This is a genomic window from Streptosporangium sp. NPDC002721 (genome assembly GCF_042888905.1).
GTDB lineage: Bacteria > Actinomycetota > Actinomycetes > Streptosporangiales > Streptosporangiaceae > Streptosporangium.
In genome coordinates this window covers 57,672-113,175 of record NZ_JBIAQI010000028.1, presented here as the reverse complement: position 1 = coordinate 113,175, position 55,504 = coordinate 57,672, and the positions used below count along the sequence as shown (strand labels likewise).

The window sequence follows — 55,504 nt, the reverse complement described above, 5'->3', positions numbered from 1 at the left end:
TGGGCGAGGGCCTCCATCAGCTGCGACAGCCAGTCGCGCAGTTGCGGCTCGGTGGCGATGCCCGGGACGACGGCCACCGGCTGCCCCTGGAAGATCGCGTACAGGGCGGGCACGTTCTGCACCCGGAGCGCCTGGGCGATCTGCGGGCTGAGCTCGACGTCGACCCTGGCCAGGGCCCACCGGCCGGCGTTCTCCGCGGCCAGTTTCTCCAGCAGCAGGCTGTACTGCTTGGCCTGCTCGGCACGGGTGACGGTGAGCTCCAGCAGCACGAGGCCGTTCATGGAGCGTTCGACGACCTCGGTCGCGAAGTTGGCGTCGTCGACGTCGATGACCGGCGCCGGAACGCCGCCGGTTTCCTGCGCGGTGGTCTCCCGCCGCGCCTGTGCCTCGAGTGCCTGCTTGCGGGCGCCGAGGTCGACGGCGCCGTAGAGCGATCCGGGTCGAGTGAAGTCCGCTGGGCTCATGACTCCAATCCTGCCGTATCCCGGCCGATGCCCCGACGCGTCATCGCTAGAAGCGTGCGGGTTCGGTGTAGACGCCCCATTCGTCGCGCAGCGCGTCGCAGATCTCACCCAGCGTGGCCTCGGCCCTGGCCGCGTCGAGCATGGCGGGGATCATGTTGCCCTCGCCCCTGGCGACCCGCACCATCTCGGCCAGGGCTGCGTCCACGGCCGCCTGGTCGCGGGCCGCGCGGCGCCCGGCCAGGACGCGGTTCTGCTCGCGCTCGACCTCGTGGCTGACCCGCAGGATCTCCAGCGGCTCGTCGATGGAGGCGGTGTGGCAGTTCACCCCCACGATCCGCTTCTCGCCCTTCTCCAGCTTGCGCTGGTAGTCGAAGGCCGCCTCGGCGATCTCGGACATGAACCAGCCGTCCTCGATGCCGCGCAGGATGCCCGAGGTCATCGTGCCGTCGGAGCCCATGTCCCTGATCCTCGTGAAGATCGCCTCGGCCTCGGCCTCCAGCCGGTCGGTCAGCGCCTCGACGTACCAGGAGCCGCCGAGCGGGTCGGCGACGTTGACGATCTCGGTCTCCTCCATGAGCACCTGCTGGGTGCGCAGCGCGATCTCCGCGGCCTTCTCGGAGGGCAGCGCGAGGACCTCGTCGAGCGCGTTGGTGTGCAGTGAGTTGGTGCCGCCGAGCACCGCCGCGAGCGCCTCGACCGCGGTGCGCACCACGTTGTTGTACGGCTGCTGCGCGGTCAGCGACACCCCGGCCGTCTGGGTGTGGAAGCGCAGCCACTGGGCCTTGTCGGTCTTGGCGCCGTAGACGTCGCGCAGCCAGCGCGCCCAGATCCGCCGGGCGGCCCTGAACTTGGCGATCTCCTCGAAGAAGTCGATGTGCGCGTCGAAGAAGAAGGACAGGCCCGGGGCGAAGACGTCGACGTCCAGGCCGCGCGACAGGCCCAGCTCCACGTAGCCGAACCCGTCGGCCAGGGTGAAGGCGAGCTCCTGGGCGGCCGTGGAACCGGCCTCGCGGATGTGGTAGCCGGACACGCTGAGCGGCTTGTACGCGGGGATCTCGGCGGCGCAGAACTCCATCAGGTCGCCGATCAGCCGCAGGTGCGGCTCGGGGGCGAACAGCCACTCCTTCTGCGCGATGTACTCCTTGAAGATGTCGGTCTGCAGGGTCCCGTTGAGCTTGCCGACGGGCACCCCCTGCCGCTCGGCGGCGACGACGTACATGCAGAAGATCGGCACGGCCGGGCCGCTGATCGTCATCGAGGTGGTGGTGTCGCCGAGCGGGATGCCGTCGAAGAGCAGGTCCATGTCCAGCGCGGAGTCGATCGCCACGCCGCAGTGGCCGACCTCGCCGAGCGAGCGCGGGTCGTCGGAGTCGCGGCCCATCAGCGTCGGCATGTCGAAGGCCACGCTCAGCCCGCCGCCGCCCGCGCCGAGGATCATCTTGTAGCGCTCGTTGGTCTGTTCGGCGTTGCCGAACCCGGCGAACTGCCGGATGGTCCACGCCTTGCCCCGGTAGCCGGTGGGGTGCAGGCCGCGCGTGAAGGGGTACTCACCCGGCCAGCCGACGCGCTCCATGCGCGGGTCGGCGCCCTCGGGCCCGTAGACCGGCTCCACGTCGAGCCCGGAGAGGGTGCGGAACTCCGCCTCGCGCTTGCGCGCCCCGTCGAACCGCGCCTGCCAGCGTGCCCGTCCCGCCTCGACCCGCTCAGCGTCCATGGCCAACCCCCTTGTACGGCATGTGGCTTCTTATCCGGCTTGTGGCCTCACGCAGATACTAGGACGTCCTAGTAATTGTTGGCCAGACGTGAGGCGCGCGGGAGGGCCGGACCAGGAGAGGGCGCCGTCAGCCCGTGAGGCCGCGCCGGGGACTGGACTGAGGAGAGCGGGGTCGCGAGGAACGAGCGGCCTCGTTCGACGAGGGAAGGAGCCGGGTAAGAGCGGCCTCACCGCGACGCGCAGCGTCGCCTTCAGTACCGGAAGTCGCCGGCGGCCACGCGAAGGGTCCTGAACAGGTCGAACATCTGCTCCAGCTTCGCCTCGTCGTACATGGGCATGGCGAAGTCGGCCTCCATCAGGTCCTCGGTCGCCAGGCGGACGGTCTCGCGGCCCCGGTCGGTGATCTCGGCGAGCACGCCCCGGCCGTCGCGGGGGTTGGGCAGGCGCCGCACCAGACCGGCACGTTCCAGGCGGCTCACGGTGTTGGTCACGCTCGTGGGGTGCACCATCAGGCGCTCGCCGATCTTGGAGAGCGGCAGCGCCCCCGCCTTGCTGAAGGTCAGCAGCACCAGCGCCTCGTACCTGGCGAAGGTCAAGTCATGCGGTTTGAGCAGCGTGTCCAGTTGCGAGAGCAGGATCTGGTGCGCTCTCATGATCGATGTGACGGCGGCCATGGCCGAGGAGGGCCCGAAGTGAACGCGCCACGTCTCCGCGGCACGCTCGATGGGGTCAAACGGGAGATTCAGCTGACCTGTAGCCACAGGGCTACGGTAGCGCGGCCTCATCCCGATTCGCCCATATACGTAGAGTCACCGGACTGACGGCTTCACCAAGAACCCGGACGCCAAACGTCACGCTCCGTTATGGTTCCCACATCGAATGGTGAGGCCGTGGCCAAGTGGCCGCGATGACTCAGTCCGGCCTGCGGGGGACGCGAGCCGGACCGGTGCCGAGGGGACCGGCATCCGCACATTCACGGCACGGGGGGTGCTTGATGAACGACAACTTGACGGCGTTCGGACGCCATGAGGACTCCGGCTCCACCGACGCGGCGTGGGTTCCCACCACGCCGGCCGGTGCGTGAGCACAGGGGCGTTTCACGCGAGGAACTCCAGCAGAGCGGGTTGATGGCCGTCGCCATCCTGCTCGTGCTCGGGGTGGTCGCGGCGTGGAGCGTCCTGGTTCCCGGTGTCAGCGCGTGGGAGAACATCGTCGTCGCGGTGATCGGCTCGCTCCGGCTGACCGGCCCGGTGGCGGCCGCGTTCGCCGCCTGGGTGGCGGTGCGCAGGCGGCGCGGGACGCGCGGGCGGTCGATGACCCCCTGGCAGGCGGTACGGGCACCACTGGCGATCCTGGTGGTGACGGGGGGCGCGTTCATCGCCACCGTCGTGGTCCTGGCGGTCAGGACCGTGATCACCGAGCAGGCCGGGCGGCTGCTGCCCAGCGGCCTGGTGATGGGCGCGGCCGGGCTGGCGCTGTACGTCGTCATCGGCTGGGTGATCGGCTGGCTGCTGCCCTGGACGATCACCCCGGTCCTGGCCGGGCTCGGCTGCTACAGCCTGTTCACCTGGCTGTGCCAGGGGCCCGCCTGGGGCGACCGGCTCGCCCCCGCGACGCGGGAGCCCTACGACCCGTTCCGGGGGTTGAACGCGGCGGCGTTCACCGACCAGACGCTCTGGCTGGTGGGGATCAGCGCGGCGCTGCTGCTCGGCTGGGCGGCGGTCGTGACGCGCCAGGCCCTGGTGCTGGCCGCCGCGCTGATCGCGGTGCTGGCCGCGGGGACCGGCATGGCCCGGCTGTTCACCGAGCAGCAGCCGGTCTCGGCGCGGCAGGTCGTCTACAGCTGCCAGGAATGGCCGATCATGGTCTGCGTGCACCCGGGGATGCGCGCCGGGCTGCCCGAGCTGAGCGCGGAGTTCGTCAAGATCGCGTCCAGGCTGGCGGGCACGCCCGGGGAGTTCTCCCGGGTGGAGCAGCACCCCCGGGGCGACACCACCCCGGTCGCGGCCGGTGTGATCGCGATCCACGTCGACGACCTGGCGGCCGGGTTCGCCGAGAAGGCGGCCGACGAGTTCGTCGACGGCCTGGCCGTCCGGTGCGACGCCACCCCCGCGGAGGGCTACCGCGACATCGTGGCCGCGTGGCTGCGCGGCGAGCCGCTGCCCGGCGGGCCGCTGCCCGAGCACCGCTACGCCGCGGCGTGGTTCTCCGGCCTCACCGACGTCCAGCGGCGCGACTGGCTCCGGCTCTACTACGCCGACTTCACCGGCTGCAGGCTACAAAGCACTCACTTCGGGGGTCAGTCCGGGCAGACCTCTCAGACAGGGCAGACCGGACAGGGTGCGGGGGGCGCCTCGACCGGCCCCGAACCCCGGCCCGGCGGCGTCCACCAGGCACCCGGCCGGTCCCCCTCCCCCGGGGCGGGCGTCCCGGACGGCCCCTGGCGCGCTCCCTTCGCCGAGGGCGGTGCGCTTCCTTCGCCGCGCGGGTAGGAAGATCGGCATAGGCTCCGCGTGAGAAGGTCACCCTCCGGGGAAGGAGAGCGCTGTGAAAGCCTCCCAAGAAGCTCCGCCCGCGGCTCCCCCGGCGGCACGCCGCGGACGCGGCTGGCGTTTCCTCGCCGGGCTGCTCGTCGTCGTGATCCTCCTCGTCGTGGGCGCCCGCCTCACCTGGTCGTGGCTGAACCCGTTCGGCGAGGAGACGGTCGACCGCAGCCAGCCCGTGCTGCTGGAGTCCATCCACAACCTCAGCCGCTTCGAGGCCGCCACCGGCAACTTCCAGGTCGTGGTGGACCTGGAGAAGGACGCGGCCTTCCTGCCCGACGCGGTCAAGGGCAGCCGGACGCTCTTCGTCGGGGCCGGCGGCGTCGACGCCTACGTCGACTTCGGCGGCATCGCCGGCGACGCCCTGACGGTCTCCCCCGACCGCACCGAGGTCACGGTGAGGCTGCCCCGCGCCCAGTTGGAGAAGCCGAACCTCGACAACAAGCGCTCCTACGTCTACGCCCAGCAGCGCGGCCTCTTCGACCGGGTCGAGGACCTGCTGTCCTCCTCCCCCGGCGACCAGCGGGAGCTCTACATGCTGGCCGAGAAGAAGATCGCCGAGGCCGCCCAGGCCAGCGACCTGCGCAACCGGGCCGACCAGAACACCAAGATCATGCTTGAGGGCCTGCTGAAGGGCCTCGGCTTCGAGAAGGTCACCGTCAAGTTCGCCGACGAGACCTGAGCCTCGGCGCCGGGGGCTCGGCGCCGAGGTTTCGGTGTTCGAGCCCGGACACCGGGACCCCGGCGCCACGGGAGCATCCGGTCCGGACGTGAGGGACCCCGGCACACGGACGCGGTGACCGCGTCCGTGTGCCGGGGGTTCGTGAGTCCCGTTCAGCCCGCGGCGGCCAGGAGTTCGTCCGCCGCGGTGTAGGGGTCGAGTCCCGCGTCCAGGACGCGGGTGGCGAGGGCGTCCAGGCGCCGGTCGCCGTGCAGGTGGGCGAAGCGGGAACGCAGGGTCGTGAGGGCGATCGCCTCGATCTCGTCCCTCGCCCTGGCGTGGCGGCGCCGGACGAGCTCGCCCGACGCCTCCAGGTGGGCCAGGTGGTCGCCGAGGGCGTCGACCACCTCCTCGCCCCCCTCGCCCCGGTAGGCCACGGTCTGCACGATCGGCGGCTTCCAGGGCCGCTCGACCAGGGCGATCATGTTGCGGAGCTCGCGGACGGTGGCCTGGGCGCCCTCGCGGTCGGCCTTGTTCACCACGAACACGTCGGCGATCTCCAGGATGCCCGCCTTCGCCGCCTGGATGCCGTCGCCCATCCCGGGCGCGAGCAGCACGACGGTGGTGTCGGCCATCGAGGCGATGTCCACCTCCGCCTGGCCGACCCCGACGGTCTCGACGAGGATGACCTCGCAGCCCGCGGCCTCCAGGACGCGCAGCGCCTGGGGCGTGGCCCACGACAGCCCGCCCAGGTGCCCCCGGCTCGCCATCGACCTGATGAACACGTCCGGGTCGGTGGCGTGGTCCTGCATCCGTACCCGGTCGCCCAGCAGCGCCCCGCCGGTGAACGGCGAGGACGGGTCGACGGCGAGCACGCCGACCCGCATGTCCCGCTTGCGGAACGCGTGGACCAGCATCCCGGTCGAGGTGGACTTGCCGACGCCGGGAGAGCCGGTGAGCCCGATGATCCGGGCCCGGTGCGGCCGGTCGGCGCAGAGCAGCCCGGTGATCTCCCGTAGCCGGGGGGAGCCGTTCTCGACCATGGAGATCAGCCGGGCCACGGCCCGTGGCCTGCCCTCCCTGGCCATCGCGACCAGGTCGGAGACCTCCGCGGTCATGCCGAGGGGACGCGGATGATCAGAGCGTCGCCCTGCCCGCCGCCGCCGCACAGACCGGCCGCGCCGAGGCCGCCGCCCCTGCGCCTGAGCTCGTGGGCGAGGGTGAGCACGATGCGGGCGCCGGAGGCGCCGATCGGGTGGCCGACGGCGATGCCGCCGCCGTTGACGTTGATCTTTTCGAGGGGGACGCCGAGCTCCTTGGCCGACTGCAGGACCACCTGGGCGAAGGCCTCGTTGATCTCCAGCAGGTCGAGGTCGCCGGCCGAGAGGCCCTGCTTGCCGAGGGCGTGCTTGATCGCGTTGGCGGGCTGGGACTGGAGCGAGTTGTCGGGGCCCGCGACGTTGCCGTGGGCCCCGATCTCGGCCAGCCAGTCGAGGCCGAGCTCCTCGGCCTTCGCCTTCGACATCACGACCACCGCGCAGGCGCCGTCGGAGATCTGCGAGGCCGACCCGGCGGTGATCGTGCCGTCCTCGGTGAACGCGGGCCGCAGCCGCGACAGGACCTCGGCGGTGGTGTCGCCGCGCACGCCCTCGTCGGCGGAGAAGACCACCGGCTCGCCCCTGCGCTGCGGGATCGCCACCGGCACGATCTCGTCGTCGAGCGCCCCGTTCTTGATCGCGGCGGCGGCGAGCGCGTGGGAGCGGGCGGAGTACTCGTCCTGCTCCTCGCGGGTGAGGCCGAGGCGCGCGTTGTGCCGCTCGGTGGACTCGCCCATGGCCACCTGGTCGTAGGCGTCGGTGAGGCCGTCGAAGGCCATCGAGTCGAGGATGCCGGCGGAGCCGTACTTCACACCCTTGCGCAGGCCGGGCAGCAGGTGGGGGGCGTTCGACATCGATTCCATGCCGCCCGCGACCACGATGTCGAACTCGCCGGCGCGGATGAGCTGGTCGGCCAGGGCGATGGCGTCCAGGCCCGAGAGGCAGACCTTGTTGATCGTCAGGGACGGCACGGTCATCGGGACACCCGCCTTGACGGCGGCCTGGCGGGAGGGGATCTGGCCGGCGCCCGCCTGGAGCACCTGCCCCATGATCACGTACTGCACGGCCTCGGGGGCGACGCCGGAACGCTCCAGCGCCGCCTTGATGGCGATGCCGCCGAGGTCGGCGGCCGACAGGCCGGACAGCGAGCCGAGCAGTCTTCCGATGGGCGTACGAGCTCCGGCGACGATGACGGAACCAGACATAAGTGGAGCCTCCCTGGCGGGCTTGGGGCGACTTTGCCACCATACCCATGAGTACATCAGCGATCGCCATGGAGGATGTCCCTATGTTCATGCGCATCGATCATGTGGGAATCGCCTGCCACGACCTTGAGGAGAAGATCGCTTTGTTCGAGCGGATCTTCGAGCTCACGGTGGTGGCCCGCGAGGTGAACGCCGAGCAGGGAGTGAAGGAGGCCATGCTGCACATCGCCGACGGCGAAGGCGGTGGATCTTATATCCAGCTCCTCGAACCGCTCGGCCCCGACACGCCGGTGGGTAAATTCCTCGCGAAGCGCGGGGAAGGTGTCCACCATGTCGCCTTCGGCGTCCCGGATGTCGTGCAGGCCCTGGACAAGATCGGCGACAGGGGTGTACGCCTCCTCGACAAGCAGCCGCGCCACGGTTCCCTGGGCTCCTCGATCGCTTTTCTTCATCCCAAGGACGTCGGGGGAATGCTCACGGAACTCGTACAGGCAGCGGAAAGGCAAGGCGGGACCACGCCGAATGCAAGAAACGCTGATACGTAACAAGTCACGCATAAAGCCGGACGAGACCGCCAACTCCGCACCGGCGGAGTACGCTGGCGTACCACCGGACGTGGATCCCGCCCCGGCTCCCGCTTCGGATGCCTGAAACCCCCGTCCGGCCCGTGTAGCCGTCTCGACAACCCAGGATCGAGCCTCCATGCAGTCCGACATCGACGCCCAGCTCAACAACTTCTTTGAAGACGCCCCCGCTCGGGAATTCGACGTGGTGCTCCGTGGCTATGACCGGCACCAGGTCCACGACCACCTGAAGCAGCTCGACGGCGAGCTACGGCAGTCCCGGGAGCAGGTCCAGGGCCTGCAGCGGGATCTGTCCGACTCCCAGCGCCAGCTTCAGGAGCAGGAGCGCCCGACCTACTCCGGGCTCGGCGCCCGCATCGAGCAACTGCTCCGTCTGGCGGAGGAGCAGGCGACCGAGCTGGTCCAGGCCGCCCGGTCCGAGGCGAACGAGATCAAGGCGGCGTCCAAGGTCGAGGCCGCCGACCTGCGCGCCGCCGCGGAGAACGAGGCGGCCGAGAAGCGCGCCCTCGCCACCCGCGAGGTCGACGAGATGCGCACCAGCGCCGAGCGCGAGGCCGAGGAGATCCGCTCGACCGCCCGCCGCGAGGCCGACGAGCTGACCGCCACCACCGAGCGCGAGGTCTCCAAGCTGCGCGCCACCGCCGACCACGAGGTCGCCGAGAAGCGCGCCGACTCCGAGCGCGAGATCGCCAAGCTGCGCACCACCACCGAGCGCGAGGTGGCCCAGCTGCGCGCCTCGACCAAGCGCGAGCGCGACGAGGTCCTCACCACCGCCAAGCGCCAGGCCGACGAGATGCGCGCCCAGGCCCAGCGGGTGCTGGAGGAGTCCGAGGCCAAGCGGGCCCAGGACGAGGCGGAGTTCGAGATCCAGCTCGCCGCCAGGCGCGAGGAGGCCGAGCGCCAGGAGGCCGAGCGCCACGCCAACGCGCAGGCCGCGGCCCAGCAGCTGACGGCCACCGCCGAGCAACGGGCGGCCACCGCCGAGCAGCGGGCCACCAAGGCCACGCAGCAGGCCGAGCAGACCCGCCGCGAGGCCGACACGCACGCCAAGCAGCTGCTGGCCAACGCGCGCAAGAACGCCGACCAGGTCGTGTCCGAGGCCAAGGCGAGCGCCGAGTCCATCGTCTCCGAGGCCAAGGCCGAGTCCGAGCGCAGCCGCTCGGTCGCCCAGCGCCAGGTCGACGAGCTGACCCGCCAGCGCGACAGCATCACCAGCCACCTCGCGCAGCTGCGGCAGCTCCTCGGTGGCGCGCCGCTCCCGGCCGCCGAGCCGGAGCCCGCGATCGCCGCGGCACCGCCGAAGCCGGCCATCCCCGCCGCCGCCAACGGCGCCGAGAAGCCGGTTCCCGCGCCCGCCAGGGCCGAGACGAAGGACGACGACGCGGAGTGGTGGCAGGAGTAGGCGGCCGCTGACTCGGGGCGTTGACGACGGCTACGGGAGAGCCTGGCGACCTTCACGGTCGCCAGGCTCTCTTCCTGTTCCGTTCCCGTTCCGTCTTCCCGTTCCGTCTTCCCGTTCCGTCACCGCGTCGTCACCCGCGAGGCGACGGTCCCCCGGTGAGCTCTGCGACGAAGCCGGACACCGCCCGGTTGAACGCCTCGGGCTGCTCGATCGCGCTGAGGTGGCCGGCCTTCTCGATCACGGCGAGCCGCCCGTCGGGCACGGCCTCGACCATCGCGCCCGCCTCGGCCGGCGAGGCGATCTCGTCCTCCGCGCCCACGATCACCAGGACGGGCGTCTTGAGCGCCCGCAGCGTGTCGAAGGAGTCGGGACGGCCCGCCATGGCCCGCTGCGCCCACGCGACGGCCGCCGGCGGGGCCGACTGGACCAGCCCGCGCACCCGGCCGTACACCATCGCCCTGCGCCGCACGGTGGTCTCACCGACCAGCCCGGGGAGCACCTCCCGCAGCAGGACGGACGTGCCCTCCTCCAGCACCGCGGCGGCGATCCGCTCGCGGTTGGACCTGGCCGCCTCCGGGTCGGCCCCCGCCCTGGTGTCGGCGAGGATCACCCCCAGCAGCCGGTCGGGGTGGCGGCGGCACAGGGCCATCGTCACGTAGCCGCCCATGGACAGCCCGCCGACGACCGCGCGGTCCACACCCTCGCGGTCCAGCAGGCGTACGACGTCGTCGGCCATCACGTCGAGGGAGGGCTCGTCCTCGCCCAGCACCGAGCCGCCGAAGCCGCGCAGGTCGGGGGTGATGACCTTGCAGACCGCGGACAGGCCCTCCCGCTGGGCCAGCCACATGGCCGACGAGAGGGGGAACGCGTGAAGGAGGACGACCGGAAGCCCCTCTCCCGCCGACCGTGTGTACAGCTGCACGCAGTCCACCGTATTCCCGGGGTCCCCTCCTGGCACCCCCGGTTCCACAACCGTTGATGACGTTGTGGTAACTGCGCCGTCAGCGAACGGGACCCGCAAGGCCATACGGCGGTGAGGGGTCAGAACCGGACAGCCTCCTAGGCGTCGGGAACCTCGGTGGGCAGGGGGTGGGCGGCCGGGTTCACCCGCAGGACGATCCGGTCGAGGACGACGCGCACGTACGGCTCGCCGACCCACAGGTGCTTGGCGTCGTCCACCCCGACGACCTCGGCCTGGGGCACCCTGGCGAAGCGCTCGCGGGCCTGCTCCGGACGCAGGTAGTCGTCGAACTCCGGGACCATCGCGGTCAGCGGCCGCCCGAACTCCGCCCACGCGTCGAGGTCGGCGTCGGTGGCCCGGTGCAGCGGCGGGGAGAGCAGGATCGCGCCCTCCACCAGCGGGTCGCGGCCCCACTTGAGCGCCAGCTCGGTGCCGAAGGACCAGCCGAGCAGCCAGACCCGGGGCAGGTCGTGGAAGTCGGCGTACTCCAGGGCGGCGGCGACGTCCAGGCGCTCGTCCTCGCCCCCGCCGAAGGCGCCCTGGGAGGTGCCCCGCTCCGAGGTGGTGCCGCGCGTGTTGAAGCGCAGCACGGCCAGGTCGGCGAGGGCGGGCAGCCGGTTGGACGCCTTCTTGTAGACGTGGCTGTCCATCATCCCGCCGTGGGTGGGCAGCGGGTGCAGGCAGACCAGCGTGGCCACCGGGGGCCGGTCGGCGGGAAGGGCCAGCTCGCCGACGAGCGTCAGACCGTCACCGGTGTGCAGCTCGATCGGCTCCCTGCGCGCGGGCAGCACCGTAGAGGCCCGAATCTCCATGTCTCTCCTCGAATCCGCTTCTTCCGGTCGGCGCCGGCGCCGTTCGTGCCGGTGGTGGCCTGTCGTGCCGGTGGTAGCCGGTTGTTCTGTCGTGCCGGTGGTGGCCGGTCGTACCGGTGGTGGCCGGCCGGTCAGTATCTGCTCCGGCCGGGGCCGCGCCTGACCCGGTTGCGCCAGCACGCGGTGTGCCAGTGCCTGCGCTCGTCCTCCCCGCCCTGCCAGGCGGGCCAGCTGACCAGGTGCGGCAGGCCGGGCCTGATCTCCTGGTCGCAGCCGGGACAGCGGTAGACCTTGTCCGCCGCGCCGCCGGTGACCCGGCGCACCTGCCAGTCGCCGTCGGGCCACTCCTCGGTACGGTCGACGCCGGGCACCGAGCCGCCGACGGGACGGGCGTGACCCCGGTTGCCGCCACGGTCGAAGGGATCGGCTCGGCGGGCCTTGCGGGGGCTCACGGCAGGTCTCGGAGGCCCCGGACCCACGCCGCGCCGAGGCTGTCCGTCCCGGCCGCTCCGGCCACTGCTTCGGTCACCCCGGTCACCCCGGGCACCCCGGCCGCCTCGACCACCCCGGCCGCCTCGAAAGTGCTCGTCATCGCTCTCCCACCCTGCCCACCCCTGCCCGCCGGGTCCGCCCCACGTGGCGAACCGCCCTTTCCGGCATCGCAACAGTCTCCCAGAGAGGTACCGGCTACCCCAAAAGCCGGTCGGGTGACAGAAGAGCGGAAAGAAAGTACTTGAACGAGAGTTGAGTAATAAGTACTGTTTGAGAACATGAGCAGAGGAGGAGACGTGAAGGACGAGCTGACACCGGAGGAGGCACTGCGGCGGATCGCCGAGGTCGACCGGCGCGCCCGGCGCCCGGCGCGCGTCGTCGGCCTGCTCTACGCGGTCGTCGGCCTGGGCACGATCGTCTACTGGCCCGTCATGTTCCTCGGCCCCGCCTGGTCGCGGCTCGCAGCCGGAGTGGCATGGATCATCCTGACCGTCCTGTTCGTCGGTTATCTCGGCGGCATGAGGGTCCAGGACCCGGAGGTCAACCGGGCCAACAAGGCGAACGGCCCCGTGACGATCTCGTACGTCGTCCTGACCCTGGTCGTGTTCGTGTTCGGCGCGTTCTTCCATCCCGGCGACCCGGGCGGCGGCTGGAGCGCGGCCCTGATCGCGCTGTCGCTCTGCGCGGGTGCCCCGCCCCTCTACGCGGCGTGGCGCGTGCTACGGGCGGAGCGGTGAGCGGTACGAACGGCGCCGGCGGCGCGGAGGAGACGGGCCGCGGGAGCCGTACGGGCGGCGACGCGGGCCGGGCGGCACGCAGTACAAGAAGCGCGGGAAGCACGGAAGGCGGTGCGGGCTCGCACCCGAGGCACGACCTCGACGACGTCATCCACGCGCCCGTCCGGCTGTCGATCATGGCCGCCCTGGCGGCCACCGACAAGGCCGAGTTCCGCTTCCTGCGCGACACGATCGAGATCAGCGACTCGCTGCTCTCCAAGCACGTCATCACCCTGGAGGAGGCCGGCTACGTGCGCGTGGAGAAGGCCTTCGTGGGCAAACGTCCACGCACCTGGCTGGCCATGACCGACGAGGGCCGCCGGGCGTTCCATGACTACGTCTCCGTGTTGAGGCGCCTCACCGAGGGATCCCCCCAATGATCGAGATAGACGACCTGCACAAACGGTACGGCGACAAGGTCGCCCTGGACGGCGTGACGTTCTCCGTGCGGCCCGGCGAGATGTTCGGTTTCGTCGGCGCGAACGGCGCGGGCAAGACCACCACCATGCGCATCCTGATGGGCGTGCTCACCGCCGACTCGGGCTCCGTGCGCCGCGACGGCAAGGCCCTGACGTTCGACGACCGGCGCCGGTTCGGCTACATGCCGGAGGAGCGCGGCCTCTACCAGAAGATGAGGGTCGCCGAGCAGGTCGAGTACTTCGGCAGGCTCAACGGCCTGACCCCGGCCGGGGCGCGGAAGGCCACCGCCGACCTGCTCGAACGGCTCTCGCTCACCGAGCGCGCGAACGACGCGGTGGACGCGCTCTCCCTGGGCAACCAGCAGCGCGTGCAGCTCGCGGTGGCGCTGGTGCACGACCCCGAGGCGCTCGTCCTGGACGAGCCCTTCTCCGGGCTCGACCCGCTCGCCGTCGACTCGCTGGCCGGGGTGCTCGCCGAGCGGTGCGCCGCGGGCGTGCCGGTGCTCTTCTCCAGCCACCAGCTGGACCTCGTCGAGCGGCTCTGCGACTCGGTCGGCATCATCTCCGCCGGCCGCGTGGTGGCCAGCGGCACGGTCGAGGAGCTGCGCGACCGGGAGGGACGCGGCCGGCTCAGGGTGGTCGTCAGGGACGCCTCCCCCGGCTGGGCCTCGTCCCTGCCGGGGGAGGTCACCGAGAAGGGCGACGAGGTCCTCGTCGCGGGCGTCGACGGCGACGGCCAGGAGATCCTGCGCCTCGCGGTCAAGGCCGGAAGGGTCGAGCACTTCGGCTGGCAGCGCCCCACGCTCACCGAGATCTTCAGGGAGGCCGTCGCGTGAACGGATTGTGGCTGGTCGCGCGGCGGGAGATCGTCACGCGCGGCCGTACGAAGGCGTTCGTCATCGGGCTCGTGGTCAGCGCCGTCCTGGTCGCGGCGCTGGCGTTCCTGCCCAGGCTCTTCTCCGGGCCCGACTCCTACACCGTGGGTCTCGTAGGAGCGCAGTCCCAGGCTCTGGGGCCGGCCCTGACCGGCACGGCGAAGGACGTGGAGCTCACCGTCAGGCAGTTCCCCGACGAGGCCTCCGCGAGCGGCGCGATCACCGCGGGCGACGTGGACGCCGCCGTGGTGGACGGCCGCAGGGTGCTCGCCGACGGCGAGGTGGACCGCGAGCTCGGCCTGCTGCTGGAGGCCGCGAACCAGACCGCCCAGACCCAGCGGCAGCTGTCCGAGGCGGGCCTCGACCCGGCCAAGGTGGCCGCCGCCATGCGGGTCGCCCCGCTGGAACAGGTCTCGGTCGGCGCCGACGCCCGCTACGCGGGCGTGCGGGTGGCCGTCGCGTCCCTGCTGGTCATGGTGCTGTTCTTCCTGCTCATCTACTCCTCCATGTACGTCGCCATGGGCGTGGTCGAGGAGAAGGGCAGCCGGATCGTGGAGATCCTGCTCACCTCGGTCCGTCCCTGGCAGCTGCTCGGCGGCAAGATCGTGGGGCTGGGCGCGCTCGCGCTGGCCAACATGGTCGTGATCATCGTGGCCGGTCTCGGCGCGGCGGCGGCGACCGGCCTCGCGGCCGACCTGCCCCCGGGCATGACGGGCATCGTGGTCAGCGCGCTGTTCTGGTTCGTCCTCGGGTACGCCTTCTTCGCCGCGATGGCGGCGGCGCTCGGGTCGCTGGTGTCCAGGCAGGAGGACGCGAACAGCGTCCTGACCCCGATGACGATGCTCATGATGGTCACCTACCTGGTGGCCTACTTCGCGGCGGTCCAGCCGGGCAGCCCGCTGGCCAGGATCCTGTCGCTGGTGCCGCCGTTCTCCTCGATGGTCATGCCGGTCCGGATGGCCGGGGGCGAGGTGCTTCTCTGGGAGATCGCCGTGGCGGCGGTCCTGATGCTGCTGGCGACGGCGGGCACCCTGATGCTCGGCGCCCGCATCTACAGCCGCGCGGTCCTGCGTACCGGCGCCCGGGTCAAGCTCTCCGAGGCGATGCGCTGACCTTCCCCGCGTGCCCCCCCGGGCCCGTACGGCCCGGGGGGTCCGTCCTTCAGGTCACAGGGCCACAGGGCCGCCGGGGCGTCTGGACGGATCGCGGGGATCCGGGCCCCGTCCGGCCGGTAGGGTTCGGTCATGCGTCTGGTCATAGCGCGGTGCAGCGTGGATTACGTCGGGAAGCTCACCGCCCATCTTCCGATGGCGCCCCGGCTCATCCTCATCAAGGCCGACAGCAGCGTCTCCATCCACGCCGACGACCGGGCCTTCAAGCCGCTCAACTGGATGAACCCGCCGTGCAAGCTCCGCGAGGAGGAGGGCACCTGGACGGTGACCCACGGCAAGACCGGCGAGAAGCTCGTCCTCACCATGGAGGAGATCATCCACGACACCAGCCACGAGCTGGGCGTGGACCCGGGCCTGATCAAGGACGGGGTCGAGGCCCACCTGCAGGAGCTGCTCGCCGAGCACATCACCACCCTGGGCGCGGGCTGGACGCTCGTGCGCCGCGAGTACATGACGGCCATCGGCCCCGTCGACATCCTCTGCCGCGACCACACGGGCGCGTCCGTCGCCGTGGAGCTCAAGCGCCGCGGGAACATCGACGCGGTGGAGCAGCTCACCCGCTACCTGGAGCTGATGAACCGCGACCCCCTGCTCGCCCCGGTCGCCGGCATCCTGGCCGCCCAGAGCATCGCCCCCCAGGCCAAGACCCTGGCCGAGGACCGCGGCATCCGCTGCGTCACCCTCGACTACGACGAACTGCGCGGCATCGAGCGCAACGACACCCTGTTCTAGCCCACCGGACCTCACCCCCGGCGCTCCGCGCGAACCAAGCTCGGGCCGCGCCTCCCGGGGCGCCGCCCCGGCCCCCGGGCGAAGGGCCTTCCGGCCCCTCGCGCTCCCCGGCCGTCGGCCCACTTACAAGCTACGCCCCCCATGAATCCCGGTGGTTTTCATCCACCTGCCACGACTTCGTCTTCCCGGCCGCACGAGCCGCCATCTGCTCGGTGGCGATGATCCTGCGTCCGGCTGTAACAGGGTCGTACACTGCGGTTATGAGCCCGATGCGCGAGGAGCTTCATCTGCTGGTGGACGAGTTGCCGGAGAGCCGGGTGTTGCCGGTGCTCGCGCTCGTCAGGGAGAACGTGTCGTCATCCCGTCGGCGGGAGAAGGCCGCGGTGGCGCTGGAGAACATCCGTAACCGGATGCGAGGGGCGACCGGAGTGGACGAGGAGTTGGACCGGCTCCGGGACGAGTCACGTGGCTGACGCCTACATCGTTGACACTGGCGTCTTCCTTCGCTGGTTCGTCGATCAGCCCGGGTTCGAGCGTGCCCGCGAGGTTCAGGAGGCGTTCCTGGACGATCTCGTCGAGTTGGAGACAGCGGACTTCGCTTGGATCGAGGTAGCCGGGGTGCTCCGAAAGAAAGGGCTTCTGGCGGGCCGCCTGACGGCGGAGGAGTTCGCGATGGCCGTACGCGTCATCGACGATCTCGGTGTGACAGTTCATCCGATCGGTGCCGACCATCTGGAGCGGGCCGCCGGGTTGGCCGCACGGCTGACGCTGCGCATGCATGACGCCGTCTTCGCCCAACTGGCCCTCGATCGTGGAATTCCCTTGCTCACGACGGACGCCAAGCTCTGTCACGCCGTCGAAGGCGTGGTGAAGGCCGAACTACTCCGAGGCGTGGGAGAAGCCTGATCTCGTTTGGTCACCGAGGCCGATCACGGCGCCATGAGCGGTCCTCGCCACCTCCTCGCGCTCCGCGCGCACCAGTCCCGGACTGTGCCTTCCGGGGTGCCGCCCCAGCCCCCGGCGAAGGGCCTTCCGGCCCCTCGCGCTCCCCGGCAGTTCCGCGGTTCCCCTTACAAGCGGGAACACAGCCGGGCGGAGACCATGGCCGAGGCCGCCGGAGCTCGGGCGGAAGCTCTACGGCCGCTACGGCGTGCCGAACTCGCCGTCCAGCACTCCACCGAGGAACGCCGACCACTCCGCGGGTGTGAAGACCAGGGCGGGGCCGTTCGGGTTCTTGCTGTCGCGGACGGCGATGACACCGGGCAGGTTCCGCGCCACCTCGACGCAGGCACCCCCCTGGCTGTTGCTGCGCGCGCTCTTGCGCCATTCGGCACCAGACAGGTCTACAGGCTGATCGTTGACGGACATCCCCGCGTCCCTTCTCCAGGCGGTCACCGCCCAAGCTCGGCCGCGATTTTCGCGATGAGCGTTCTTGAGGCCTCTACCGGCAGTGCGGCTGCGCGCAAATGGTCGAACATCAGCGTATATCGCTCAACTTCTGGAGTCTTCTCCAAATACAGGGTGCCGGTCGTGTACTCGATGTAGACCACATCGGGATCGTCAGAGCCGAAACCCAGCACGTGGAACGGGCCGTCCATCGCGGCGTGCGCGCCGACCGAGAACGGAAGGACCTGCAGCGTCACGTTGCGCAGCTCACTGGCCTCAACCAGCCGCAGGAGCTGCTCCCGCATGGCCTCCGGCCCACCCACCATGCGGCGGATGGCCGCCTCGTTGACGACCGCCCACAAATGCGGCGCCTCGGGACCGGTGAGGAGCTGCTGCCGCGCCAGACGGACGGCTATCCGCTGCTCGATGTCCTCGTCACCGATCAGCCCGGCCCGGTATACCGCGCGGATATAACTCTCCGTCTGGAGCAGGCCGGGCACGAACTCGGCCTCGTACACCCGCAGCGACGTCGCCTCGGACTCCAGTCCCACGTACGCCTCGAACCAGTCAGGCACCGCCTCGCCGTACGTGTGCCACCACCCGCGCTGCCGCGCCTCGCGGGCGAGTGTCAGGAGCCGGTCGGATTCCGGTGCCCGCACGTCGTAGACGGCGATCAGCGCGCGGACGTCGCTCGGCTGGATCGCGCGGCGGCCCGTCTCGAAGCGGCTGAGTTTCGTGGCGTGCCAGTCGATCTCGGCCGCGACCTGGTCGATCGTGAGCCCGCGTTCCTCCCGGAGGTGGCGCAGCTCGGAGGCGAGCCGACGGCGGCGGACGGTGGGGCTGTAACGACGGGTGGCCATCGGCACCTCTTCCATGGGCCACAGTGTGGCAGGCGATCAGGAGCGGAAAATAATTTTGAGTTAGTTGCCCTCTGGCAGTTGCCAAAAAGCAAGAGCAGCCGCAACACTGGCCATGCTCGCACCAGCCGACGCGGCGCACGCCCATATCGAACTACTCTCAGCGACGTTTCGATTACGGCGGGGGAAGTCGTCGCGTTCAAGAGCGCGCGGCCGGTGAGCGAGGAAAGAGGGCCCTCCTCGCCGGTCGCGCCCCGTGAACCACGCGTCCGTCAGCCCGACGACATCGGTCGACACGAGAAACGCCGCCGGACGCGCCGCCACCAGAGGAATCCGGATGGTCGATCTCACGATGCGACGACAGAACCGCCTAGAGCTCTGCGTACACCCCGGCGCCGCTTTCCTCGCGCGCATGCATGTACGCCGGACACTGATCGGCTGGGAACGGCAGGACCTGCTGGACACCGCCGAGCTGATCGCCTCCGAACTGGTCACGAACGCCATCAAGGCGACGGGTGACATCACCGTCTCCCACGAGGAGGCCATGCTCTCGCCCGACCTGGTGACGATCGGCATGTACCGGACCGGCTCGTACGTCGTCATCGAGGTGTGGGACGGCGACCGTACGCCGCCCGCCCCGAAGACCCCGTCCGACGACGAGGAGGGCGGGCGCGGTCTGCTGCTCGTCGAGTTGATGTGTCGCAGCTGGGGCTACCGGTGGCCGGCCACCGGTAGCAAGGTCGTCTGGTGCATGATCGCGGGTGATCCCGATCACGCGTCCGGTGGCGGGAGTCCTGTCCCAAGGTCACGCACCAAGGAATAAGCCACGTGTCCTCCGTTCGGTGGACACGGCGTTCCACCGAACGTTGGTGCCGCGCGAACCCCGTGAACGCGACGCTTATGACATGGACACAGCGGTAAGAGTGAGAGGCCTGACCAAGCGCTACGGCGACGTCCAGGCCGTCGGGGGGATCGATCTCGACATCCGCGCGGGCGAGGTGTTCGCGATCCTGGGCCCGAACGGGGCCGGGAAGTCCACCACGGTGGAGATCATGGAGGGGCACCGCACCAGGGACGCCGGAGAGGTCAGCGTCCTGGGCGTCGACCCCGGCAGACCCACCCGCGCGTGGCGTTCGCGGATCGGCATCGTGCTGCAGACGGCGAACGACGCGGCCGAGGCGACCGTACGGGAGACCGTGCGACATTTTGCAGGCTACTACCCCGGGGCCAAGGACCCGGACGAGGTGATCGCGCAGGTCGGGCTCACGGAGAAGGCGGACCAGCGGATCCGGAAACTCTCGGGCGGCCAGCGGCGCCGGGTGGACGTCGCGCTGGGGGTGATCGGCAACCCGGAGCTGCTCTTCCTGGACGAGCCGACCACCGGGTTCGACCCCGAGGCCCGCAGGCGGTTCTGGGAGCTGATCGAGGGCCTGGCCCGCGACGGCACCACGATCGTGCTGACCACCCACTACCTGGACGAGGCCGAGGCGCTGGCCGACCGGGTGGCCGTGGTCGCCGGGGGGCGGATCGTGGCCGAGGGCGAGCCGAAGACCCTGGGCGGCAGGGCCACCGCCAGGGCCCTGGTGAGCTGGTCCGACGAGGGTGAGCGCCGCTCCCTGGAGACGGACACGCCGACCAGGACGGTCCTGGAGCTGACCGCCCGCTTCGACGGCGAGGTCCCCGAACTGGCCGTGACCCGCCCCACCCTGGAGGACGTCTACCTCCGCCTCATCGAGACCCCCACCTGACCGTCTCCCGTACGAGCGCCGACCGATCTCCCGAGGTGACCACCCACATGAGCCAGACCCTTGCCCGACCTTCCGCCCCGGCCGTCCGAGCCGGGCAACCTTCCGTGATGCGACTGGGGCTGTCACGGACGGTCATCGAGAACAGGATGTTCTTCCGCGAGCGGGACGCGGTGATCTTCACTTTCGCCTTCCCGATCGTCATGCTGGTGATCTTCGGCTCGATCTTCGCCGGCGAGATGGAGGGGACCGGCCTGACCGTCTCACAGCTCTACGTGGCCGGGTTGATCGGGACCGCCACGATGACGGGGTTCCAGAACCTCGGCATCAACGTCGCGATGGACCGCGACGACGGCACCCTCAAACGGCTGGCGGGCACCCCGTTGCCCCGCACCTCCTACTTCATCGGCAAGGCCCTCAACACCCTGTCCGTCTCTTTCCTGCAGATCGTCATCCTGCTGGCCATCGGGGTCGCGCTGTTCGGCCTGGAACTGCCGTCGGAGGTGTCCCGGTGGGTGACCTTCACCTGGGTGTTCGTGCTCGGCGTGATCGGCTCGTCCCTGCTCGGGGTCGCGATCAGCAGCCTGCCCCGGTCGGCCAAGAGCGCCGGCGCGGTGATCGCGATGCCGTTCGTGGTGCTGCAGTTCATCTCCGGGGTGTTCATCCCCATCGCCCAGCTGCCGGCCTGGCTGGTGAACGTCGCCTCGATCTTCCCGCTCAAGTGGATGTGCCAGGGCTTCCGCTCGGTCTTCCTGGGGGACGCCGGCGCCATGCTCGAAGTCACGAAATCGTACGAACTCGACCGGGTCGCCCTGGTTCTGGGAGCCTGGGCGGTCGGAGGACTGGTGCTGTGCCTGATGACGTTCCGCTGGAAGAGCCGCCGCGACGGGTGAGCCCCGCCGACCACACCGAGCCCCCCGCCCGGGGGGCCGGCACCCACGCCTGGAAGTCGCTGTGGGGCTGGGAGGTGCTCCTGATCCTCGCGATCTTCCTGCCCACCTGGACCGCGCTCACCGCCGACGTGCCCGTACGCGAGAGGGTGGTCGTGGCGGGCTGCCTGGTCGCGATCCTGCCGCTCTATCTCCTGCTGGGCCGCCCGGCGATCATCGCCGGTGACCGGCTGCGGGGGGCGGTCTACATCGTCCTGCTGATCGCGCTGTTCACTCCCCCGGGACTCATCACGTCGTACACGACGTTCGCCCTGTTCGGGCTCTGCCCGCAGTGCTTCGTGGTCTTCCGCGTCAAGCGGGCGATGATCGCCGTGATCGCGCTGAACCTCTCCCCGATGATCCGCTACCTGTTCCTGGTCGGGGATCCGGAGCCGTTCAACTTCCTGATGGTCGCCACCATCGTCGTCTTCTTCTCCACCATCTTCGGCATCTGGATGGAGCGGATCACCACGCAGAGCGAGGAGCGGGCCGCGCTCATCGAGGAGCTGGAGAGCAGCCGGGCGAAGGTCTCCAGGCTCTCGGCCGAGCGCGGGGCACAGGCCGAGCGCGAGCGGCTCGCCGGGGAGATCCACGACACCCTGGCGCAGGGCTTCACCAGCATCATCATGCTGATCCAGGCGGCCGAGGCGCAGCCGGACCCGTCCCGTCACCTGGCACTCGCCATCCAGACGGCACGCGAGAACCTGACCGAGGCCCGCCTGCTGGTCACCACGCTGAGCCCGGCCCCCCTGGACGACTCGACCCTGGACGAGGCGCTGCGGCGGCTGACGAACCGGCTCGGCGAGGAGACGGACCTGTCCGGAGGGTTCGAGGTGCACGGGGAGTCCCGGCCGCTGAGCGCGCCGGTCGAGGTGGTGCTCGTCCGCGCCGCCCAGGAGGGCCTGGCCAACGTGCGCAAGCACGCGGACGCGGAATCCGTCGCGGTCTCGATCGCCTACCGCGACGGCTCCGTGCGGCTGGAGGTACGCGACGACGGACGCGGCTTCGAGCCGCTCGGCGGCCAGGGGTACGGCCTGCGGGGCATGCGGGCCCGCGTGGAGCAGGTCGGCGGGACCCTCACGGTGACGGGACCGCCCGGCGAGGGGACGGTCCTCGCGGTGGTCGTCCCCACCGACCGGCCCGACCTCACCACCGACGACCACCCCGACCCGCCCGGAATCCCCGGCGACCGGCCCGACCTCACCGCCGACGACCACCCGGACCTGCCCACCGCCCCCGGTGATCAGTCCGACCAGTCCGACCTGGCCGGCCAGCCCGCCCAGAGGGTGTGACACATGCTTCGCGTGATGATCGTCGACGACCACCCGGTGGTCCGCGAGGGCCTTCGGGGCATGCTCGAGGCCGACCCCGGGATCACGGTGGTGGGCGAGGCGGCGTCCGGGGACGAGGCCGTCGTGCGGGCCGGGGAGCTCGCGCCGGACGTGATCCTGATGGACCTGCGCATGCCGGACGGGGACGGGGTGAGCGCCACCTCGCGCATCCTCGGCGGGCGGCCGGAGAGCCGGGTGGTCGTACTGACCACCTACGAGACCGACGCCGACATCGTACGGGCGGTCGAGGCCGGTGCGGCGGGCTACCTGCTGAAGGACACCTCCAGGGCCGACCTGCTGGCCGCGATCCGCTCGGCGGCGCGCGGGGAGACCGTGCTGTCGCCGTCGGTGGCGACCAGGCTGGTCACCCGGATGCGGGCTCCGGTGGCCGAGTCGCTCTCGCCTCGCGAGACGGAGGTGCTCTCCCTGGTGGCGAGGGGGCTGACCAACGCGGAGATCGGCAAGGCCCTGTTCATCAGCGAGACCACGGTGAAGACCCACCTGCTGCGCGTCTTCGGCAAGCTCGGCGTCTCCGACCGCACCGCCGCCGTGACCACGGCCCTGGACCGGGGCCTGCTCACCCGCTAGGCGATCGCCCTCGGACCGGAACGCCAGGCGACCGCGCCCGGCTCGAAACGTGGAACGCCCGGCCGGAACACGCCTTTTCGGACCGCCATGAACCAGACGCCTTTTCCCCTTTCGCTCGTGGAACAAACCTCACTCCGTTCACACGAGCGAAAAGACCTTGACCGGCTACTCAGACTTGTCACCTTCTTGCACCGCAGATGTAAGCAATAATACAACGGCCCTTCCGCAAAAAGGATCTTGCACCCATAATGGTTGATTCCGGGGGCCAGAACCATGAGGTGGAAGTGATAAAGCGAGTATCTGTCAACCTCGCGCTGACCTGCGGGAGCTTGACATGAACGGACGGTCCTACCGGGGAATGTCGGCGGAGGAGCGACTGGCGGAACGCCGGGAGCGCCTGATCTCCGCGGCCTACGACCTTTACGCCGACCCCGGATTCCCGGAAACGACGATCGAGAGGTTGTGCGCCGCGGCACGCATCTCCAACCGCGCCTTCTACGAGTGTTTCTCGGGGCGCGACGAGCTGATGCAGACCGTGTACGACCGGTGCGTGCGCGAGACGCTGGAGACGATGGGGAAGGCCATAGACCAGGCCCCCGACACCCTGGCCTCCCGGGTCAAGACAGGGGTCACCAGCTACATCAGCTTCGTCACCGGCGACAGGCGCCGCGCGCGGATCATGCATCTGGAGGTGCGCCGGGCGGGCGACTGCCTCACCACCTCGAGACAGTCGGCCGTCGAGGCCCTCCTCAAGACGATCGAGTCGAACGTCGCCGATCTGCCGGAGGCCACGAAGGCCAACCAGCGCCTTCTCGCGCTGGGCATGATCGGAGCGGTCCAGGAACTGCTCATCGAGTGGGTCCTGGCCGACGACCCGCCTCCGGTCGGCAAGCTGATCGAGACCGCCACGCACATCTTCCACAGGTCCTTCGTGACCTGACCCCGGCGAGGAGACGACGAGGACGGGCCCGCCGGGCCCGTCCTCCGATATGTTCCGGCGCCGCCGTCGCCCCGAATCCCAGCGGCCGTCCGGATCAGGCCACCGCGGCCACGGGGAGCTCGACGGTGAGGACCCGGTTGAGCCGGGTCACCGCCAGCACCCGCATCACCCTCGGCGGCACCCCCCTCAGAATGAGGCGGCGTTCCGCGCCCACAGCGCGGCGATGCGTGCCCACCAGCACCCCGAGACCGGTGGCATCGATCATTTCCAGCCTGGAAAGATCTACGATCAGGTCGCCGTGCCCGGAGTCGACCGCCTCGTGCAGCCGCGGGCGCACTCGGGCGACGGTTCCCACGTCGAGACGGTTCCCGACGCCGACCACCTGTGCCCGGGGGTTACCAGGGACGCGCATGCCTCCTCCTCACGCCCGGCCGCCGAACGGGAGCGACCCGGCACAACGGCGGTGCGTCACCGCGGCTACTCGATTACGCACCGCGTTCATACGATGTCACAGCGTACAAGAAGGTGCGAACCTCCCTCGCTCCCGAGGACAGCCTCCGTACGAACATGTGGGTTCCTTGCCCGAATCAAGTGAGAAAACGCGGTTTAAAGCCAACCTTTTTGTTGGGCAGATCGAATCGCGGTGATCCGGTTGGTCGCGCCCAGTTTGGTGATGGCGCTGGACAGGTAGTTGCGCACGGTGCCCTGGGTGAGGTGGAGCGCGGCGGCGATCTCGGCGACCGAGGCTCCCTGGGCGGCCAGCTCCAGGGCGCCGCGCTCGCGCTCGGTGAGGGGGCTCTCCCCCGCCATCATCGCCGAGGCGGCCATCTCCGCGTCGAGATAGCGCCCGCCCGCGTGGACCCTGCGGATCGCCGTCGCCAGCTCGTCGGCGGAGGCGTCCTTGGGGATGAAGCCGCGCACCCCGGCCGCGAGCGCCCGCCGCAGGTGTCCCGGCCGCCCGAAACTGGTCAGCATCAGCACCGCGTGCCCCGGCAGCGTCTCGGCGACGCTCAGCCCGTCCATCCCCGGCATCTCGATGTCCAGTACGACCACGTCGGGCCGGTGCTCCAGCACGGCCGCCGCCACCAGGTCCCCCCTGGCCACCTCGGCCACCACCTCGACGTCCGGCTCCAGGTCGAGCAGGGTGGCGATCGCCTTCCTGACCAGGTGCTCGTCGTCGGCCAGCAACACCCGGATCACCGCGCCACCCCCGCCAGACCGCCCGCCTCGCACGAAACACCCGCCCCCACCGGGCCGCCCGCCCCGGCCGAACCGCCCGCCCTCACTGGAGGGCCCGGCGCCGCCGTCGTCGTCTGGATCATCATTCTCCCTCCAGCGGAACCGTCGCCCGCAGCCCGAACTCCCCCGGCCCGCCGGGGCCCGCCGTGACGGTCCCGCCGATGGCGGCGACCCGCTCCGACAGCCCGACGAGACCCGTACCGCCCCGGCCGTCCACCCCGCTCACCCCGTCGTTGGCCATCTCCAGCACGGCGACCCCCTCCCGGAGGGTGATCGCGATACGGCACCAGGTGGCGGAGCTGTGCCGCAGCACGTTGGTGGTGCCCTCCCTGACCACCCAGGCCAGCAGTGTGGCCACCCCCTCGGGTACCTGGTCGCGCGGCGTCTCCAGGGTGCAGCGGATGCCGCCCGCCTCCAGCACCGCGGTCATCGCGCGCAGCTCGGCCGCGAGGTCGACCGTGCGGTAGCCGCGCACCGCGGCGCGGATCTCCTTGAGCGTCTGCCGCGCCAGGGTCCGTACCTCGTCCATCTCCCCGGCCGCCCGAGCGGCGTCCACCCCCGAGAGCTTGGCGGCCACCTCGCTCTTGACGGCGATCGCGGAGAGGCTGTGCCCGACCAGGTCGTGCAGGTCGCGGGAGAAGCGCAGCCGCTCCTCGGTGACGGCGAGCCTGGCCTGCGCCTCCTTACCCTCCTCCGCGGTCCTCACCACCCGCCAGAACCACAGCTGGAACCGGTTCGCCCACGGCGCCGCCACGGACACCCCGATGTAGGCGCCGAGGGCGGGCCAGACCCCCTCCGGGTACGGCGGCAAGAACGCGTCGCCGAACCCGAGATCGAACCCGGGATCGGTATCGGCGCCCGGCGGCGCGAGAAGCACGCCGACGGCGATCGCCCCGGCGGTGGCGGCGATCGTGGCGTACCTGCCCATCAGCAGCACGGCGCCCGACGCCCACGCCGGACCGAGCAACCCCCAGGTCCAGGGAGCGCCGCCGTCCTGGGTCAGCAGGAGGACCACCGCGACCACGGCCGAGGCGACGATCTCGCCCCTCGCGGACGTCCCGGCCACGGCCGCTTCGAGGATCCTCATGTACAGGACACTGAAGATCACCAGACCCGGCACCCCGACGACCAGCAGCGGGAGGCGGGACTCCCCGCCCACATCCGACAGCGAGCCGAGCGGGCCGATCCAGGCCAGGACGAGGCCCAGGGTGAGGGAGAGCACGGTCATCCGGCGGAGCCGCTGGACGGGGGACCGCTGCTTCCTCCGGGGAAACGCGGAGGGGATGAGACGCACGAGGCGCCTCATCCCTTTCACGCTGACATTTACCGACATTTCGTTATGAACGTTAGCCGTGCCGGGGTTCCCAGCGGAACAGCCACCTGGCCAGCAGCCCCGCCACCGCGATCCAGGCGAGCAGGATCGCGAAGGACGGCAGCGCGGCCACCCACTGCCCGCCCATGCTCAGCGCCTCCCCGCCCCCGGAGACGTGGTCCCCGCCCAGGAAGGCGGTGCGCGAGATCTCCACGACCGGGGTCGCGGGGAGCAGGGCGGCGACGTCGCCCAGCAGGCCGGGCAGCGTGTCGGCGGGGAACGCGATCGGGGCGCCGACCAGGACGACCAGGAGCACCGGCAGCACCGTGACCTGGGCGAGCTCCGCGTTGGGCGTGAGGCCGGAGAAGGCGGCGGCGAGAAGGCAGAACAGCACGACCCCCAGGATGGCGACGATCACGAGCATCGGCACGTTGGCCACCGTGACCCCCTCGGACCGCCGCATCCAGACGGCCAGGAGCGCCACTTGGGCGAGATAGAGCGCGAGCGCGCCGAGGGCGCTGCCTCCGAGGATCGCCGGGCCCGACGGCTGGCCCGCGCGCAGCCGCTTGAGCACCAGTTCCTCGCGCCGGGCGGTGAAGGAGTTCACCAGGTTGACGAAGACCGCGAACACCAGCAGCAGCCCCGGCAACCCGGCCAGCACGAACACCCCCCCGGCCACACCGTCGATCTTCTCGTTGCCGATGGCCTGGGTGTACACCCAGGCCATCAGGAGCGGCAGCAGGAGCACGTTGAACAGGACCGTGGTGTTCCTGCTCACCAGGGTCAGGTCGATCCTCGCGAGCCGCACCGCGTGCAGAACGTCGGTTCTCATGGTCATTCGCCCCTTCTCGCCGTTCCCGCCGCCACCGGCCCGCCGGATCCGGCTCTCTCCCCTTCGGGCTGCGTCTCCCCGGCCACGCGCATGAAGACGTCCTCCAGGGTCCCCCGGCGCACGGCCAGCCGTCCCAGGGTCTCCTCCCGCGCGTCGGCCCACTCCAGGAGCCGCCGCACCGCCGCGTGCGCGCGGGCCTCGCCCCCCGCCCCGGTCAGGATGTAGGTGATCCCCGTGTCACCTGTGTCGCCGCCGTAGGTCAGTACCGGGGCCACGCCGTCCAGCGAGGGAAGGTCCCCGAAGGACCAGGACGTGCCGGGGAGGCGGAAGGAGATCCGGTCACCCGACCCGGCCACCACCTCCTCGACGTCGCCCTGGAGGTGGATCCTGCCCTCGTGCATGATGGCCAGCCGGTTGGCGAGGCGCTCGGCCTCCTCCAGGTAGTGGGTGGTGAGCAGCACCGTGGTGCCGCCCGCCCGCAGGTCCTCGATCACCTTCCAGGTGGCGCGGCGCGCCTCGGGGTCCATGCCCGTGGTCGGCTCGTCCAGGAAGAGCACCTCCGGCCGGGAGATCACCGCCAGCGCGAGGTCGAGCCTGCGCCGCTGGCCGCCGGAGAGCTGCCGCACCCGGGTCCTGGCCTTCCTGCCGAGCCCCGCGGCCTCCAGCGCGTCCATGACCCGCGGATCCGTGCCCCTGCGCCGGCCGAGGGGGGAGAACGTCCCGGAGGAGGGTCCGGCGGGGGTGCCCGCGCGGGCAGCGCGGGTAGCGCTGCCCGCGTCCCGGCTGAACCCCTCCCACAGGCCGACGGTCTCGGCGACCGTGAGGTCCCCGAGGAAGCCGCCCTCCTGCAGCATGATCCCCACGTGGGGCCGCAGCTTCCGGCGCTGCCTGACCGGGTCGAGCCCGAGCACGCGGACGCTGCCGTCGGTGGGGGTCCGGAACCCTTCCAGGACCTCCACGGTGGTGGTCTTGCCGGCACCGTTCGTGCCGAGCAGGGCGAACAGCTCGCCCCTCGGGACCGTGAAGGAGACGCCGCGCACCGCTTCGAAGTCGCCGTACGCCTGCCGCAGACCGCCGACCTCGATCACGTTGTCGAGGCCGGCGGCGGCGCCGGGCGGGTCCGTCACCTGTGGTGTTCTCATGGGGACAATCGTCGTCGTCCCGCGTTCCCCCAGGTAGTCGCCGATATCACCGGAAGGGCAGTGATTCCTGATGCGTTTCGGATGACAAATGTCAACCACGGGCGGGACGGCGGCGCGGGACACCGCCGGGACGGCCGGGTGCCGCTACGGCCGGGACGCCGCCGGGACGGCCGGGTGTCACTACGGCCGGGACAACGGCGGAACGGCCGGGTGCCGCTACGGGCGGGGCGGCAGTGCGGGACGCCGCCTGGACGGCCGGGTGGCCGGGTCGGGCGGGGTCGCCGCCGGGCGCTCCTCCAGCGCGGCCAGCACGAGCCGTACCGCCTCCTCGATCTGCGGGTCCCTGTCCTCGGCCCAGTCGTCGGGGGCGATGTCGACCTCGACGTCCGGGTCGACGCCGTAGTTCTCCACGCCCCAGCCCAGCCCCTCGAACCAGAAGGAGTACTTGGGCACGGTGATGCGCGTGCCGTCGACCAGGCGGTGGGCGTCCTCGATGCCGATGACCCCTCCCCAGGTACGGGTGCCCACCACGGGCCCGAGCTTGTGGATCTTGAAGGCGGCGGTGACGATGTCGCCGTCGGACCCGGCGTTCTGGTCGGTGATCGCGACCAGCGGGCCGCGCGGCGCGTCCTCGGGGTAGGTGATCGGCGTCATGCCCCTGGGCAGGTCCCAGGCGATGACCTTGCGGATCAGCTTCTCGATGACCAGCTCGGAGGTGTGGCCGCCCCGGTTCCCCCGTACGTCCACCACCAGCCCCTCGAAGGTCATCTCCCTGCGCAGGTCGCGGTGGAACTGCGCCCAGCCCTCGGCCACCATGTCCGGGATGTGCAGGTAGCCGAGGCGCCCGCCGCCGAGCTCCCTGACGCGGGCCCGGCACGCGGCCACCCAGTTCTGGTAGCGCAGGCGCCGGTCGTCGCGCAGCGGCGTGACGACCACCCGCCGGCCGCCGTCCAGGGTGAGCTCGACCGGCTTGTCGGCGGCGCCGACCAGCAGCCGTGCGGGCCCCTCGGGCGGCACCGGGCGCCCGTCGACCGCGAGCAGCGCCTCCCCCGCCTGGACGCCCGGCCCCGGCCCGGCCAGCGGCGAGCGGGCGTGCACGTCGGAGGACTCGGCGAGCAGCACCCGGTCCACCCGCCAGCGGTCGTCGTCGCCCCTGGAGAGGTCGGCGCCGAGCAGCCCGATCGGGTCGGAGGCCGGGTGGCCCCAGGGAGCGGCGTCGACGTAGGCGTGCGAGCTGCCCAGCTCTCCCACGACCTCCCACAGCAGGTCGGCGAAGTCGTCGGCGGTGGCGACCCGGTCCACCAGCGGCCGGTACTCCTCCAGCACGGCCTCCCACTCCACGCCGGCCATGTCCTCGACCCAGAAGTCGGCGCGCATCCGGCGGCCCAGCTGGGCGTAGGCGTGCCGCCGCAACGCCGCCGGGTCGGCGGTGATCCGGATCCTGGACAGGTCGACGGTCGTGTCGTCGCCGTTCTTGCCCCCCGGCTTGCCCACGGCGGGACGGACCGTGAGCGTGCCCTTGTCGCTGACCACGAGCTGGGTGCCGTCACCGCTCACCCGGTACCAGTCGAGCTTGTCGACCACTTCCTCCCACTTGCGCTTGACCAGGTCGTAGCGGTCCAGCGCCGGGCGGGGCGCCTCGCCCCCCACCTCGTCCCTGTCCTCGCCGAGCTCCCCGGCCAGCGGCTCCCGCAGCCAGACGAACCCGCCCTTGACCGCCCGCAGGTCCGAGTAGCGCCCCTCGGGCACCGGCACCTGCACGACCCTGGTGGCGATGCCCTCCAGGTCCACGGCGACCGCGCCGTCGTCCTTCCTGCCGTCGTCGTCGCCCGAGCCGGAGTCGGCGGCCCGCCCCGCGGAGCTGGGCGCGAACGGGGACGGCGTGGACGCCGACAGCGGCACCAGGTAGGGCCGGTAGCCGAAGGGGAAGGACATGTCGAAGGAGTGCGCGTCGTAGACCGGGTCGAAGCCGCGCCGCGACAGGAACGCCAGATAGTCCCCCGCGAACGCGGGCGAGATGTCCACGAACCGGCCGTCGGTGACGTCGGTCACGACCCGGTCCGCCACCCTGGCCAGTTTGATCCTGCGCAGCTGCGGGCCGTCCGGGTGCGACCAGGCCAGCCAGGCCGAGTCGGGCGACCAGCTGAGGCCGTGGATCTCCCCGTCGGCCCGGGCCAGCTCCACGACCTCGCCGGAGGCCACGTCGGCCAGGAGCAGCCGCCCGTCCCTGGCGCTCACCGCGACCGTGTTCCCGTCGGGCGCGACGGCCAGGTCCCCCACCTCGCCCAGCGCGCCCGTGGCGATCCTGCGGCGCTCCCCGCCCCCCGCCGGGGCGATCTCCAGCCCTTGCGTCCCGCCGTCGTCGAAGACCCACACCACGCGGTCGTCGCCGAGGACGCGGGGCAGCCCCGCCGACAGGCCGTCACTGAGCTGCCGCGCCGGGCCGTCCCGGTGGGTCACCCAGTGCACCGACCCCTGGACCTCCACCGCGCTGGCCCGCCCGGTCGCGTCCACGGCCAGGTCGTGCAACCGCCTGCCCGCGCTGACCTGGTACGGCTGCCGCCCCCGCAGCGGGGAGCCCAGGGTGATGTCGAGCTTGCGGGCCTCGGCGTCGAGACCGTCCAGGAGATAGACGTCCCCGGCGTTCTGGTAGACGATCCGGGTCCCGTCGGTGGTGGCGTGCCGGGCGTAGAAGACCTCGTGGTCGGTGTGACGGCGCAGGCCGGAGCCGTCCGGCTCGCAGGAGTAGAGGTTGCCGACGCCCTCGTGGTCGGAGACGAAGACGAGCCGCCCCCCGACGAGCATCGGGTTGGCGAGGTGGCCGTCCAGGTCGGCCAGGACCCGGCCGAAGTCCCCCTCCCCCTGGCGCAGCCACAGGCGGCCCGCCGTGCCGCCCCGGTAGCGCTTCCAGGTCCCCGGGTCGCGGGCGAGCCCCCCGGTGAGCAGCGCCACCGCGTCCCCCGTGACCGAGAGATCGTTGACCGGACCGTACGGCAGCCGTTCGGGGCGTCCCTCGCCGAGCACGTAGGCCCAGGTCCGCGAGACGAACGGCTGGCCGGTCGCGCTGATCGCGAGCACCCCGCCCTCGGGCGTCCAGCCCCGGGTGCGGGTCCGCGCGTCTCCCCAATAGGTCAGCCGCTCCGCCGAACCGGACTCCAGATCCGCCAGGTAGACCTCGGGGGCGCCGTCGCGGACGCCGGTCCAGGCGACCTTCGTACCGCCGGGGGAGAGACGGGGGTGGGCCGCCGGGGCCCGGTCCGAGGACAGGCGCCACGCCCGGCCGCCGTCCGCCGGGGCCGCCCAGACGTCGTCGTCGGCGACGAAGGTCAGCGTCTCGTGGGAGATGTGGGGGAATCGCAGGTAGAAACCAGAAACCATCGACAAATCATATTGTCCACTATCGGGTTAATCAGGAGAGTTTTTTGGCCGATACGCTGAGCCACATGACGCGAGCTGACAGAGACAAGCCGGTGGTGCTCTCGAAGATCTACACCCGCACCGGGGACGACGGCACGACCGCGCTCGGCGACATGAGCCGCACCCGCAAGACCGACCCGCGCCTGGCCGCCTACGCCGACGTCGAGGAGGCCAACGCGGCGATCGGCGTCGCCCTCGCCACGGGGACCCTGGAGGCGGACGTCACCGCGGTCCTGTCCCGGATCCAGAACGAGCTGTTCGACGTCGGGGCCGACCTGTGCGCCCCGCTCGTGGAGAACCCCGAGTTCCCGCCGCTGCGGGTCGAGCCCTCCTACGTCGAGTGGCTGGAGGCCCGGTGCGACGAGTTCAACGAGCGCCTGAAGCCGCTGCGCAGCTTCATCCTGCCCGGCGGCACCCCGGCCGTGGCCGCGCTGCACGTCGCCAGGACCGTGGTCCGGCGGGCCGAGCGGACCGTCTGGTCGGCGCTGGAGGCCCACGACGACGTGAACCCGCTCACCGCGAGATACCTCAACCGGCTGAGCGACCTGATGTTCATCCTCTGCCGGGTGGCCTCGAACGGCGACGAGATCCTCTGGAAGCCCGGCGGCACCCGCTGACCTCGTAAACCAGGTCAGGCGACGTCGAGATAGGCGCTGGGCGGGGCCGACTCCAGCCAGGCGACGAAACCGGTCAGCGCCCGGTACCCCATGGCGAGCTCGAAGGCGTCCTGCCCGTTGCGGCACTCGATCGCCGTCACACCCTCGATGAACCCGAAGAACTCGCCGGACCCGACCCTGCGACGCCCGGAAACGACAAGGCCGCGCCTCACGATGACGTGGCGCGGCCTTGGAAGCAGACCTATGAGCGGGATCCAGTTGAGGTGGCCGTCGGCGTAGCGGGCCACACCGACCCGCCAGCCTCGCTCCTTGGACAGGGAGCGCAGGCAACAGAGCACCGATCCCCGGGAGCGGGTCAGTATCAAAACCCTGAGCCCCAGGAGGGCGACGAGCAGCCCCAGCACGATGAGAACATCCACCACCATGTCTGCTCGCCCCCCAAAAGCGCGTACAGCCTAAGAAGCAGAATTTATCCGACTTCTTCTCCGGCCGCGCGCAGCCGGGCCCGGGCACGCTTGGCCTCGGCGGCCGCGTCCGCGTCTTCCTGGTCGGCCTCGACCGAGGCCTGAGCCCGCTCCAGCGCGTTCTTCGCGCGGGCGACGTCGACCTCGGAACCCAGCTCGGCCAGCTCGGCGAGGATCGACACCTCGTCGTCGGCCACCGAGAGGAATCCTCCGTGGACGGCGGCGACGAGGTCGGACTCGCCGTCGCCCCGCTTGATCTTCAGCAGACCGCCCTCGACGAGAACGCCGAGCACGGGTGCGTGCTTAGGCATGATACCGATCTCGCCGTCGACGGTCTTGGCAATCACCATGTCGGCCTCACCGGACCAGATCTCACGCTCCGGGGAGACGACGCCTACTCGCAGCTTCGCCACTTTCTCTCCAGTTCCTTATCGAACCAGGCGCCGGTACGGCCGCGTGACCGTACCGGCGCCGAAGGCGACTAGCGGGCGAGTTCCTTGGCCTTGGCCACGGCCTGGTCGATGCCGCCGACCATGAAGAACGCCTGCTCGGGCAGGTGGTCGTAGTCGCCGGCGCACAGGCCCTTGAACGAGGCGATGGTCTCGTCCAGCGGGACGTTCTCACCGGGCTGGCCGGTGAAGGCCTCGGCGGCGTACATCGGGTGCGACAGGAAGCGCTCGATGCGACGGGCTCGGTTGACGGTGACCTTGTCCTCTTCCGAGAGCTCGTCGATACCGAGGATCGCGATGATGTCCTGCAGCTCCTTGTACTTCTGCAGGATCCGCTTGGTCTCCTGGGCCACGCGGTAGTGCTCCTCGCCGACGATCAGCGGGTCGAGGATCCGCGAGGTGGAGTCGAGCGGGTCCACCGCGGGGTAGATGCCCTTCTCCGAGATCGGCCGCGAGAGAACGGTCTGCGCGTCGAGGTGCGCGAACGCGTTGTGCGGGGCCGGGTCGGTGATGTCGTCCGCGGGGACGTAGATCGCCTGCATGGAGGTGATCGAGTGACCGCGGGTCGAGGTGATGCGCTCCTGGAGGACACCCATCTCGTCGGCCAGGGTCGGCTGGTAACCCACCGCGGACGGCATGCGGCCGAGCAGGGTGGACACCTCGGAACCGGCCTGGGTGAACCGGAAGATGTTGTCGATGAACAGCAGCACGTCCTGCTTCTGGACGTCCCGGAAGTACTCCGCCATGGTGAGGGCGGAGAGCGCGACGCGCAGACGGGTGCCCGGGGGCTCGTCCATCTGGCCGAAGACGAGGGCGGTGTCCTTGAGGACGTTCGCCTCCTCCATCTCCAGCCAGAGGTCGTTGCCCTCACGGGTGCGCTCGCCGACGCCGGCGAACACCGAGGTGCCACCGAAGTTGCGGGCGACCCGGCGGATCATCTCCTGGATCAGAACGGTCTTGCCCACGCCCGCGCCGCCGAACAGGCCGATCTTGCCGCCCTGCACGTACGGGGTGAGCAGGTCGATGACCTTGATGCCGGTGGTCAGCATCTCGGTGCGCGACTCGAGGGTGTCGAAGGCGGGCGACGGGCGGTGGATGCCCCAGCGCTCGCTGATCTGGAGCGAGGAGGTCTCGACGTCCAGCGACTCGCCGAGGGTGCTCCACACGTGGCCCTTGACGACGTCGCCGACGGGGACCGAGATGGCCGCGCCGGTGTCGGTCACCGGGGCGCCACGGGTGAGGCCGTCGGTGGGCTGCATGGAGATCGCGCGGACGAGGTTGTCACCCAGGTGCTGGGCGACCTCCAGGGTGAGGACCTTGGCCTCGCCCTGCAGCTCGACGTCCACCTTGAGGGCGTTGTAGATCTCGGGCATCGCCTCGACGGGGAACTCCACGTCGACGACGGGACCGGTGACCCGCGCGACGCGGCCCACGCCGGTCTCAACAGTCTGTGCAGTCATTTCACTCTTTCCCCGCTGCGGAGTCAGCCAGCGCGTTCGCGCCGCCGACGATCTCGCTGATTTCCTGGGTGATCTCGGCCTGGCGGACCTGGTTCATCTGCTGGGTGAACACGCGGATGAGCTCGTTGGCGTTGTCGGTGGCCGACTTCATGGCCCGGCGGCGCGAGGCTTCCTCGGAGGCCGCCGACTGGAGCAGCGCGGTGAAGATGCGCGACTCCACGTAACGCGGCAGCAGCGTGTCGAGGACCTCGCCCGCGGTGGGCTCGAACTCGAAGTACGGCAGCGGCGTGTCGGACGGGTCCTCGGCGGTCTCCTCGACCTCCAGCGGAAGGATCCGCTTGACCACGACCTCCTGCGTCAGCATCGAGACGAACTCGGTGGAGACGATGTGGATCTCGTCCACCCCGTCCTCGGCCGAGAAGGCCTCGATCAACGTGCCCGCGACCTCCTTGGCGTCGGAGTAGGCGGGCTTACGGGAGAAGCCGGTCCACTGCCCGCCCATCTCACGGTTGCGGAAGGCGTGCCAGGCGACGCCCTTGCGGCCCGTCACGAAGGGCACGGGCTCGACGCCCCTGTCCCTGAGCAGGTTGCCGAGCGCCTCGGCCTCACGCAGGATGTTGGCGTTGAAGCCGCCGCAGAACCCGCTGTCGCTGGTGACGATCAGGACGGCGGCCCTGGCGGGCTGCTCCTTGGCCACCGTGAGCGGGTGGTCGGTGCTGGAGGTGTTGCTGACCACGCCCGTGACCGCGCGGGTGATCTCGCGCTCGTAGGGCACGGCGGCCTGCATCCGCTGCTGCGCCTTGACGATGCGGGACGAGGCGATGAGCTCCTGGGCGCGGGTGATCTTCGCCGTGGACTTGACCGACTTGATCCGCCGCCGCAGCAGTCTTAGCTGGGCACCCATCGGCTACTTCTTCTCTGCCGTGCGGACTCGCTTCGTGATCTTCTCCTGGCCGACCTCGCCCTCGCCGAGCGCGGCGACCGGCTCGTCGTTGACCAGGTACTCACCGGAGGAGGTCTCGAAGCTCTTCTTGAACTCGGTGATGGCGTCCTTGAGGGCGGTCACCGCGTCGTCGGGCAGCTGCTTGGTCTCGCGGATGCCGTCGAAGATGCCCTTGTGCTCGCGGCCCAGGTAGTCGAGGAACTCCGTCTCGAAGCGGCGGATGTCCTCGACCGGGACCTCGTCGAGCTCGCCCGTCGTGCCGGCCCACACCGAGACGACCTGCTTCTCGACCGGGAACGGGCTGTACTGGGCCTGCTTGAGCAGCTCGACCAGGCGCTGGCCGCGCTCCAGCTGGGCGCGGGAGGCCGCGTCCAGGTCGGAGGCGAAGGAGGCGAAGGCCTCCAGGTCACGGAACTGCGACAGCGACAGGCGCAGCGTGCCGGCGACCTGCTTCATCGCCTTGATCTGCGCGGAGCCGCCGACTCGGGAGACGGAGACACCGACGTTGATGGCCGGACGCACACCCGCGTTGAACAGGTCGGTCTCGAGGAAGCACTGGCCGTCGGTGATGGAGATGACGTTGGTGGGGATGAACGCCGAGACGTCGTTGCCCTTCGTCTCGATGATCGGCAGACCGGTCATCGAGCCGGAACCCATGTCCTTGGACAGCTTCGCGCAGCGCTCAAGGAGGCGGGAGTGCAAGTAGAAGACGTCGCCGGGGAACGCCTCGCGGCCCGGCGGACGGCGCAGCAGCAGGGAGACGGCGCGGTAGGCGTCGGCCTGCTTGGTCAGGTCGTCGAAGACGATGAGGACGTGCTTGCCCTGGTACATCCAGTGCTGGCCGATGGCCGAGCCGGTGTAGGGCGCGAGGTACTTGTAACCGGCCGGGTCGGACGCCGGAGCGGCGACGATGGTGGTGTACTCCATCGCGCCCGCCTCCTCGAGGCGGCCCTTGACCTGGGCGATCGTGGAGCCCTTCTGGCCGACCGCGACGTAGACGCAGAGAACCTGCTTGTCGGGGTCGCCGGAGAGCCAGTTCTCCCGCTGGTTGAGGATGGTGTCCACGGCCACGGCGGTCTTGCCCGTGCCACGGTCACCGATGATCAGCTGGCGCTGGCCGCGGCCGATCGGCGTCATGGCGTCGACCGCCTTGAGGCCGGTCTGCAGCGGCTCCTTCACCGGCTGGCGCTGGACCACCGAGGGGGCCTGGAGTTCGAGGGCGCGCAGGCTCTCGGACTCGATGGGACCCTTGCCGTCCAGGGGGACGCCCAGCGGGTCGACCACTCGGCCGAGGAAGCCGTCGCCGACCGGCACGGACAGGACCTCGCCCGTCCGGCGGACCGACTGGCCCTCCTCGATCTTGCTGAAGTCGCCCAGAACAACGACACCGATCTCCCGGACGTCCAGGTTCAGTGCCAGGCCACGCGTGCCGTCCTCGAACTCAAGCAGCTCGTTCGCCATCGCCGAGGGAAGGCCGGAGACATGGGCGATACCGTCGCCGCAGTCGACGACGGTCCCGATCTCCTCGCGCGCGGCACCTTCCGGCTCGTACGCCTGGACGAAGCGCTCAAGTGCGTCCCGGATCTCGTCCGGCCGGATCGTAAGCTCCGCCATCTCTCTTCAGTCTCCCTATTCGCCTAGCCGGCCAACCGGCGGCGGACTTCTTCGATTCGTCCCGCGATGGTGGTGTCGATGAGGTCGTCCCCGATGTGGACCGAGAACCCTCCCAGCACCCGCGGATCCACCTCGACGTTCAGATGAACGTCGCGGCCGTACGAGGTGCGCAGCCACGTGGCGAGACGCTGCTTCTGCTCCTCTGAGAGCGCGACGGCGCTGCGCACCACCGCGACGAGGCGCTGCCGCTGGGCGGCGACCAGCTTGCCGAACTCCTCGAGCCCGCCCTCCAGGCTACGTCCTCGCGGATGCAGCACGAGCTGGGTGACCAGCCGCAGGGTGGTGGGTGCCACCTTCCCGGCGAGCAGGGAGCCCAGGAGCTCCTGCTTGGCCCCCGCGGGAGCGGCCGGCGCCGTCAGGGTCCGGTGAAGCTCCAGGTTCGAGGCGGCGATGCGCCCGAACCTGAACAGCTCGTCCTCGACGTCGTCGAGCCTGCTCTGCGCCTCCGCCTCGGCCGAGGCCGCGACGACGCCGAGGCGCTCCAGGGAGTCGGCCAGGTCGCCCGAGCGCGCCCACCTCGCGGACACGGCCGCGACGACCGTCTCCAGCGCGGCGTCGCTGACCTTGCCCTCCAGCAGCACCCGCACGATCTGCGCCTTCTGGGCCGCGGGCCGGGCGGGGTCGGAGAGGTTACGGCGGAGGCCGTGCTCACGGTCGAACAGGTCGGCGACCGAGAAAAGCTCGTCGGCCAGCGTGCCGAGGTCCGCGCTTCCCGCCACGGCGTTGAAGCGCTCTTCGACCTCGGCCAGCGAGGTCCTGCTCAGGCCCCTCATCAGCCGCTCACCGACACTCGCGCGTCACGCCTGGTTCGCCGTGTCATCAGCGGACCGCCGCGTTGCTCGACTCGAGCTCCTCGAGGAACCTGTCGACGGTACGGCGCTGGCGCGCCTCGTCTTCCAGGGACTCGCCGACGATGCGGCCGGCCAGCTCGATCGACAGGCGGCCGAGCTCCGTGCGGAGCTGGGCGAACGCCTGCTGGCGGTCGGCCTCGATCTGCAGGTGCGCGGCCTCGACCAGGCGGCGGGCCTCGGCCTGGGCCTCCTCGCGGAGCTCGGCCTTGATCTGCGCGCCCTGCTCACGGGCCTCCTCACGCAGCCGCGAGGCTTCGTGACGGGCTTCGGAGAGCTGGTCCTTGTACTGCTTGAGCAGCGCCTGGGCCTCGGCCTGAGCGTCCTCGGCTCGCTTGATGCCGCCTTCGATCGCATCGGTCCGCTCGACCAGGGTCTTCTGGATGCGCGGGGTGAGGATCTTGCCGACGACGAAGAGGACGACGAAGAAGGCGAAGCCGCCGACGACAAGCTCGTAGGTGTGCGGGATGAGGGGGTTAGCCCCCTCCTCCGCCGCCAGGAGCGAAGCTGCCTGAATCATTTGTGCAGCCTTCCGTCAGAGGTTTTCTGCGTCTTACTGACCGAACATGAACGGCGCGACAAGGCCGATGAGGGCCAGCGCCTCGGTGAGGACGAAGCCGAGCAGCATGTTCTGGCGGATCAGGCCGTAGGCCTCGGGCTGGCGGGCGATGGCCTGCACACCCTGACCGAAGATGATGCCGACGCCGATGCCGGGGCCGATGGCGGCGAGGCCGTAGCCGATGGAACCGAGGGAGCCGGTGACCTCAGCGAGGATTCCCATTGCCATGGTGTTGTGTTTCCTTTACAGGTCGGCCGGTGAGGGCTCACCGGTCTGGATATTCGAGGGAGGTCTGTGCGTCTAGTGGTCGGCGTGGAGCGAGTTGCCGATGTACATCGCGGCGAGCATCGCGAAGAGGAACGCCTGCAGGAACTGGATGAACATCTCGAAGCCCGTCATCGCGATCGTCATGACCACGCCGACCACGCCGAGCGGGGCGCCCAGCGGGGTGAGCTTCTCGAAGAGGAACCAGAAGCCGACGAGGCTGAAGAAGGCCAGGATGATGTGGCCGGCGAACATGTTGGCGAACAGTCGCACCGCGTGCGTGAAGGGCGCGATGATCATGTTGGACAGGAACTCGATCGGGGCCAGCAGCACGTAGATCGGCTTGGGCAACCCCGGAGGGAACATCATGTTCTTGAAGTAGCCGATCGCGCCCTGGTGCTTGACACCCAGGTAGATCTTCAGGACGTAGACACTGAGGGCCAGCACGATCGGGAAGGCGATGTGCGAGGCGACCGGGAACTGCACGACGGGGATGACACCCATCAGGTTCCAGACCCAGACCATGAAGAACATGCTGAGCAGCAGGCCCATCCACCGGTCGGCGTCCTTGCCGAGGAACGGCCGGGCGACCTGGTCGCGGACGAACATGTAGCCGATCTCGCCGATGTTCTGCACGCCCCGCGGCACCAGCTTCGGGCTGCCGAAGGCCGACCAGCAGAAGCCGATGACGATGATCGTGCTCAGCAGGGCCAGCAGCACCGGCTTCGTGAACCAGGCGACACCGGAGATGATCGGGGCGGCGTCGAAGAGTTCGAGTCCCGGAGGCGTGAACTCGTCCCCGGGAGCGAGGAGCGTCAGCGTGCTCACGCGGCGTTCCCTTCAGCGTGGTAGTTGATCGAAATTGCTTCGTCAGCGAAGCGACCGCCGCCGAAGGCTAGCGACCGTACTTCCGGTAGACCAGGTAGACGGATAGAGCGACCCCGAGAATCAATCCGATCGGGGTGAAGGCGACCACGCCAGTCCACTTGGACAGCAACCAGCCCGCACCGCCGTACAGGATCATCCCTGAGAGGAGATAGCTGGGGATCGACCAGGCGGCGCTGGCGAAGTCGCGGCCGTCGTCTTCGGGCCGGATTTTCTTTTCGCTCATCGCGGGCATGACGATAGCAGTCGCGGTGAGGACTAGTCATATCGGGCAGGGCCCAAGCCGCCAGCGAGATGATACGCCTCATCGCGGATCGCCCTGACCTGGAACCCGGGCATCGGGGTCGACGTAGAGCATTTTGAGCTTCATGAAGCCGCGCATCTCGCCGACCGTCCAGGCGATCGTGCACGCGATGGCCGCCCAGCCGAAGGCCTTGGGCTCGAACGCGGTGGCGTCCTCGAAGGTCTTGAGCAGAGCCATGATCACAAGAATCTTCACCGCGTAGCTCAGCACCGCGGCGGTCATCATCATCATGGGTGACACCCGGCTCGCGTACGAGACGGCCACGATGCCGAGGGTGAAGAAGATCGTGACGATCACGGTCCCGATCGCGGCACCGAGCGCGCCCTTGCCTCCGGCCAGCAACGCCGCGACGAGGATCACGACCAGCCCCACCAGCACCGTGGGTATCGCAGCCCCCTTCAGAAGGCGCACGTCGTTGGCCAGCATCGGCACTCCAAGTGACTGTTATCAAGCGAGCGATTGCTACCTTGCAGGTCTGGGCAGGTTCACCATCTGCTAGTGAAAGCTATCACAAGCTCAACGAAGAGCGCCTTTACCTGCCGTTTCAAGTGAACGATCAAGGAGGCGGGGAAAGCCGCTCAGAGCGGCGTCTCAGGGTTTGAGAAACCCTGACGGGGAGCGCTGAGTGACAGGTCGGGCCGCGCCACCGGCCGCGTGGTCGTGTCGTCGCCGGCGACGGCCGGACGCTGCCCCGGCGCCTCCGCGGGGTACGGGTGGGGCCTGACCCGGCCGGGCTGCTGCTCGCCGGGCCACGCGTGCCGCCCGGGACCCTCCGCGGGACCCGCGGGGCCCATGGGGCCGGCGGGATCCAGCGGGCCGCGCCCGTCACCGCGCCCGTCACCGCCCCCGTCGCCGCGCCCGTCGCCACGTCCCTCGGCCCTGCCGAGGTCACGGCGGGCGCGCCAGCGGGGCAGCGCCATCATCACCAGCACGCCGACGGCGAGCAGCACGGTCAGCGGGAACAGGATCAGCGGGACGCCCTCGATGGACAGCGCCACGACCGCGAAGGCGAACAGGAAGGTCCACGCGTACATGATCATGACGCTGCGGCGGTGCGAGTGGCCGATGTCCAGCAGGCGGTGGTGCAGATGCCCCCGGTCGGGCGAGAACGGCGACAGGCCGTTGGACGTGCGCCGGATCACCGCCATGATCAGGTCGAGCAGCGGGAGCACCAGGATCGCGACCGGCACGAGGAGCGGGAGGATGACGGGGAAACGGTTGATGCTGCTGGAGTCGAGCGGTGTGACCAGGATCATCGTGGAGGCGAGGACCAGGCCGATCAGCATCGCCCCCGTGTCCCCCATGAAGATCTTCGCCGGGTGGAAGTTGTGCGGCAGGAAGCCCAGGCAGATCCCGATCAGCACCGAGGCGATGACCGCCGTCGCGTTGATGCTGGTGTTGCCGTAGTCCTTCGACAAGGCCACCGAGTACGTCCACGTGGCCATGGCGGCGATGCCCACGATCCCGGCGGCCAGCCCGTCGAGCCCGTCGACGAAGTTGACGGCGTTGATCATGACGACCACGATCAGGATCGTTATCAGCGGGCTCAGCGTCGAGTCGAGGATGGTCTGCCCGCCCAGCGCGGTGGGCAGCGGGAGCCACGGCAGGCTGACGCCGAAGGTGACGAGCACCCCCGCGGCGCCGATCTGCCCGGCGAGCTTGACGAGGGCGTCCATCCCCAGCCAGTCGTCCAGGAAGCCGGTCAGCGTGATCAGGCCGCCCGCGGCGATCAGCGCGATCACGGTCTTGCCCTGGCCCTCGTCCGCCAGCTTGCCCCCGGCGTAGGGCAGCTCGGCGGCGATCAGCAGGCCCGCGACGAGGCCGCCGTACATCGCCAGGCCACCGAGCCTGGGCGTCGGCGTGGTGTGCACGTCACGATCGCGGACCTCGGGCATGGCGCCGATGCGGACGGCGAAAACGCGAATCAGCGGAACCAGCAGATACGTCACCGCGGCCGCGACGAGCGCCATGAGTAGATATTCGCGCACGGAACCAGTTTCGCGGATAGTCCGGCCACCTGTGACCGGAAAACGACACAGAACAGCTCATAGTTAGCTGGGATATATCCGGTGGGTCCGCGTCAGCACCGCGGCGCGCTCCCGTATCTCGCGCGTCGCGTCAGGGTTGCGGATGACCTGCGCCACCATCGAGGCCACCTCCTTCATCTCCTCCGGCCCCATGCCCTGGGTCGTGACGCAGGGAGTGCCGACCCTGATCCCGGACGTCACCGTGGGCGGCTCCGGGTCGTAGGGGATCGCGTTGCGGTTCAGCGTGATCCCGGCCGCGTGGCACCGCTGCTCGGCCTCCGCGCCGGAGATCCCGACGTCGCGCAGGTCGATCAGCGCCAGGTGGCTGTCGGTGCCCCCCGAGACGGGCCGCATGCCCTCGGCGGCCAGCGCGTCGGCCAGCACCCGGGCGTTGTCCACCACCCGCCGGGCGTACTCGGCGAACTCCGGCCGCAGCGCCTCGCCGAACGCCACCGCCTTGGCCGCCACCGCGTGCATGAGCGGGCCGCCCTGCACGAACGGGAAGACCGCCCGGTCGATCCTGGGCCCCAGCTCCTTCGTGCACATGATCCCGCCGCCCCTCGGGCCGCGCAGCGCCTTGTGCGTGGTGAAGGTCACCACGTCCGCGTACGGCACCGCGGAGGGCAGCACCCGCCCGGCCATCAGGCCGACGGTGTGCGCGACGTCGGCGAGCAGCCAGGCGCCCACCTCGTCCGCGATCCCCCGGAAGGCGGCGAAGTCGATCTCCCGGGGGTAGGCGGTGGCGCCACAGATGATCATCTTGGGCTGGTGCCGCAGCGCCAGCTCCCTGACCTCGTCGTAGTCGATCAGCTCGGTGTCCCTGCGCACGCCGTACGCCACGACGTCGAACCAGCGTCCCGAGAAGTTGACCTTGGAGCCGTGCGTGAGGTGGCCGCCGTGCGAGAGCTCCATCGCCAGCATGGTGTCGCCCGGCTGGAGCAGGGCCGCGTAGGCCGCCAGGTTCGCCGAGGCGCCGGAGTGGGGCTGCACGTTGACGTGATCGGCGCCGAACAGCCGCTTGGCCCGGTCGATCGCGAGCCGCTCGGCCCGGTCGACGACCTCGCACCCCGCGTAGTAACGCCTGCCGGGGTAGCCCTCGGCGTACTTGTTGGTGAGCGTCGAGCCCAGCGCGGCGAGCACGGCGGGGGAGGTGAAGTTCTCGCTCGCGATCAGCTGGACGCCCCCGCGGAGCCGGTCGAGCTCGTCGAGCAACACGCTCGCGATCTCCGGGTCCTCGCGCTGCAGGAGACCGAAATCTGGCCCGTAGTACGGTTCTGCGCCCATGTCTCACACCCCGAAGACGACGACTCACCCCCACTGTAAGCCCGCTCTCCCCGGTTATCCCACGTCAGGGACGTGCCACCCCCGGCGAGCGTGTCGCGGGGGATGCCCCCTCACCGGGCTGCCCACCACCCGGCGGTACCGCTCCACCCCGGCGAGCGTGCCACGGGGAGGCACCCTCGCCGGGAGGCCGCCTCAGGAGAAGGCGTGCGGGGCCCCGGCCCTGACCGGCACCCATCTCGGCGTGTCGGCCGCCTGGTCGCTGATCGACGTCAGGATCGCCTGGCGGTACAGGCTCAGGCGGGTGCGCCACTCCGTCATGTCCTCGACGTAGCGGCCGGAGACGGGGGCGTCCCAGACGTCCCTGCTCCTGGCGAGCTGGTAGGCCTTGTCGAGGCTGGCGGTCAGCGTGTCGAGCTCGGGGAGGACCTGCCTCCACATCATGACCAGCCGCTGGTAGTCGGGGTTGAACTCCCACGACGTGACGGCGTCCGGGGACGGCAGCCCGTTGTTGGCCGACGCCGGCGGGGTCTCCCCCGGCTGCAGCGGCTGCGGTGCGGGTGGATCCACGAACATCACAGGCTCCTCACCCTCGCTGACACGCTCCCTGCCTCCTGCTCACTTACCCGCCCCACCGCTGTTCACCGCCTCGCGTGTCCGGCCGCCCGACACCCACCGCCTGGCACTCGCGGTGTTCACCGTGCTCGCGGCCTCGCGCCCGCGTTCCGGCGATCACCGGCCGCCGCCCGGGGGCGGGATCGGCCGCAGCGGGTCTCCGGGGTCCACGTCACCCGCCGGGCCGTCGGGCCCGATGTCCATGGGCACCCAGGCGCCCTCGCCCCAGGTCTCCCCGTCGGGCACGCTCACACCCGGCATCTCCAGCGGTTCGATCTCGCGGACGTTGTCGGCGAGCGTCCTGAGCGCGTCGAGGTCGAGCGGTCTCGCCTCGGCGGTGACGACGTCGCTGCCGTCGTTCGCCCACCGGGCGACTGCGCCCTCGCCGCCCTCGCCGCCCCCGCCGCCCTCGCCCGCCTGCGCGGCCACCCCGCCGGGAGCCGCCCCCGCCGCCTGCCCGGACGCCCCCTCGGCACCCCGCGCCTCGCCGGAGACCGCGTCGCCGATGGACGGCACCGGCTCCCCGGCGGGCCGCGTGGCCGCCTCGCCCGAGGTCGTGCCCGCCGTCTGGATCGCGGGCTCACCTGAGGCCGTACCGGCGGGCCGGGGCGCGGCGTCACCCTGCGTCGCGGGGGCGGGCTGGGGCGCGGCGGGCTCACCGGAGGTCGTACCGGTGGACTGCGGCGAGGTGGTGTCGCCACCGGTGCCCGGCGGCTGGACGGTCTGGTCCGTGGCCGGGCCCGCGGTGTCGAGGAGGGGGTACGCGGGCCTGGCCGAGTCGAGCGGGGCGTGCGGCTCGACCCAGCCGGGCTGCCCCACGGTGGCGGAGGCGCCGTCGATCGTGGGCATCTCCAGCGGCGGGATGTCCTCGATGTTCTTCAGCAGCTCGTCGACCTCGGCCGCCGTGGGCGCGTCGAGCGGGATCTGGAGCACCTTCACCCCGTCGACCTCCACGACCTTCGCCCTGGAGTCGCCGCTCTGGTCGATGTCGTCGGGGTGGTCTTTTCTGGGGGTGTCGTGGACGGTGTCTCCGGAGGTGCCTCCCCCGTCCCTGGGCGAGCGCTCGTCGCCCTTGGAACCGGCGTCGCCCTTGGCATCGGGCGCGTTCCCCGTGGAATCCCCGCGCGGCGTCGTCTCGTCACCCTTGGAACCGGTGTCGCCCTTGGCGTCGGGCGCGTTCCCCGTGGAGTCTCCGCGCGGCGTCGTGTCGTCACCCTTGGAACCGGTGTCGCCCTTGGCGTCGGAGTCGTTCACGGGCACGTTGCCGGCCTGGTCCTGCCCGCGCGTCGTGTCGTCCGCGTTGACGATCTCCGGCCGCCTGTCCTCGGCCCCTGGCGTGGGCTCCCCCTGCGGCCTCTCGGGCACGAGGCCGGAGTCCGGGGCGGGCGTCTCCGGCGTACGCGGGACGTCGGGCGCCTCGCGCGGCGCGGTGTCGACCGGCTGCCCCCCGCCCTGCGGGTTCTCCCCCGGCCCGGGAACCGCGGGCTTCAGGTCCTCGACCCTCGGGGCCTCCGGCCGCGCGTCGTCGGCCCTCGGCGCGTCGGTCCTCGGGGCGTCCGGCGCGGGCGCGGAATCCTGCCTGGGCGCCTCGGGAGCGGGCGCGCCCTCGGCGTTCGGCGTCCCCGGCACGGGCGCGCCCTCGGCGTTCGGCACCTGCGGAGCGCGATCCGGCGCGGGCGCCTCGGGCCGCGTGTCCTCGGCCCTCGGGGCCTCCGGCACGGGATCCGGGGCGGGAGGCTCGGGACGCGGCTCCTCCGCCCTGGGAGGCTCCGGCGCGGGGTCGGGCCTGGGAGGCTCCGGTCGCGGCTCCTCGGCCCTGGGAGGCTCCGGCGCGGGGTCGGGCCTGGGAGGCTCGGGACGCGGCTCCTCGGCCCTCGGAGGCTCCGGGGCGGGATCGGCCCTGGGAACCTCGCGCGGCGCGCTGTCGGTCGGCTTGCCGGTCTCCTTACCGGCCTCCTTGCCGCTGTCCTTGCCGGTCTCCTTGGACGTCTCCCCTTCCCGTGGGGAGGTCTCGTCGGCCTTCGAACCCGTCTCCGGCTTGCGCTCGTCGCCTCCGGACGCCTCGGGTTTCGGCGTCTCCTTCCGATCGTCGCGATCGTCGCGCGGGGAGGTCTCGTCACCCTTCGAACCCGCCTCGGGCTTGCCCTCCTCAGCCTTCGGAGTGTCGGCCTTCGGAGTCTCGGGCTTGGTGTCGGGCTTGGGGTCCTTGGGATCGTCGCGCCGCGTGCTCTCGTCCGACTGGTCGCCGACGCGGGGTTTGTCGTCTCCCCCGACGGCCGGTTTGAGATCCTCCGCCTTCGGGCTCTCGGGCTTGGCGCCGTTCTGGGAACCGGCTTCGGGCTTCGCGCCGTTCTGGGAGTCGGTCTGCGGCTTCGCGCCCTCGCCCGGGGAACCCGCCTCGGGCTTCGGGTCCCCGGCCTTCGGCTCGGCGGTGGGCGCCGTCGTGTTCTGGCTGACCTTCTTCTCCAGCAGCGTCACCCGGGCGGAGACGTCGCGGACCATCACGTCGCACGCGTCGGCGATCTGGACGGGTCTGTGGGTCGACTGCGAGGACAGGCCGGCCCCGCTCATCAGCTGGCTGACCTTGCCCTCGACGTTCCGCATCCGCTCGGCGGCCCGCTGCACCTCGGACAACAGGTCGCGGACCAGCTTGGGGTCCATTCCTTCGAACTTGCCCATGGACGTCTCCCAGGAAGTGTCGGCCCACTTCAAGGTACCGGGGAGACAGCCCGGCGTCACGGTGATAATCAGATGGCATGGATCACGGCATATGCCGTGGATGTACTGGTCAGTCGTCGGCCTTCGGGTCCGTGTCCGTCGCGACGTAACCGATCACACCGCGCAGCTTCTCCACGCTGATCGCCCCGCGTCGCAGCAGCCTGGGCACCGCGGTGGTCAGGTCGAGGATCGTCGAGGGGATGTCGCTCTCGCACGGCCCCGCGTCGAGATAGACCGACACCGAGTCGCCGAGCTGCTTCTCCGCGTCGGCGGCGGTGGTGGCGGCCGGGGCGCCGGAGCGGTTGGCGCTGGAGACGGCGAGCGGGCCGGTCTCCTTGAGCAGGTCGAGGGCGACCGCGTGCAGCGGCATCCGGACGGCGACGGTGCCCTTGGCGTCGCCCAGGTCCCACGACAGCGACCGGTTCGCGCGGCAGATCAGCGTGAGCGGGCCCGGCCAGAAGGCGTCGACGAGATCCTGGCCGTACGGGCCGAGGTTCTCCACCAGCGCGTTGGCGGCCCGGACGGTCCCGACCAGCACCGGCACCGGCATGTCACGGCCGCGCCCCTTGGCCCCCAGCAGGGCGGTGACCGCGGCGGGCGTGAAGGCGTCGGCGCCGACACCGTAGACGGTGTCGGTCGGGAGCACCACGAGCTCCCCCCGCTGCAGGGCGGACGCGGCCTCGATCAGGCCCGTGGCTCGCTGCTCGGCATCCATACAGTCATAACGTCGGCTCACGGCGTGCATCCTATTCCTGGCCGAATCGAGCGGTGACGAAGCGGTCCCGGCGAGTCAGGTCCTGGCGGCTGCGCACGTCGCGCCAGCCGTTCTCCTCGGAGAAGATCAGATAGACCGGGGTGCCCTGCTGATCTGCGTGTTCCACGGCGACGAACCCGCCGGGGCGCAGCAGCCGCCTCGAGGTCCGCTCGACCGCCCTGACCTCGTCGAGGCCGTCGCTGCCCGATCCGTACAGCGCGCGGTGCGGGTCGTAGTCGCGGACCTCGGGGTCGCGGGGGATCGCGCCCGGCGGGATGTAGGGCGGGTTGGAGATCACCAGGTCGACCTGGCCGTCCAGCTCGGAGAGGGCGTCGGCCAGATCCTCCGGGTGCAGGTGGACGCGGCCCTGGCCGTGCTCGATGATGTTGCGCTTGGCCCAGGTGTAGGCGCCGGGGTCGACCTCGACCGCGTGCACGGTGGCCAGCGCGACCTCCTGGGCGATCGACAGCGCGATGGCGGCCGAGCCGGTGCCGAGATCCACGACCACCGGCGAGGCGACGTCCATCTCCCGCAGCCGGTCGATCGCCCAGCCCGCCACGACCTCGGTCTCCGGGCGCGGCACGAAGACGCCGGGCCCGACCTCCAGGGACAGGTAGCGGAAGTAGGCCCGCCCGGTGATGTGCTGGAGCGGCTCGCGGGACTCCCTGCGGGCGACACCCTCCCAGAACAGGGCGTCGAAGTCGGCGTCCTTCACCGTGTGCAGCTCGCTGCGGCGCACGCCGTGCACACACGCGGCGATCTCCTCGGCGTCGGTGCGCGGCGACGGCACACCTGCCTCGGCGAGCCGGGCGGTGGCGAGGGCGATCTCGTCCAGCAGAAAGGTCATGGGCGCGTTCTATGAATGGGCGGCGAGCTTCTCCGCCATCTCGGCGTCGAGCAGGGACTGGATGACGGCCGAGAGATCTCCGTCGAGCACCTGGTCGAGGTTGTAGGCCTTGAAACCGACACGGTGATCGGAGATGCGGTTCTCGGGGAAGTTGTAGGTGCGGATGCGCTCGGAGCGGTCGACCGTGCGGATCTGGGACTTGCGCTCGGCCATGGCGGCGGCGTTGGCCTCCTCCTCGGCGATCGCCTGCAGGCGGGCCCGCAGGATGCGCATGGCCGACTCCTTGTTCTGGAGCTGGCTCTTCTCGTTCTGGCAGGAGGCGACGACACCCGTCGGGACGTGCGTGATCCGCACGGCCGAGTCGGTGGTGTTGACGCTCTGACCGCCGGGGCCGCTGGAGCGGTAGACGTCGATGCGGAGGTCGTTCGGGTCGATCTGGACATCGACATCCTCGGCCTCCGGGTAGACGAGCACCCCGGCGGCACTGGTGTGGATGCGCCCCTGGGACTCGGTGACCGGGACCCGCTGGACGCGGTGCACGCCGCCCTCGAACTTGAGCCTCGACCAGACCCCCTCGTCGCCCCTGGCCTTCAGGGCGATCGTGACGTCCTTGTAACCGCCGAGGTCGGAGTGGGTGGCGTCGATCAGCTCGGTCTTCCAGCCGATCCGCTCGGCGTACCGCAGGTACATCCGCAGGAGGTCTCCGGCGAACAGGGCGGACTCCTCGCCGCCCTCGCCCGCCTTGATCTCCATGATGATGTCCTTGTCATCGTTGGGATCGCGCGGGACGAGCAGGTGCCTGAGCTTCTCCTCCAGCTCGGGAATCCGGGCCTCCAGCTCCTTGGCCTCCTCGGCGAACCCCTCGTCCTCCGAGGCCAGCTCCCGGGCCGTGCCGAGGTCGGACTGGACGCCCTCGAGCTCGCGGTAGGCGACGATGATCGGCGTCAGCTCGGCGTAGCGCCTGCCGAAGGTGCGCGCCTGCTTCTGGTCGGCGTGCACGGAGGGGTCGGCGAGCTTGAGTTCCAGCTCGGCGTACTCACTGAGCAGCTCGTCGAGGTTCACCGTGCGTCCTTCCTTGAAAGCCCCGGCCTTGAAAGCCCTGGTCAGCCTGCCTCATCACCACGAACGCCGACCCGGGCCCCCGCGAGGGGGTTCTCCGAGCCGGCGCCGGGATGAGAGCTACTGGCCCGCGGGCTTCTTGCCGAAGCGCTTCTCGAAGCGCGCCACCCGGCCGCCGGTGTCCAGGATCTTCTGCTTGCCCGTGTAGAAGGGGTGGCAGGCGGAGCACACGTCGGCGTGGATCACGCCGTTCTTGGCGGTGCTGCGGGTGGTGAAGGAGTTACCGCAGGTGCAGGTCACCTGGGTGTCGTTGTACTCCGGGTGAATATCGGCCTTCATGTCGCTTTTTCCTCTCCAAAACGCGGTCGCCGGGTCGCCACTGTCTCTCGCCTGTGGGGCTTGCGCGCTGAGCACACCGAGGTGCGCGCGGGCGGGAACCGGAACCGCTACGGTTCGGCTACCAGTGTGCCAGATCCTCCAACCATCCCAGGCCACGAGACATTCCCCGTCCCGGTGACCGGACGCCCCAGAAACGGCCACGGCGTGCTCAGGGCCCCTGCCGGACGCGATATCCGCGAGGGAACCGTCTTCACGAGAAAACCAGGGGCCCCAGGCCGTCACCTTCCCAGGTACGCGAGCACGGCGAGGACCCTGCGGTGATCGTCGGCGGCGGGCTCCAGCCCGAGCTTGCCGAAGATGCTGGAGATGTGCTTCTCCACGGCGCCCTCGGTGACGAGCATCCGCCCGGCGACCGCGGTGTTGGAGCGCCCCTCCGCCATCAGGGCCAGGACCTCGCTCTCCCTCGCGGTCAGGGACTCCAGGGGGTCGCCCCTACGCTGGCGGCCCAGGAGCTGCCCGATCACCTCGGGGTCGATGACCGTCCCCCCGGCGGCCACCCGGCGTACGGCGTCGAGGAACTCGGCCACGTCCGCTATCCGCTCCTTGAGCAGGTAGCCGACCGCCGCGGCGCCGCCGCCGATGAGCTCGGTGGCGTACTGCTCCTCGACGTACTGCGACAGGACGAGGATCGGCAGCCCCGGCCGCCGGGCCCTGGCCTCCAGGGCGGCGCGCAGCCCCTCGTCGGTGTGGGTCGGCGGCATCCGCACGTCGACGACGGCGAGGTCCGGATCGTGCTCGTCGACCATCGCCACCAGCCCGGGGCCGTCGCCCGCCACCCCGACGGTCTCGATGCCCCCGTCGGCCAGCAGCCTGGCCAGCCCCTCGCGCAACAGCACCGAGTCCTCGGCGATCACCACCCTCATGGGGCCCACGTTCTCACCATTCGCAGGGCAGCTCCGCCCGGATCATCGTGGGGCCGCCCAGCGGGCTGTCGACGCTGAGGGTGCCGTCGATGGTCGCCGCCCGGTCGGCGAGCCCGGCGAGACCGCTGCCCGGCCGCGGCACGGCGGCGCCGACCCCGTTGTCGTAGACCTCGACGATCACCCGCTGCTCCTGGCGGCTCACCCGGATGAACGCCTCGGTCGCCTCGGAGTGCTTGGCCAGGTTGCTCAGGCACTCGGCCACGATGAAGTACGCGATGCTCTCCACGGCGGGCGGGGGCCGGTGGGAGACCTCCACCGACAGGTCCACCCGTACGGGCGCGCGGGCGGCGAGCGACGACAGGGCCGCGCTCAGCCCCCTGTCGGTGAGGATCGCCGGGTAGATGCCCCTGGCGAGGTCGCGCAGCTCGGCGATGGCGGCCTTGGTGCCCCGGTGCGCCTGGGCCAGGAGCTCCCTGGCCTCGTCGGGGTCGGAGTCGAGCTTGGCCTGGGCCCGGCCCAGGTCCATGGCCACGGACAGCAGCCGCTGCTGGGCGCCGTCGTGCAGGTCCCGCTCGATCCGGCGCCGTTCGGCCTCGGCGGCGTCCACCCCTCTGGCCCGGCTGGCCCGCAGGTGGGCGGCGCGGGCCGCGAGCCGGTTCTTCTCGCTCGCCCCCAGCAGGGCGACGCCGAGCAGGCCGTGCAGCCAGGCCATTCCCCGGGTCGCGTAGAGGGCGGCGAGGAGGAAGCCGAACCCGATCAGCGTGCACAGCAGCGCCCTCGGCACGCTGTCGACCGGCAGCCCGTCGATGGGCGTGATCGGCTGCCCGGCCAGCAGCAGGGGCAGCGGCACGACCGCCAGGGCCAGCCCGAGGATCCACAGGACCACCGTGACGGTGAACTCCGCGACCCCGATCGGCAGCAGCAGCAGGAGGTAGAGGAGGTCCTTCCAGGTGGCGGGATCGACGAACATGTCCTTCCAGCGCAGGAACAGGTTGTCGCCCTCGGAGGGCCGGTAGGGGCTGGGGATGTCGACGCCGAAGGCCAGCCGCAGGAACCGGCGCTCCAGCACCGCGGCGCCCCGCCAGGCCAGCATGGTCAGGGCGAACAGCGGCAGCCCGACCCACACGAGCACCATCACCAGGGAGGCCGGGATCACCGAGGCGAGGAAGGCGAAGCAGGCCAGGCCGTGGAACATGCTCACCAGCAGGTAGGGGACGGCCCGCCAGGTCATCGGGTCGACGAGCATGCCCAGGGGGCCGTTCGGGCCGAGCGGCACGCGCCGCCTGAGCGGCGGCCTGACCACGGGCGTGCTTTCGAGCGTCTCAGCCGTCATGCGCCTCCCCCTCGTCCCCGGTGGCCCGTCGTTCGCCGTGTCACGCCTTGTCACGCCTTGTCACGGCCGTCTCGCGCGCCGTCCGCCCCTCGCGTACAGCCCTCCTCGCGTGCCGTCCGCGCGCCGCGGCCACCGCGGGCGCGGACCCCGTGAGCCGCGCGGGCGAAAGGCGTCCTGAAGTAGGGATATCCCGAAGTACGGGGTCACACAAGGGACTTGGGAAACACGAACGCCCCGGCCGCGGGGGCCGGGGCGTTCGACGTGCGGCGGAGGGTCAGTCGCGGTCGGAGCTGACCGTCGTCTTCTGCACCTGGAGCAGGAACTCCGCGTTGGACTTGGTCTCCCTCATCTTCTCCAGGAGAAGCTCCAGGGCCTGCTGCATGTCCAGGGCGTGCAGCACGCGGCGGAGCTTCCAGGTGATCTGGAGCTCGTCCTTGCCCATGAGGATCTCCTCCTTACGGGTGCCGGACGCGTCGACGTCCACCGCGGGGAAGATCCGCTTGTCGGCGAGCTGCCGGTTGAGCTTGAGCTCCAGGTTGCCCGTGCCCTTGAACTCCTCGAAGATGACCTCGTCCATCTTGGAGCCGGTCTCGACCAGCGCGGTGGCGAGGATCGTCAGCGAGCCGCCGTTCTCGATGTTGCGGGCGGCGCCGAAGAAACGCTTCGGCGGGTAGAGCGCGGTGGAGTCGACACCACCGGACAGGATGCGGCCGGAGGCCGGGGCCGCCAGGTTGTAGGCACGGCCCAGACGGGTGATCGAGTCGAGCAGCACGACCACGTCGTGGCCGAGCTCCACCAGGCGCTTGGCGCGCTCGATGGCGAGCTCGGCGACCGTGGTGTGGTCCTCGGCCGGACGGTCGAAGGTCGAGTGGATGACCTCGCCCTTCACCGACCGCTGCATGTCGGTGACCTCTTCCGGACGCTCGTCCACCAGGACGACCATCAGGTGGCACTCGGGGTTGTTGCGGGTGATCGCGTTGGCGATCGACTGGAGCACCATCGTCTTGCCCGCCTTGGGCGGGGAGACGATGAGGCCGCGCTGGCCCTTGCCGATCGGCGCCACCATGTCGATGATCCTGGTGGTCAGGATGTTCGGCTCGGTCTCCAGGCGCAGGCGCTCCTGGGGGTACAGCGGGACGAGCTTGTTGAAGTCGGGCCGCTGCCGCGCCTGCTCGGGGTCCATGCCGTTGACCGTGTCGAGGCGGACGAGCGCGTTGAACTTCTCTCGGCGCTCACCGTCGCGGGGCTGGCGGACGGCGCCGGTGACGACGTCACCCTTGCGCAGGCCGTTGCGGCGGATCTGGGCCAGCGAGACGTAGACGTCGTTGGAGCCCGGAAGGTAGCCGCTGGTCCTGACGAACGCGTAGTTGTCGAGGATGTCGAGGATCCCGGCGATCGGGATCAGGACGTCGTCGTCGCCCACCACGGGCTCGTTGCTGTCGAAGCGCTCGCGGCCACGGCGGTTGCGCTCGCGGAACCGGCCGCGACGGCCACGGCGGTCGTCGTCGTCGCCCACGCCGTGCTGGTCGTTGCGGTCCTGCGGGCCCCGGTTCTGCGGGCCCCGGTCGCCACGGTCGCCGCGCTCGCCCCTGTCGCCGCGGTCACCGCGGTCGTTGGTGCGGTCACCGCGGTCGTTGAGACGGTCGCCGCGCTCGCCGCGGTCGTTGGACCGCTCGCCACGCTCGCCGCGCTCGCCTCGGTCGTTGAGCCGCTCGCCGCGGTTCTGGCCGGCGTCGGCGGCGCGCTGGTCGGCGCGGCTGTCGGACCGGCTGTCGGCGCGGCTGTCGGTCCGGTTGTCAGAGCGGTTGTCGGGGCGGTTGTCGCCGCGCTCACGACGCTCGCCGCGCTCGCTGTTGCGGCCCCGGCGCTCGCCACGCTCGCGACGGCTCTCGCCGCGCTCGCCACGCCCCTCGGCCGGGGCGGTGTCGATGGTCTGCTGCTCCGCGACGGGCTCGGGCGCGACGACGGCGGCGGCCACGGGCTCGGGGGCGGGGGGCGCCTGCTCCACGACGGGCTCGGCGGCCACGACGGGGCGGGAACGTTCCCTGCGGGTGCGCGCCGGACGCTCGGCGACCGGCTCGGCCACGACGGCCGGGGCGGCCACGGCAGGAGTCTCCTTGACGGCGGCGGGAGCCTGGGCGCTCTCGTTGGAGACGCCCTGCTTCTCCTGGATGGCCGCGATCAGCTGGCTCTTGCGCATCCGCCCGGTCCCGCTGATGCCGAGGCCGGAGGCCATGGCCTGCAGCTCAGGCAGCACCATGGCGGAAAGGCCTGTGCCGGAGCGACGGCGCGGCTTGGCCGCGGGGCGGGTGGGGGTGTCGCCGGACGCCGGCACCGTGCCGGTGACGTCGGAGAGGAGTTCGGTGGTGTCGCTCACTAATGGGTCCTTCCCAGGGGTCGGGCGTGGCCATGATCAGCCAATCGTCCCGGTGGTGCGATCGACCCGGTGGGACAGACCGGGTCGGGTTGCACGTCGCGATCCTCGGCGGCCCATGGAGAGCCGCCGCCACTGTCGGAGAAGGGCGGATCCAGGCCGTCACCATCGAGAATCGCCGACGGTGGGACTTGGAGGACACCCCCCCGGATTGCTACCGGCAACCAGATGTCGAGGTAGATCGAACGCGCATGTCCCCTAAAACGCCGCTTCTCGTTGCCCCAACCGAAATCTGGAACATTCGGAGGCGACGGATTCGGGGAGGCCACTGCGGCGCTCATGTCTCACCAGGTGAGACATGATGCAGCGATGTGTGGCTGACAAGCACGCACCCAACGCGGGGCACCTGGTGCGGCTATCAGCCTAACATCACCAGCGCACACAGCTATTCCCTGAAGGTCGAAGAGTCGTCAGCGTGTCTCGGGAGAAACGACGCGGGCGCCCCTGGTTTCGACATCCAGTGGCTGGATGTGCCAGTCATTACCCACTTCCGGTGCGATCAAATCCTGCGTATTCATCGTTGACAACGCAAGAACCGTGGGCCCCGCTCCCGAGACGACCGCGGCCACCCCCGCCCTCCGCAGCCGCCGTACCAGCTCGGCGGTGTGCGGCATCGCGGGCGCGCGGTAGTCCTGGTGGAGGCGGTCCTCCGTGGCGGCCAGCAGCAGCTCGGGCTCGGGCCTCGCGGTCAGCGCCGCGATCAGCAGCGCGGCCCGGCCGGCGTTCGCGGCGGCGTCGGCGTGCGGGACGTCCTTGGGCAGCAGCCCGCGGGCGGTCTCGGTCGACAACCGGTGCGCGGGGACGAGGACCACGGGCCTGACGGCCTCGTGCGGGAGCAGCCGCACCAGGTGCGGCACGCCCCCGGGGTCCGTCCACGCGACGGTGAGCCCGCCCGCCAGGCACGGCGCCACGTTGTCGGGGTGGCCCTCGATCCCGGTGGCCAGCGCGAGGGCGTCGTCGTCGGTCAGCTCGGGCGGGTGATCCCCGCCAGGACGGGGATTCCCGGCGTACGGGGTCGCGGCCAGCGCCCGGGCGGCGAGGATCCCGGCGCAGATCGCCGCGGAGGAGGAACCGAGGCCG

General features: G+C 70.8%; 58 protein-coding genes (2 of these 58 only partly in view). 18 read left to right on the top strand and 40 right to left on the bottom strand.

Features of this window, described 5'->3' with window-relative positions; genetic code table 11:
- The 3 genes from ACFYWM_RS34525 to ACFYWM_RS34515 form a co-directional block, all read right to left on the bottom strand.
- Positions 1 to 464: the beginning of a tetratricopeptide repeat protein gene (locus ACFYWM_RS34525; protein WP_389922642.1), read on the bottom strand. 478 nt of this gene lie to the left of the window's left edge; 464 of the gene's 942 nt are visible here — the first part of the coding sequence; it begins with the start codon at positions 462 to 464; the stop codon falls past the left edge of the window.
- Positions 465 to 510: 46 nt separating this feature from the next.
- Positions 511 to 2,178: a methylmalonyl-CoA mutase gene (locus tag ACFYWM_RS34520; protein ID WP_389922639.1), complete on the bottom strand. Its 1,668-nt coding sequence runs from the start codon at positions 2,176 to 2,178 to the stop codon at positions 511 to 513.
- A 251-nt stretch (positions 2,179 to 2,429) separates the two neighbouring features.
- Positions 2,430 to 2,963 (bottom strand): MarR family winged helix-turn-helix transcriptional regulator, encoded by a 534-nt coding sequence (locus ACFYWM_RS34515; RefSeq protein WP_389922636.1) that lies wholly within the window; start codon positions 2,961 to 2,963, stop codon positions 2,430 to 2,432.
- A gap of 291 nt (positions 2,964 to 3,254) precedes the next feature.
- On the opposite strand from ACFYWM_RS34515, the gene ACFYWM_RS34510 reads away from it, so the two are divergent.
- Positions 3,255 to 4,670, top strand: coding sequence for a hypothetical protein (locus tag ACFYWM_RS34510; RefSeq protein ID WP_389922633.1), 1,416 nt, complete (start codon positions 3,255 to 3,257; stop codon positions 4,668 to 4,670).
- 55 nt (positions 4,671 to 4,725) lie between these two features.
- On the top strand, positions 4,726 to 5,403 hold the full coding sequence (locus ACFYWM_RS34505) for a DUF4230 domain-containing protein (protein WP_389922630.1): 678 nt from the start codon (positions 4,726 to 4,728) through the stop codon (positions 5,401 to 5,403).
- Between the two features lie 152 nt (positions 5,404 to 5,555).
- On the opposite strand, the gene meaB is transcribed toward ACFYWM_RS34505, so the two are convergent.
- Both meaB and ACFYWM_RS34495 read right to left on the bottom strand, forming a co-directional pair.
- The gene (meaB, locus tag ACFYWM_RS34500) at positions 5,556 to 6,500 is read right to left on the bottom strand and encodes a methylmalonyl Co-A mutase-associated GTPase MeaB (protein WP_389922628.1); all 945 of its coding nucleotides are present in this window, start codon (positions 6,498 to 6,500) and stop codon (positions 5,556 to 5,558) included.
- A complete protein-coding gene (locus ACFYWM_RS34495) occupies positions 6,497 to 7,684 on the bottom strand; it encodes an acetyl-CoA C-acetyltransferase (RefSeq protein WP_389922626.1) in 1,188 nt (395 codons plus the stop codon). The genes meaB and ACFYWM_RS34495 overlap by 4 nt, the downstream gene beginning before the upstream one ends.
- Before the next feature lie 83 nt (positions 7,685 to 7,767).
- Here ACFYWM_RS34495 and mce point away from each other — a divergent pair, with 83 nt between their 5' ends.
- Complete coding sequence (mce, locus tag ACFYWM_RS34490) at positions 7,768 to 8,229, top strand: methylmalonyl-CoA epimerase (protein WP_389922622.1); 462 nt, start codon at positions 7,768 to 7,770, stop codon at positions 8,227 to 8,229.
- A gap of 157 nt (positions 8,230 to 8,386) precedes the next feature.
- Positions 8,387 to 9,670, top strand: a complete 1,284-nt coding sequence (locus tag ACFYWM_RS34485) for a DivIVA domain-containing protein (protein ID WP_389922618.1) — start codon at positions 8,387 to 8,389, stop codon at positions 9,668 to 9,670.
- A gap of 130 nt (positions 9,671 to 9,800) precedes the next feature.
- On the opposite strand, the gene ACFYWM_RS34480 is transcribed toward ACFYWM_RS34485, so the two are convergent.
- The 4 genes from ACFYWM_RS34480 to ACFYWM_RS34465 all read right to left on the bottom strand — a co-directional run bounded on the left by ACFYWM_RS34480 (position 9,801) and on the right by ACFYWM_RS34465 (position 12,035).
- Complete coding sequence (locus ACFYWM_RS34480) at positions 9,801 to 10,592, bottom strand: alpha/beta fold hydrolase (RefSeq protein ID WP_389922615.1); 792 nt, start codon at positions 10,590 to 10,592, stop codon at positions 9,801 to 9,803.
- A 137-nt stretch (positions 10,593 to 10,729) separates the two neighbouring features.
- Positions 10,730 to 11,443 (bottom strand): alpha/beta hydrolase, encoded by a 714-nt coding sequence (locus ACFYWM_RS34475; RefSeq protein WP_389922613.1) that lies wholly within the window; start codon positions 11,441 to 11,443, stop codon positions 10,730 to 10,732.
- Between the two features lie 131 nt (positions 11,444 to 11,574).
- A complete protein-coding gene (locus ACFYWM_RS34470; protein WP_350973539.1) occupies positions 11,575 to 11,895 on the bottom strand; it encodes an ATP/GTP-binding protein in 321 nt (106 codons plus the stop codon).
- The gene (locus tag ACFYWM_RS34465; protein ID WP_389922610.1) at positions 11,892 to 12,035 is read right to left on the bottom strand and encodes a hypothetical protein; all 144 of its coding nucleotides are present in this window, start codon (positions 12,033 to 12,035) and stop codon (positions 11,892 to 11,894) included. Before ACFYWM_RS34465 ends, ACFYWM_RS34470 begins: the two co-directional genes overlap by 4 nt.
- 178 nt (positions 12,036 to 12,213) lie before the next feature.
- On the opposite strand from ACFYWM_RS34465, the gene ACFYWM_RS34460 reads away from it, so the two are divergent.
- From ACFYWM_RS34460 to ACFYWM_RS34430, 7 genes are all read left to right on the top strand, one after another.
- A complete protein-coding gene (locus ACFYWM_RS34460; protein ID WP_389922608.1) occupies positions 12,214 to 12,672 on the top strand; it encodes a hypothetical protein in 459 nt (152 codons plus the stop codon).
- A complete protein-coding gene (locus ACFYWM_RS34455) occupies positions 12,669 to 13,091 on the top strand; it encodes a winged helix-turn-helix domain-containing protein (protein ID WP_389922605.1) in 423 nt (140 codons plus the stop codon). The genes ACFYWM_RS34460 and ACFYWM_RS34455 overlap by 4 nt, the downstream gene beginning before the upstream one ends.
- Positions 13,088 to 13,966: an ABC transporter ATP-binding protein gene (locus tag ACFYWM_RS34450; protein ID WP_389922602.1), complete on the top strand. Its 879-nt coding sequence runs from the start codon at positions 13,088 to 13,090 to the stop codon at positions 13,964 to 13,966. The genes ACFYWM_RS34455 and ACFYWM_RS34450 overlap by 4 nt, the downstream gene beginning before the upstream one ends.
- A complete protein-coding gene (locus ACFYWM_RS34445) occupies positions 13,963 to 15,117 on the top strand; it encodes an ABC transporter permease (protein WP_389922599.1) in 1,155 nt (384 codons plus the stop codon). Before ACFYWM_RS34450 ends, ACFYWM_RS34445 begins: the two co-directional genes overlap by 4 nt.
- Before the next feature lie 132 nt (positions 15,118 to 15,249).
- Positions 15,250 to 15,909 (top strand): endonuclease NucS, encoded by a 660-nt coding sequence (gene nucS, locus ACFYWM_RS34440; RefSeq protein ID WP_329091017.1) that lies wholly within the window; start codon positions 15,250 to 15,252, stop codon positions 15,907 to 15,909.
- Positions 15,910 to 16,169: 260 nt separating this feature from the next.
- Positions 16,170 to 16,382: a hypothetical protein gene (locus ACFYWM_RS34435; RefSeq protein ID WP_389922596.1), complete on the top strand. Its 213-nt coding sequence runs from the start codon at positions 16,170 to 16,172 to the stop codon at positions 16,380 to 16,382.
- Entirely contained in the window at positions 16,375 to 16,815 is a 441-nt protein-coding gene (locus ACFYWM_RS34430; RefSeq protein ID WP_389922593.1) for a type II toxin-antitoxin system VapC family toxin, read from the top strand. Before ACFYWM_RS34435 ends, ACFYWM_RS34430 begins: the two co-directional genes overlap by 8 nt.
- Positions 16,816 to 17,052: 237 nt before the next feature.
- Here the strand turns inward: ACFYWM_RS34430 and ACFYWM_RS34425 are convergent, their stop codons facing one another.
- Complete coding sequence (locus ACFYWM_RS34425) at positions 17,053 to 17,277, bottom strand: DUF397 domain-containing protein (RefSeq protein ID WP_389922591.1); 225 nt, start codon at positions 17,275 to 17,277, stop codon at positions 17,053 to 17,055.
- Positions 17,278 to 17,300: 23 nt separating this feature from the next.
- Positions 17,301 to 18,170: a helix-turn-helix domain-containing protein gene (locus ACFYWM_RS34420; protein ID WP_389922588.1), complete on the bottom strand. Its 870-nt coding sequence runs from the start codon at positions 18,168 to 18,170 to the stop codon at positions 17,301 to 17,303.
- Between the two features lie 394 nt (positions 18,171 to 18,564).
- On the opposite strand from ACFYWM_RS34420, the gene ACFYWM_RS34415 reads away from it, so the two are divergent.
- The 6 genes from ACFYWM_RS34415 to ACFYWM_RS34390 all read left to right on the top strand — a co-directional run bounded on the left by ACFYWM_RS34415 (position 18,565) and on the right by ACFYWM_RS34390 (position 23,685).
- Entirely contained in the window at positions 18,565 to 18,975 is a 411-nt protein-coding gene (locus ACFYWM_RS34415) for an ATP-binding protein (protein WP_389922585.1), read from the top strand.
- A gap of 82 nt (positions 18,976 to 19,057) precedes the next feature.
- The gene (locus tag ACFYWM_RS34410; RefSeq protein ID WP_389922582.1) at positions 19,058 to 19,900 is read left to right on the top strand and encodes an ABC transporter ATP-binding protein; all 843 of its coding nucleotides are present in this window, start codon (positions 19,058 to 19,060) and stop codon (positions 19,898 to 19,900) included.
- Positions 19,901 to 20,007: 107 nt separating this feature from the next.
- Positions 20,008 to 20,790: an ABC transporter permease gene (locus ACFYWM_RS34405; RefSeq protein WP_389922579.1), complete on the top strand. Its 783-nt coding sequence runs from the start codon at positions 20,008 to 20,010 to the stop codon at positions 20,788 to 20,790.
- A complete protein-coding gene (locus ACFYWM_RS34400) occupies positions 20,748 to 22,118 on the top strand; it encodes a sensor histidine kinase (protein WP_389922576.1) in 1,371 nt (456 codons plus the stop codon). The genes ACFYWM_RS34405 and ACFYWM_RS34400 overlap by 43 nt, the downstream gene beginning before the upstream one ends.
- 3 nt (positions 22,119 to 22,121) lie before the next feature.
- Positions 22,122 to 22,745, top strand: coding sequence for a response regulator (locus ACFYWM_RS34395; protein ID WP_389922573.1), 624 nt, complete (start codon positions 22,122 to 22,124; stop codon positions 22,743 to 22,745).
- A 334-nt stretch (positions 22,746 to 23,079) separates the two neighbouring features.
- A complete protein-coding gene (locus ACFYWM_RS34390) occupies positions 23,080 to 23,685 on the top strand; it encodes a TetR/AcrR family transcriptional regulator (RefSeq protein ID WP_389922570.1) in 606 nt (201 codons plus the stop codon).
- 94 nt (positions 23,686 to 23,779) lie between these two features.
- Here the strand turns inward: ACFYWM_RS34390 and ACFYWM_RS34385 are convergent, their stop codons facing one another.
- From ACFYWM_RS34385 to ACFYWM_RS34360, 6 genes are all read right to left on the bottom strand, one after another.
- Positions 23,780 to 24,097 (bottom strand): STAS domain-containing protein, encoded by a 318-nt coding sequence (locus ACFYWM_RS34385; protein WP_362679943.1) that lies wholly within the window; start codon positions 24,095 to 24,097, stop codon positions 23,780 to 23,782.
- 194 nt (positions 24,098 to 24,291) lie between these two features.
- Positions 24,292 to 24,885: a response regulator gene (locus ACFYWM_RS34380; protein ID WP_389922566.1), complete on the bottom strand. Its 594-nt coding sequence runs from the start codon at positions 24,883 to 24,885 to the stop codon at positions 24,292 to 24,294.
- Positions 24,886 to 25,006: 121 nt separating this feature from the next.
- Complete coding sequence (locus ACFYWM_RS34375) at positions 25,007 to 26,230, bottom strand: sensor histidine kinase (RefSeq protein WP_389922563.1); 1,224 nt, start codon at positions 26,228 to 26,230, stop codon at positions 25,007 to 25,009.
- A 40-nt stretch (positions 26,231 to 26,270) separates the two neighbouring features.
- The gene (locus ACFYWM_RS34370) at positions 26,271 to 27,068 is read right to left on the bottom strand and encodes an ABC transporter permease (protein WP_389922560.1); all 798 of its coding nucleotides are present in this window, start codon (positions 27,066 to 27,068) and stop codon (positions 26,271 to 26,273) included.
- Positions 27,069 to 27,070: 2 nt separating this feature from the next.
- Entirely contained in the window at positions 27,071 to 28,210 is a 1,140-nt protein-coding gene (locus ACFYWM_RS34365; protein ID WP_389922557.1) for an ABC transporter ATP-binding protein, read from the bottom strand.
- A gap of 216 nt (positions 28,211 to 28,426) precedes the next feature.
- On the bottom strand, positions 28,427 to 31,588 hold the full coding sequence (locus ACFYWM_RS34360; protein ID WP_389922554.1) for a S41 family peptidase: 3,162 nt from the start codon (positions 31,586 to 31,588) through the stop codon (positions 28,427 to 28,429).
- Between the two features lie 65 nt (positions 31,589 to 31,653).
- Here ACFYWM_RS34360 and ACFYWM_RS34355 point away from each other — a divergent pair, with 65 nt between their 5' ends.
- Entirely contained in the window at positions 31,654 to 32,244 is a 591-nt protein-coding gene (locus tag ACFYWM_RS34355) for a cob(I)yrinic acid a,c-diamide adenosyltransferase (RefSeq protein ID WP_389922551.1), read from the top strand.
- A 14-nt stretch (positions 32,245 to 32,258) separates the two neighbouring features.
- On the opposite strand, the gene ACFYWM_RS34350 is transcribed toward ACFYWM_RS34355, so the two are convergent.
- The 23 genes from ACFYWM_RS34350 to thrB form a co-directional block, all read right to left on the bottom strand.
- The gene (locus ACFYWM_RS34350; protein WP_344744681.1) at positions 32,259 to 32,669 is read right to left on the bottom strand and encodes a DUF2550 domain-containing protein; all 411 of its coding nucleotides are present in this window, start codon (positions 32,667 to 32,669) and stop codon (positions 32,259 to 32,261) included.
- A gap of 44 nt (positions 32,670 to 32,713) precedes the next feature.
- Complete coding sequence (locus tag ACFYWM_RS34345) at positions 32,714 to 33,121, bottom strand: F0F1 ATP synthase subunit epsilon (RefSeq protein WP_389922547.1); 408 nt, start codon at positions 33,119 to 33,121, stop codon at positions 32,714 to 32,716.
- A 68-nt stretch (positions 33,122 to 33,189) separates the two neighbouring features.
- Positions 33,190 to 34,617, bottom strand: coding sequence for a F0F1 ATP synthase subunit beta (gene atpD, locus ACFYWM_RS34340; RefSeq protein WP_386155494.1), 1,428 nt, complete (start codon positions 34,615 to 34,617; stop codon positions 33,190 to 33,192).
- Position 34,618: 1 nt separating this feature from the next.
- Positions 34,619 to 35,521, bottom strand: coding sequence for a F0F1 ATP synthase subunit gamma (locus tag ACFYWM_RS34335; protein ID WP_389922545.1), 903 nt, complete (start codon positions 35,519 to 35,521; stop codon positions 34,619 to 34,621).
- Positions 35,522 to 35,524: 3 nt separating this feature from the next.
- The gene (atpA, locus tag ACFYWM_RS34330; protein WP_389922542.1) at positions 35,525 to 37,174 is read right to left on the bottom strand and encodes a F0F1 ATP synthase subunit alpha; all 1,650 of its coding nucleotides are present in this window, start codon (positions 37,172 to 37,174) and stop codon (positions 35,525 to 35,527) included.
- Between the two features lie 23 nt (positions 37,175 to 37,197).
- Positions 37,198 to 38,007 (bottom strand): F0F1 ATP synthase subunit delta, encoded by an 810-nt coding sequence (locus ACFYWM_RS34325; protein WP_389922539.1) that lies wholly within the window; start codon positions 38,005 to 38,007, stop codon positions 37,198 to 37,200.
- Positions 38,008 to 38,053: 46 nt separating this feature from the next.
- On the bottom strand, positions 38,054 to 38,602 hold the full coding sequence (locus tag ACFYWM_RS34320; protein ID WP_350973495.1) for a F0F1 ATP synthase subunit B: 549 nt from the start codon (positions 38,600 to 38,602) through the stop codon (positions 38,054 to 38,056).
- Positions 38,603 to 38,635: 33 nt separating this feature from the next.
- A complete protein-coding gene (atpE, locus tag ACFYWM_RS34315; protein ID WP_030906562.1) occupies positions 38,636 to 38,863 on the bottom strand; it encodes an ATP synthase F0 subunit C in 228 nt (75 codons plus the stop codon).
- Between the two features lie 78 nt (positions 38,864 to 38,941).
- Entirely contained in the window at positions 38,942 to 39,733 is a 792-nt protein-coding gene (gene atpB, locus ACFYWM_RS34310) for a F0F1 ATP synthase subunit A (protein ID WP_389922536.1), read from the bottom strand.
- A 67-nt stretch (positions 39,734 to 39,800) separates the two neighbouring features.
- Complete coding sequence (locus ACFYWM_RS34305) at positions 39,801 to 40,016, bottom strand: AtpZ/AtpI family protein (protein WP_350973492.1); 216 nt, start codon at positions 40,014 to 40,016, stop codon at positions 39,801 to 39,803.
- Positions 40,017 to 40,094: 78 nt separating this feature from the next.
- Entirely contained in the window at positions 40,095 to 40,520 is a 426-nt protein-coding gene (locus ACFYWM_RS34300) for a hypothetical protein (RefSeq protein ID WP_389922532.1), read from the bottom strand.
- Positions 40,521 to 40,672: 152 nt separating this feature from the next.
- Positions 40,673 to 42,082, bottom strand: a complete 1,410-nt coding sequence (locus ACFYWM_RS34295) for a glycosyltransferase family 4 protein (RefSeq protein ID WP_389922529.1) — start codon at positions 42,080 to 42,082, stop codon at positions 40,673 to 40,675.
- Positions 42,083 to 42,145: 63 nt separating this feature from the next.
- Positions 42,146 to 43,405 (bottom strand): serine hydroxymethyltransferase, encoded by a 1,260-nt coding sequence (glyA, locus tag ACFYWM_RS34290; RefSeq protein WP_389922526.1) that lies wholly within the window; start codon positions 43,403 to 43,405, stop codon positions 42,146 to 42,148.
- 192 nt (positions 43,406 to 43,597) lie between these two features.
- Positions 43,598 to 43,978, bottom strand: coding sequence for a hypothetical protein (locus ACFYWM_RS34285; RefSeq protein ID WP_389922523.1), 381 nt, complete (start codon positions 43,976 to 43,978; stop codon positions 43,598 to 43,600).
- Between the two features lie 156 nt (positions 43,979 to 44,134).
- On the bottom strand, positions 44,135 to 46,696 hold the full coding sequence (locus ACFYWM_RS34280; RefSeq protein WP_389922521.1) for a hypothetical protein: 2,562 nt from the start codon (positions 46,694 to 46,696) through the stop codon (positions 44,135 to 44,137).
- Positions 46,697 to 46,805: 109 nt separating this feature from the next.
- Positions 46,806 to 47,471 carry an L-threonylcarbamoyladenylate synthase gene (locus ACFYWM_RS34275; RefSeq protein ID WP_389922518.1) on the bottom strand — a complete coding sequence of 222 codons (666 nt, stop codon included), beginning with the start codon at positions 47,469 to 47,471 and terminating at the stop codon, positions 46,806 to 46,808.
- A 10-nt stretch (positions 47,472 to 47,481) separates the two neighbouring features.
- Positions 47,482 to 48,336 carry a peptide chain release factor N(5)-glutamine methyltransferase gene (prmC, locus tag ACFYWM_RS34270; protein WP_389922515.1) on the bottom strand — a complete coding sequence of 285 codons (855 nt, stop codon included), beginning with the start codon at positions 48,334 to 48,336 and terminating at the stop codon, positions 47,482 to 47,484.
- A 9-nt stretch (positions 48,337 to 48,345) separates the two neighbouring features.
- Positions 48,346 to 49,398, bottom strand: a complete 1,053-nt coding sequence (gene prfA, locus ACFYWM_RS34265; RefSeq protein ID WP_362844779.1) for a peptide chain release factor 1 — start codon at positions 49,396 to 49,398, stop codon at positions 48,346 to 48,348.
- 117 nt (positions 49,399 to 49,515) lie between these two features.
- Positions 49,516 to 49,734: a 50S ribosomal protein L31 gene (gene rpmE, locus ACFYWM_RS34260; RefSeq protein WP_389922512.1), complete on the bottom strand. Its 219-nt coding sequence runs from the start codon at positions 49,732 to 49,734 to the stop codon at positions 49,516 to 49,518.
- A gap of 278 nt (positions 49,735 to 50,012) precedes the next feature.
- On the bottom strand, positions 50,013 to 50,657 hold the full coding sequence (locus tag ACFYWM_RS34255) for a response regulator (protein WP_389922508.1): 645 nt from the start codon (positions 50,655 to 50,657) through the stop codon (positions 50,013 to 50,015).
- A 13-nt stretch (positions 50,658 to 50,670) separates the two neighbouring features.
- Positions 50,671 to 51,990: a sensor histidine kinase gene (locus ACFYWM_RS34250; RefSeq protein ID WP_389922503.1), complete on the bottom strand. Its 1,320-nt coding sequence runs from the start codon at positions 51,988 to 51,990 to the stop codon at positions 50,671 to 50,673.
- A 274-nt stretch (positions 51,991 to 52,264) separates the two neighbouring features.
- The gene (gene rho, locus ACFYWM_RS34245; RefSeq protein ID WP_389922500.1) at positions 52,265 to 54,367 is read right to left on the bottom strand and encodes a transcription termination factor Rho; all 2,103 of its coding nucleotides are present in this window, start codon (positions 54,365 to 54,367) and stop codon (positions 52,265 to 52,267) included.
- Between the two features lie 467 nt (positions 54,368 to 54,834).
- Positions 54,835 to 55,504 carry the 3' portion of a homoserine kinase gene (thrB, locus tag ACFYWM_RS34240; protein WP_389922497.1) on the bottom strand. 290 nt of this gene lie beyond the right edge of the window, so 670 of the gene's 960 nt are visible here — the last part of the coding sequence; the start codon falls outside the window, past its right edge — the gene reads right to left on this strand; its stop codon occupies positions 54,835 to 54,837.

Coding starts and splice junctions, on each gene's coding strand:
- ACFYWM_RS34520 (WP_389922639.1), bottom strand. CDS start 2,178: ATGGACGCTGAGCGGGTCGAGGCGGGACGGGCACGCTGGCAGGCGCGG.
- ACFYWM_RS34515 (WP_389922636.1), bottom strand. CDS start 2,963: ATGAGGCCGCGCTACCGTAGCCCTGTGGCTACAGGTCAGCTGAATCTC.
- meaB (WP_389922628.1), bottom strand. CDS start 6,500: ATGACCGCGGAGGTCTCCGACCTGGTCGCGATGGCCAGGGAGGGCAGG.
- ACFYWM_RS34495 (WP_389922626.1), bottom strand. CDS start 7,684: ATGTCTGGTTCCGTCATCGTCGCCGGAGCTCGTACGCCCATCGGAAGA.
- mce (WP_389922622.1), top strand. CDS start 7,768: ATGTTCATGCGCATCGATCATGTGGGAATCGCCTGCCACGACCTTGAG.
- ACFYWM_RS34485 (WP_389922618.1), top strand. CDS start 8,387: ATGCAGTCCGACATCGACGCCCAGCTCAACAACTTCTTTGAAGACGCC.
- ACFYWM_RS34475 (WP_389922613.1), bottom strand. CDS start 11,443: ATGGAGATTCGGGCCTCTACGGTGCTGCCCGCGCGCAGGGAGCCGATC.
- ACFYWM_RS34465 (WP_389922610.1), bottom strand. CDS start 12,035: ATGACGAGCACTTTCGAGGCGGCCGGGGTGGTCGAGGCGGCCGGGGTG.
- ACFYWM_RS34460 (WP_389922608.1), top strand. CDS start 12,214: ATGAGCAGAGGAGGAGACGTGAAGGACGAGCTGACACCGGAGGAGGCA.
- ACFYWM_RS34450 (WP_389922602.1), top strand. CDS start 13,088: ATGATCGAGATAGACGACCTGCACAAACGGTACGGCGACAAGGTCGCC.
- nucS (WP_329091017.1), top strand. CDS start 15,250: ATGCGTCTGGTCATAGCGCGGTGCAGCGTGGATTACGTCGGGAAGCTC.
- ACFYWM_RS34435 (WP_389922596.1), top strand. CDS start 16,170: ATGAGCCCGATGCGCGAGGAGCTTCATCTGCTGGTGGACGAGTTGCCG.
- ACFYWM_RS34425 (WP_389922591.1), bottom strand. CDS start 17,277: ATGTCCGTCAACGATCAGCCTGTAGACCTGTCTGGTGCCGAATGGCGC.
- ACFYWM_RS34420 (WP_389922588.1), bottom strand. CDS start 18,170: ATGGAAGAGGTGCCGATGGCCACCCGTCGTTACAGCCCCACCGTCCGC.
- ACFYWM_RS34415 (WP_389922585.1), top strand. CDS start 18,565: ATGCATGTACGCCGGACACTGATCGGCTGGGAACGGCAGGACCTGCTG.
- ACFYWM_RS34410 (WP_389922582.1), top strand. CDS start 19,058: ATGGACACAGCGGTAAGAGTGAGAGGCCTGACCAAGCGCTACGGCGAC.
- ACFYWM_RS34405 (WP_389922579.1), top strand. CDS start 20,008: ATGCGACTGGGGCTGTCACGGACGGTCATCGAGAACAGGATGTTCTTC.
- ACFYWM_RS34395 (WP_389922573.1), top strand. CDS start 22,122: ATGCTTCGCGTGATGATCGTCGACGACCACCCGGTGGTCCGCGAGGGC.
- ACFYWM_RS34390 (WP_389922570.1), top strand. CDS start 23,080: ATGAACGGACGGTCCTACCGGGGAATGTCGGCGGAGGAGCGACTGGCG.
- ACFYWM_RS34385 (WP_362679943.1), bottom strand. CDS start 24,097: ATGCGCGTCCCTGGTAACCCCCGGGCACAGGTGGTCGGCGTCGGGAAC.
- ACFYWM_RS34375 (WP_389922563.1), bottom strand. CDS start 26,230: ATGAGGCGCCTCGTGCGTCTCATCCCCTCCGCGTTTCCCCGGAGGAAG.
- ACFYWM_RS34370 (WP_389922560.1), bottom strand. CDS start 27,068: ATGAGAACCGACGTTCTGCACGCGGTGCGGCTCGCGAGGATCGACCTG.
- ACFYWM_RS34365 (WP_389922557.1), bottom strand. CDS start 28,210: ATGAGAACACCACAGGTGACGGACCCGCCCGGCGCCGCCGCCGGCCTC.
- ACFYWM_RS34360 (WP_389922554.1), bottom strand. CDS start 31,588: ATGGTTTCTGGTTTCTACCTGCGATTCCCCCACATCTCCCACGAGACG.
- ACFYWM_RS34355 (WP_389922551.1), top strand. CDS start 31,654: ATGACGCGAGCTGACAGAGACAAGCCGGTGGTGCTCTCGAAGATCTAC.
- ACFYWM_RS34350 (WP_344744681.1), bottom strand. CDS start 32,669: ATGGTGGTGGATGTTCTCATCGTGCTGGGGCTGCTCGTCGCCCTCCTG.
- atpD (WP_386155494.1), bottom strand. CDS start 34,617: ATGACTGCACAGACTGTTGAGACCGGCGTGGGCCGCGTCGCGCGGGTC.
- ACFYWM_RS34335 (WP_389922545.1), bottom strand. CDS start 35,521: ATGGGTGCCCAGCTAAGACTGCTGCGGCGGCGGATCAAGTCGGTCAAG.
- atpA (WP_389922542.1), bottom strand. CDS start 37,174: ATGGCGGAGCTTACGATCCGGCCGGACGAGATCCGGGACGCACTTGAG.
- ACFYWM_RS34325 (WP_389922539.1), bottom strand. CDS start 38,007: ATGAGGGGCCTGAGCAGGACCTCGCTGGCCGAGGTCGAAGAGCGCTTC.
- ACFYWM_RS34320 (WP_350973495.1), bottom strand. CDS start 38,602: ATGATTCAGGCAGCTTCGCTCCTGGCGGCGGAGGAGGGGGCTAACCCC.
- atpE (WP_030906562.1), bottom strand. CDS start 38,863: ATGGGAATCCTCGCTGAGGTCACCGGCTCCCTCGGTTCCATCGGCTAC.
- ACFYWM_RS34305 (WP_350973492.1), bottom strand. CDS start 40,016: ATGAGCGAAAAGAAAATCCGGCCCGAAGACGACGGCCGCGACTTCGCC.
- ACFYWM_RS34300 (WP_389922532.1), bottom strand. CDS start 40,520: ATGCTGGCCAACGACGTGCGCCTTCTGAAGGGGGCTGCGATACCCACG.
- glyA (WP_389922526.1), bottom strand. CDS start 43,405: ATGGGCGCAGAACCGTACTACGGGCCAGATTTCGGTCTCCTGCAGCGC.
- ACFYWM_RS34285 (WP_389922523.1), bottom strand. CDS start 43,978: ATGTTCGTGGATCCACCCGCACCGCAGCCGCTGCAGCCGGGGGAGACC.
- ACFYWM_RS34280 (WP_389922521.1), bottom strand. CDS start 46,696: ATGGGCAAGTTCGAAGGAATGGACCCCAAGCTGGTCCGCGACCTGTTG.
- prmC (WP_389922515.1), bottom strand. CDS start 48,336: ATGACCTTTCTGCTGGACGAGATCGCCCTCGCCACCGCCCGGCTCGCC.
- rpmE (WP_389922512.1), bottom strand. CDS start 49,734: ATGAAGGCCGATATTCACCCGGAGTACAACGACACCCAGGTGACCTGC.
- ACFYWM_RS34255 (WP_389922508.1), bottom strand. CDS start 50,657: ATGAGGGTGGTGATCGCCGAGGACTCGGTGCTGTTGCGCGAGGGGCTG.
- ACFYWM_RS34250 (WP_389922503.1), bottom strand. CDS start 51,990: ATGACGGCTGAGACGCTCGAAAGCACGCCCGTGGTCAGGCCGCCGCTC.